We start from the raw sequence: 56,011 nt of genomic DNA, 5'->3' as shown, positions 1-56,011 counted from the left end.
GGCTTGCCCCGGTGCCGGACGATCACGCCGCGGTCGTAGCGGGCGCCGGCCAGCAGCAGCCCGGAGACGAACTGGGAGGAGCCGGAGGCGTCGATGGTCACCTCGCCGCCGCCCAGCCCGCCCTGGCCGTGCACGGTGAACGGCAGCGCCTCGCCGGTGATCTCCGCGCCCAGCGCGCGCAGCGCGTCCAGCACGGTGCCCATCGGGCGCAGCCGGGCGTGCGGGTCGCCGTCGAAGCGGATCTCGCCGTCGGCCAGCACGCCCACCGGCGGCAGGAAGCGCATGACCGTGCCGGCCAGCCCGCAGTCCACCTCGGCCGGACCGGCCGGCGGGGCGGGGGTGACCGTCCAGGAGCCGTCGGCCGGGTTGTCGGCCACGCCGACACCCAGCGCGCGCAGGGCCTGGGCCATCAGCAGGGTGTCCCGGCTGCGCAACGGCGCGTGCAGGGTCGAGGAGTCCTCGGCGAGCGCGGCGAGCACCAGCGCCCGGTTGGTGATCGACTTCGAGCCGGGAACCGGCACGGTCGCGCGCACTGGCCCCTCGGCGACCGGCGCGGACCACGGAGTGCTGACGGTGGCGTTCACCCGCACATCGTCCCCCATACCGCTGGACCTGCTCTGAACAGCCTCGACCCGATCCGCTTTGCCACTATCTTGCGCCGCAAGGTACCTTGCGGTCATGAGGCAAGATCCGCAGCTGCTCGCCCAGCTCCGCCGGGGCGTGATCGAGCACTGTGTGCTGGCCCTGCTGGCCAGGGGCCCGCGCTACGGCTTCGACCTGGTCCGCGAGCTGGCCGCGAAGCAGGGCCTGGGTACCACCGAGGGCACGATCTACCCGCTGCTGTCCCGGCTGCGGAAGGAGGAGCTGCTGGAGACCAGCTGGCAGCCCTCGGACCAGGGCCCGCCGCGTCGCTACTACGAGCTGACCGAGCAGGGCCGGACCGCACTGGAGGGGTTCCGCCGCCACTGGCGCGGCTTCAGCGCCGCGGTGGACCAGGTTCTCGAGGGAGACGAATGAACGCCGTAGGGCACATCGCCGAGGACTGGCTGGCCCGCTTCGACCGCGCCGCCGCCGTCCTGCCGCAACCCCGTCGCGGTGAGCTGCGCCAGGAATTGGTTGAGCACCTGGACGCCGCTGTCGCCGAGGGCGAGGACGTGGCGGAGGCGCTCGCGCGGCTGGGCGACCCGGCCGACATCGTGGCCGCCGAGGGCCTGCCCCCGGTGTCCCCGGCCCGCGCCCGCGCCGCCACCGGCCTGCTGCTGTTGCCGCTGACCGGCCTGCTCTACCTGACCCCCGCGCTGCCACCTGGCCCGCCGAACATGGCCGTGATCGCCCTCGCCTGCGCCGTGGTGCTGACCATGGTGCTGCGCTCCGGCGCGCCCGCCGGCTCCCGCGCGCTGGGCGCACTCGGCGCGCTCGCCCCGGTCCTGGCCGGACTCGGCGGCATCCTGGACAAGGTCTTCCAGGTCGGCCAGGGTCCCGGTACCTGGGTCCCGCTCGGCCCCGGCAAGGCCCTGTCCGTGCTCTGGCACACCGACCCCTGGCTGACCGCGCTCGGCCAGCTCGCCCTGCTGCTGCTCGGCCTCGGCCTGCCGGTGCTGGCCGGCCTCCGCCTGCGCCGCCCGGACCCCCGGGTGCCCCTCGGCGCGTTCACCCTGCTGCTCACCCCGGCGGCCGGCCTGACCACCGCCCTGCTGCTCTCCGGCGCCCGCCTCGGCACCTCGGTCGGCACGCTGCTGACGGCCCCGCTGACCGTGCTGGCCGCGATCGCCGCCGCACTGCTGCTGGCCGCCGGGATCCTGCTGGTCACCAGGACCGGCCTGCCGGTGGCCGCGAAGGCACTGGTCGCGCTGGCCGTGGTCACCGCACCGGTCGGGGTCGTGCTGCTCGCCCAGCACGCCAGCAGCGTCGGCGGCATCACCAGGGTGGCCGCCCAGCATCCGCTGCCCGAGGGCTACGAGGAACGCCGGGCGATCTCAGCGCGGGTGGACGAGGCCATGGCCCAGACCGTCCCGGCCGGCGCCCACGCCCCCGGCCCGGCCTGGGTGCCCGCGGACCGGAGCACCCGGCTCGGCCTGGGCCTGCTGTTCGTGGTCGCCCTGCCACTGCTGGCTGCCTGGCGCGTAGCCCGGGGAGCCAGCCGATGAGCGCGCACCCGCTGGCCACCGCCTGGCTGCGCGGCTTCGACCGGGCCGCGCGCGGCCTGAGCAGGCAGCGCCGGGCCGAACTGCGTGCCGAACTGGCCGAACACCTCCGGCAGGCCATGGCCGGGAGCGTCGCCGAGGCGGAGGCCCAGGCCGCGGTGGACCGTCTCGGCGATCCGGCGGACATCGTCGCCGAGGAGGGACCGGCCGATCCGGCCGAGGCACGGCGGCTGGCCGCGCGGGCGCTGACCCTGCAGCCACTGTCCGGGCCGCTGTACCTGCTGCCCGGCCACATCGGCCTGTTCGGGTTGGCCGCGCTCGCGGTCCTGGTGCTGGCCATGGTGCTGCGCACCCGTGAACTGCCGCCAGGAGCGCGAGCGCTGGGCGTGCTAGGCGCGCTGGCCCCGCCGACCTGCGGTTACGCGGCCTACCTGGCCGGCTGGGCCGCCACCGGCGAGCAGGGCTACGGACCGGTCGCGGGCGGGCTGTGGATCGAGGTGGTGCCGGATCCGGCGATCACGGTGCTCGGCCACGGCGTGCTGCTGCTGGCCGGGCTGGGCCTGCCGCTGCTGGCGGGGTGGCGGCTGCGCCGGGCGGACCAGGAGCCGCCTGCCGGGTTCACCCTCGCCCTGCTCGTGCTCGCGCTGACCCCGGTCAGCGGCAGCACCATCGCGCTGCTGTGGTCCTCCTCCGGCGTCGTGCGCTTCTCGCACCTGGAGCCGTTCACCAGCGCCGTGCTGGTGTGCGCGGCGCTCAACGGTCTCGCCCTGCTCACCGCGGGCGTGCTGCTGCTGCGGGCCAGGGTGCTCGGCGCGCTGGCCGGGCTGCTGGTGGCCTGCGCCGTGGTCACCGCCCCGCTCGGGGTGGTCCTGCTCAGCGGCCACCGGGGCGAGCTGGTCGAGCGTGGCCGGGGCACCGGACAGCACGTCTCGCACGGCCTGGTCCAGGACAGCGAGCTGCCGGCAGCGGTGCGGCCGCTGCCCTGGCTGCCGCTGGACCAGCCGGTCCGGTTCGCCCTCGGTGTGCTGACGGTGATCGTGCTGCCACTGGCCGCGGCGTACCGTGTGCACCATGTGCGGGCGGTACTCGGCGGTGAAGGACCCGGCTCGGCTGGTGGAGGAGTTCGGCGCGGTGGACGCGACCGGTGGGCTGGTCAGCGGTCCTGACTACAACGTCGCGCCGACCAAACCGGTGATCGCGGTGGTGCAGCGGCACCCAAGGGACGCCGAGGGCAACCCCGACCCGGAGACCACCGAGCGGACCCTGCGGGTGATGCGCTGGGGGCTGGTGCCCAAGTGGGCCAAGGATCCCGGCATCGCGGCGAAGATGATCAACGCCAGGTCCGAGACGGCGGCGGAGAAGCCCGCGTACCGGACCTCGGTCAAGCACTACCGCTGCCTGATGCCCGCGGACGGCTGGTACGAGTGGCAGCAGGAGGGCGGCACCAAGCAGCCCTTCTACGTGACCAACCCGGACGGCTCCAGCCTGGCCATGGCCGCGCTGTGGGCCACCTGGCGCCGTCCTGGCGCGCCGGATGAGGCCCCGCTGGTCACCTGCGCGGTGCTGACCACCGACGCGTTCGGGCCGCTGGCCGGGATCCACCACCGGATGCCGCTGCTGCTGCCGCCGGAGAAGTGGGCGGACTGGCTGGACCCGGACCGCACCGAGGTCGCCGACCTGCTCGCCCCGCCCAGCCCGGAGCTGATCGAGGCGCTGGAGCTGCGGCCGGTGTCCACCGCGGTCAACAACGTCCGCAACAACAGCCCCGAGCTGATGGACCGGGTCGAGCCCGGCGCGGTCCAGCTCGACCCCGCGCCCAAGCGGAAGGCCCCGGCCAAGAAGAAGCAGGCCGAGGCCGACGGCCAGGCCCTGTTCGAGCTGCCATGACCAGGATGGAGCTGGCCACCCCACACGGTCCGGCCAGGGCCGAGCTGCACTGCGCCACCGAGGGCCGGGCCGCGCTGCTGCTCGGGCACGGCGCGGGCGGCGGCATCGACGCGCCCGACCTGGTCGCCGCGACCAGGGCCGCCACCGCGGCCGGGGTGCACGTGGTGCTGGTCGAACAGCCCTACCGGGTGGCCGGGCGGCGCGCGCCCGCCCCGGCCAAGCAGCTGGACGCGGCCTGGCTGGCCGTGGTCGCCGAACTGGCCACCAGCTGGTGCGACGGCCTGCCGATGGTCTTCGGCGGCCGGTCCTCCGGGGCCAGGGTGGCCTGCCGGACCGCGGCGCAGGGACAGGCGGCGGCGGTGCTGTGCCTGGCCTTCCCGGTGCACCCGCCGGGCAAGCCGGAGAAGTCCCGGATGCCGGAGCTGGCCGCGGTGGAGGTGCCCGCGCTGGTCGTGCAGGGCGAGAAGGACCCGTTCGGCATGCCGGAACCCGGCCACCACCGGGAGCTGGTCGTCCTGGCCGGGGACCACAACCTCAAGGCCGACGTGGAGGGCGTCTACCGCGCGGTCGGCGACTGGCTGCCCCGGGTGCTGCGCCCGCTCGACTAGGCCAGTGGGTCCGCGTTGAGCAAGCGCGCCTTCTCCGCCTCGATGTCGTAGGCGGGGGGCGGGAACTTCGGGTCCAGCTCTCGCAGGGTCTCCAGCAGCAGGCGGCTCACCGCCCAGTTCCGGTACCACTTCCGGTCCGCGGGCACCGCGTACCAGGGCGTGGCCGAGCAGTGCTTGAGCGCCGCGGTGTAGGCCTGCTGGTAGCGGGACCACTTCGACCGGCCGTCGATGTCGGCCGGGGTGTACTTCCAGTGCTTGCGCGGATCGTCCAGCCTGGCCAGCAGCCGTTCCCGCTGCACATCCGGCGAGATGTGCAGGAAGCACTTCAGCACGGTCACCCCCGACTCGGCCAGCTCGCGCTCGAAGTCGTTGATCTCCCGGTAGCGGGTGCGCGCCCCGGCCGCGCTGAGCTGGCCCTCGACCTTGGGCACCAGCACGTCCTCGTAGTGCGAGCGGTCGAACACGCCGATCCGGCCCGGCTCCGGCAGCAGCTTGCGCACCCGCCACAGGAAGTGGTGCCTGCGCTCGGCCGGGGTCGGCTTCTTGAACGAGGCGATGTGCAGGCCCTGCGGGTTCACCAGCCCGACCACGTGCCGGATGGTGCCGCCCTTGCCGGAGGTGTCCATGCCCTGCAACACCAGCAGCACCGCGCGCTGGTCCTCGGCGTAGAGCGCCTCCTGCAGGTCGGCCAGCTCCGCGCCGGTGTCGGCCAGCTCCTCGGCCGCCTCTTTCTTGTTCTTCGGACCGATCGGGCGGCCCGCGGGATCCAGCGCCGCGAGGTCCACCGTGTCCAGCCGCAGCACGTCCCGAACCGACTTCCTGGCCATCCGCGCAGCGTAGCCAGCCCGCGCCGATCCCGCTGGTCAGGCGGCCGCGATCGGGGCCAGCACGGCCTTGGTCAGGGTGGCCAGGTCGGCGGGGGAGAGCTCCACTTCCAGCCCGCGCCGCCCGGCGCTGCAGAAGATCGTCTCGAAGCCGTTGGCCGAGTCGTCCAGCACCAGCGGCAGCCGCTTCTTCTGCCCCAGCGGCGAGATCCCGCCCGCCACATAACCGGTGGCCCGCTCCGCGTCGGCGACCACGGCCATCTTGGCCTTCTTGCCGCCCAGCGCCGCGGCCAGCGCCTTGAGGTCCAGCTGCGCGGTGACCGGCACCACCCCCACCGCCAGCGCCCCGTCCACCTCGGCGACCAGCGTCTTGAACACCCGCTCCGGCGCCAGCCCGAGCGCCTCGGCCGCCTCCAGGCCGTAGGAGTCGTGCCGCGGATCGTGGTCGTAGGAGTGCAGCGTGTGCGCGATCCGCTGCTTGGCCAGCAGCGCGGTCGCCGGAGTCCCTCGTCCCGCCATGACCGGAGAGCCTAGATCGCGATGTGTGGCGCACGCCGCCGGATATCGCGGAATGCGCACGGCCGCCGCCGCGTTGTGCCGATCGTGGGAACCGAGATGACCTGCCCGCTCCGCCCTGCCGCCGCGCGGCCCGGCCGAGGCGCGCTGCGCGGCGTATCCTCAGCACCGACGCCGACATTTCCCGTGGTGGAGCTGCCGGCGGTTGTTACCACAACCCCAAGCCCACGCTCCGGCGTGCGGGAAGGGAGCCAGGTGCCAGGCACCGCACCAGAGACCAGAACCGAGGACGAGACAGCGGACGACCGCGCCGCCCGCTTCGAGCGGGACGCGATGCCGCTGCTCGACCAGCTGTACGCGGCCGCGCTGCGGATGACCCGCAACCCGGCCGACGCCGAGGACCTCGTGCAGGAGACCTTCCTGAAGGCGTACTCCGCCTTCTCCTCCTTCGCCGAGGGCACCAACCTCAAGGCCTGGCTGTACCGCATCCTGACCAACACCTACATCAACGGCTACCGGCGCAAGCAGCGCCAGCCGCAGCAGTCGCCGACCGACGAGATCGCCGACTGGCAGCTCGCCCAGGCCGAGCGGCACAGCAGCACCGGTCTGCGCTCGGCCGAGGTGGAGGCGCTGGACCGGCTGCCGGACAGCGACGTCAAGAACGCCCTCCAGCAGCTGCCGGAGGACTTCCGGATGGCGGTCTACCTCGCCGACGTCGAGGGGTTCGCGTACAAGGAGATCGCCGAGATCATGGGCACGCCCATCGGCACCGTGATGTCCCGGCTGCACCGCGGCCGCCGCCAGCTCAAGGAGTCGCTCACCGACGTGGCCAAGGACCGCGGCTTCCTGCGCGGCCGGGCCGCCCAGGAGGTGGCCGGGTCATGAGTTGCGGCGAACCCCACGAGACCCACTGCAAGGACGTGCTCGCCGAGGTCTGGCTGTTCCTGGACCAGGAATGCGACAAGTCCCGCCGGGAGCTGCTGCGCCAGCACCTGAACGAGTGCAGCCCGTGCCTGGAGCAGTACGGCATCGACGAGTACCTCAAGGCCCTGCTGGCCCGCAAGTGCGGCGGGGAGGCCGCCCCGGACACGCTCAAGCAGCGGCTGCGCGCCACCATCCGCAGGACCGTGCTGGAGCAGGCCGAGGTGACCGTGGAGTGCGGTCCCGAAGGCAAGACTGTGGAGGTCTCGCTGCGCGCCGAGCGGATCGAGCTGCCGGAGACGGTCAAGCAGGACGACTGAGCCCGCGGCGCACACTGCGCCCGCAAAGCACGAAGCCCCCGGTAGACCTCGCGGTCCCGGGGGCTTTGCTCTGCCGCACGGTCAGGCGTTGGGACGCTTGCCGTGGTTGGCGCCGCGCTTCTTGCGGTCGCGCTTCTTGCGGGCGCGCTTGGACATCGCGTTCTCCTCAGTCTTGGGCTTGCTTCCCCCCAGTCTGTCACGACCGGGAGCCGCTGACGGCAGTGGGCCGGATGCTCGGGGATGATGGACCACCGTGTCCACTCTGAGTGAGCTGCTCGCCGAGCACACCCGCCTGCCGGGGGTCGCCGTCGACCACCTGCAGCTGGTGGTCGGGGAATGGCAGCTGCTGTCCGACCTGTCCTTCGCCGACTTCCTGATGTGGGTCCCGCTGGAGGCGGCCACCGCGGGCGGGGTCGCCGAGGCGCGGTTCCTGTGCGTGGCCCAGGCCCGCCCGCAGACCGCGCCCACCGCGCACCCGGAGGACATGGTCAGCACCGTGGTCGCCGCGCCGGACCACCCGCAGCTGCGCAGGGCGGTGGTGGAGGAGCGGATCTGCCGGGAGGAGGACCCGCGCTGGCACCTGGGCGTGCCGGTGCGCCGGGAGACCATCCCGGTGCGCTACGAGGGCAAGGTCATCGCGGTGCTCAGCCGGGACATCAACCTGGCCGTGCCCAGGGTGCCCAGCCCGCTGGAGATCGCCTACCTGGGCAGCGCGGCCGACCTGTGCCAGATGATCGCCGACGGCACCTTCCCCGCGCCGGAGCCCTCGCCCGGCGCGCACACCAGTCCCCGGGTCGGCGACGGCCTGATCAGGCTGGACGCGGCCGGCACGGTGGTCTTCGCCAGCCCGAACGCGCTCTCGGCCTACCACCGGATGGGCCACGCCGCCGACCTGGTCGGGGTGGCGCTGGCGCCGCTGACCCGCTCGCTGGTCTCCGACCCGTTCGACGCCACCGAGGTGGCCCAGCGGATGCGCACCGCGCTGGACGGCAACCCCAGCACCAGGGTGGAGGCCGAGGCCCGCGGCGCGACCGTGCTCTTCCGCGCGCTGCCGCTGCGCCCGCGCGGCAAGGCGGCTGGCGCGCTGGTGCTCGTCCGCGACGTCACCGAGGTGACCAGGCGGGACCGGGCGCTGATGTCCAAGGACGCGACGATCAGGGAGATCCACCACCGGGTCAAGAACAACCTGCAGACGGTGGCCGCGCTGCTGCGGTTGCAGTCCCGGCGCACCGGCAACGCCGAGGCGCGGCAGGTGCTGGAGGAGTCGGTCCGCCGGGTCACCTCGATCGCGCTGGTGCACGAGACGCTGTCCATGTCGGTGGACGAGCGGGTGTCCCTGGACGACGTGGTGGACCAGGTGATCCCGATGATGAGCGATGTGGCCACCGCGGAGACCAGGGTGGTGGTCCGCCGGGAGGGCAAGTTCGGCGTGGTGCAGGCGGAACTGGCCACCCCGCTGGTGATGGTGCTGACCGAGCTGGTGCAGAACGCCTTCGAGCACGCCTACACCCCCGGCCAGCGCGGCGAGGTGGTGGTGCACGCCGAACGCTCGGCGAAGTGGCTGGACGTGGTGATCACTGACGACGGCCGCGGCCTGCCGCAGGGCTTCTCGCTGGAGCGCACCGAGCGGCTCGGCCTGCAGATCGTGCGCACGCTGGTGGAGTCCGAACTGCGCGGATCGCTCAGCCTGCGCCGCCGCCAGGGGACCAAGGGCACCGAGGCGGTACTGCGGGTTCCGCTGCAACGTCGCCGTTAGCCCATTAGGACTCGGCGATTTATCTAGTCAGGTTGGCGACCGGCAGAACCCGGGTTTTCGCCGGAGAGGCAGAAAAAGCAACTGACCGGCACTCGTTCGCGCGAGTGCCGGTCAGTCGGCCGTTCGGAGGTTGCGACCCTCTCAGGCTCCAGTGCGGGCCCGGGTGCGGGCGTTGCGACGCTTCAGCGCACGACGCTCGTCCTCGCTCATACCGCCCCAGACTCCCGCGTCCTGTCCAGACTCAAGTGCCCAGGTCAGGCAGTCAGACATCACGGGGCACCGGCGGCAGACGGTCTTCGCCTCGGCGATCTGGAGCAACGCAGGACCGCTGTTCCCAACGGGGAAGAACAGCTCGGGGTCCTCGTCGCGGCAGGTCGCGCGGTGGCGCCAGTCCATGGTTCCTTGCTCCTCGCTAGGCACAACAATAGTGCCGATAGTCGGTTCGGGGGTGTTTGTGGGTGCTTGTGAATGCTTTCACGAACTACGGCAATGTCAAGAGGCCCGATCCAATCCGGTGAGGCAACTCACCCGAAAGATCGACACGCTCTCCATTGGCGGTTTCAAGGGGTGACATTCCGCTGACTAGCGGAGGTCACGCCCAGGTGACGACCCGATCACGCAGAGGTCACACCGCGACGCTGAGTGCTGCGGGCACGGACATGAACCGCACATCGGTCCGCTCGCCCAGCAGATCACCGTCTACCTGAAGCCGGACCGGTTCCGCGCAGGTCACTCTAATCCACTCAACGTCGTCCCGCCGCAACAAATTCCCGCCCTGAGGACTTCCCCCTGGACGCAGGATCTGCCAGACGTGCTTCACGACGGTGGGTACCCCGACGCTACGCAGAGCAAACACACCCAGTCCATCCTCGAAGGAAGAGCCGGGATTGATCCGCAACGGCTTGTCCCCGAGATAGGTCCACGGGTCGGTGTTGGACACGAAGGCCAGGTGCAGCCCGGTCTCCGGTTCACCATCGGGCAGGTGCACGGTGAGCTTCGGGTGCCCGTGGTCCAGCTTGAAGTAGCTGGTCGCGGCCATCCGCGCGTACAGCAGCGGGGTCGCCTTCTTGTCCCGGTGCCGTTCCACGCCGGCCACCACGTCGGCGTCCCAGCCCATCCCGGCGTTGAAGGTGAACCACCGGTCGTCCGCCCTGCCCAGCCCGACCCGGCGGCGGGCGCCGGTCTCGATGGCCAGCAACAGCCGGTGCGTGGCCTCCACCGGATCCACCGGCAGGCCAAGGGCGCGCGCGAAGACGTTCGCGGATCCGCCCGGCACCACACCCAGCATCGGCACGTCGTCCCGGACGCCGTCAGAGAGCAGTCCGTTCACGACCTCGTTGACCGTGCCATCCCCGCCGTGTGCCACCACGAGGTCAAAACCGTCGTGCGCGGCCTGCGCCGCGGCGTCCGCGGCGTGCCCCCGGTAGCTGGTCTCCACGACGTCGAGCTTGACGTCGCTGGCCAGCGCGTGGGCGATGACATCGCGCCCCGCCGCCGTGGTGGCGGTGGCCTGGGGATTGACCACGAGGAGTGCGCGCACACCCGAAGCGTATGACAGCCCGTGACCCTCCGCCGTCCGCCCCTGACCCGATCGTGGTGGCCCAGCAGCGGCGTTGTGCCTGGACGATCACCAAGATGCGGTGCAAGTCACGTCCGTGAGCTGCCGAACCACCCCGACTGGGCGATAGCTAGCCTGTCTGCATGTCACAAGCCCTGGGTGCGCCGCGCGCGGTGCGCCTCGCCGGTCTGCTGGTCGGGTTGCAGGGCCTGGCGGGTGTGGTCCTGGTGGTCGCCCTGCTGGTCCGCGCGCTCAACGGCGCGCCCAAACCGGGCAACGTCTTCGGTGAGGCCGGGTACTTCGCGATCCTGACCGCCGCGGTCATCGCCACCGCGGTCGGGCTGCTGCGCGGCAAGCGCTGGGCCCGCTCGCCGGCGGTGGTGCTGCAGCTGCTGCTGCTCGGCGTGGCCTGGTACACCCTCGGGCCGTCCGGGCGCTGGCTGATCGGCTCGCTGGGCGCGATCTACTGCGTGAGCGTGCTGGTGCTGCTGTTCAGTACGCACGCGCGAGCCTGGGTGCTCGGCATCGGCCCCTACGACGACTCGGCTGACCAGAAGTCCTAGTTCCCTCGACCGGGTGCCCCTGCGGTAACCCGGCCCGGTGGTCTGCCCCGTTTTCCCGGTTGCCCAGGTTCCTCGCGGGCAGTTCGTGCTCCGTCCGAGCGTGACGCGAATGGAGATCGGGAGGACGGAAGCGATGATCAGCGAGCAGATGGTGCCGCAGTTGTTCGGCGACGAGGTCTGCGACCGGAACGGCGCCAAGATCGGCAAGGTCGGCCAGGTCTACCTGGAGGAGGGCACCGGGCGGCCTGCGTGGGCGACCGTGCGCACCGGCCTGTTCGGTCTGAAGGAGAGCTTCGTTCCGCTCGACCAGGCCAGCATGGAAGGTGACACGCTGCGGGTCGCGGTGACCAAGGAGCAGGTCAGCGACGCACCCCGGATGGACGCCGCGGGCCGGTTGTCCAGCGAGGACGAGATGCAGCTCTACGACTACTACGGCATGCGCTACCCGGCGGTGCCCGGCCCGCGCCAGGACACCCAGGCCGGCCGGTCTCGGACGCCCGCGTCCGCGCACGACCGGACGGCGCACGACCGGCATGCCGCGGACGGGCGGGATGACGCGATGACCCGCTCCGAGGAGCGGCTCAAGGTCGGCGCGGAGACCACGGAGACCGGCCGGGTGCGGCTGCGCAAGTACGTGGTGACCGAGGAGCAGCAGGTCACCGTGCCGGTGCGGCACGAGGAGGTCAGGATCGAGCGGGAGCCGATCACCGAGGCCAACCGCGACCAGGCCATGTCCGGCGCGGAGATCAGCGAGGCCGAGCACGAGGTCACGCTGCACGCCGAGCGGCCGGTGGTGCGGACCGAGGCGGTGCCGGTGGAGCGGGTGCGGCTGGCCAAGGAGACGGTCACCGAGGAGGAAACCGTCTCCGGCCAGGTGCGCAAGGAGCAGATCGAGGTCACCGAGGAACAAGCGCGGGATCGGCGGGATCGCAAGCGCTGAGCCGGGCTGGGCCGGGGTGCGACGCTGGTCGCCGCGCCCCGGCCTTGACCACGCCGGAGGCCAGCGCCACGCCGAGGATGACCAGCGCGGCGGCGGCCAGCCGCAGCGGGGTCAGCGCCTCGCCCAGCAGCAGCGCGGCCGAGGACATGCCGAACACCGGCACCAGCAGGGAGAACGGCGCCACCGCGGTGGCCGGGTAGACCCGCAGCAGGAAGCCCCAGATGCCGAATCCGGCCAGGGTGGCCGCCCAGCCCACGTAGAGCACCGCGCCGATGCCGGCGAAGTCCAGGTGCGCCAACGCGTTCAGCCCGCTGTCCACGCCTTCGAAGGCGGCGGAGAGGGCGAGCAGCGGCAGGATCGGCACCGCGCTGACCCACACCATGAACCGCAGCATGTCCGGCGGGGCGGCGTACCGGGTGATGATGTTGGTCAGGCTCCACACCGCGGCCGCGCCCACCACCATGAGCAGCGCGCCCACCGGGCTGTCCGCGCCGTAGTCCACGACCACCAGCACCATGCCGGCCAGCGCGATCCCGGTGCCGGCCAGCCGCAGCGGGGTGGGCCGCTCCTTGAGCAGCAGGGTGGCGAACAGCACGGTGAACAGCACCTGGCTCTGCAGCACCAGCGAGGACAGCCCGGCAGGCGCACCGGCGTACATGCCGCCGAAGAGCAGGCCGAACTTGACCACGCCCAGGGTCAGGCCCATCAGCAGCACCCAGCGCCAGGCCACCCGCGGCGAGCCGACGAAGAACAGCGCGGGCAGCGCCGCGGCGGCGAAGCGCAGGGCGGAGAACAGGAACGGGGGTACCTCGGCCAGGCCGATCTGGATGACCACGAAGTTGAGGCCCCAGATCAGGGCGACGAGTACGGCGAGGGCGAGGTGCGCGGGTTTCACGGCACCAGCCTCACCCGGCTGAGAGTTAAGCACCAGCGAAATCCACTACGCGGATCTGTTTAGTATTGCTTCATGCTCGATCTCGGCAGACTCCGCGCCCTGCACGCCGTCGCGGTGCACGGCTCGGTCAACGCGGCCGCCGCCGCCCTCGGCTACACCCCCTCCGCGGTGTCCCAGCAGCTGGCCAAGCTGGAACGCGAGACCGGCACCGTGCTGCTGGAACGCCGCGGCCGCGGCATCGCGCTCACCGACGCCGCCGAGGACCTGGCAGGCACCGCCAAGCAGGTGCTGGCCCTGGTCGAACAGGCCGAGGTGCGGCTGGAGGAGCAGCGCGGCACGCCGATCGGGCGGCTCAGCGTGGCCACCTTCGCCACCGCCGTCCGCGGGCTGATGCCCGGCCCGCTGGCCGAGCTGGCGCGGGCTTACCCGGAGCTGGACGTGCGGCTGACCGAGCTGGACCCGCACCTGGCGGTGGACCTGGTGGCCCGCGGCGAGCTGGACCTGGCCGTGGTGCACGACTGGGAGAACACCCCGCTGGCCATGCCGGAGGGGCTGGCCCGCACCGACGTCGGGGTGGACGTGGCCGACGTGCTGCTGCACCAGGACCATCCGCTGGCCACCCGGACCGAGCTGAGCCCGCTGGAGCTCATCGGCGCGCGCTGGATCTGCCAGCCGCCGGGGTCGATCTGCCACGACTGGCTGATCCGCACCCTGCGCGGCGGCGGGGTGGAACCGGTGCTCGCGCACCAGGTCACCGAGTACCAGTCGCAGCTGGCGCTGGCCGCGCGCGGGCTCGGCGTGTGCCTGCTGCCCCGGCTCGGACGGGGGCCGGTGCCCGAGGGCGTGGTGGTCCGGCCGCTGGTCCCGACGCCGACCAGGCGGCTGTTCGCGGTGTGGCGGCAGCAGGCCACCCGGCGGCCGGCGATCGCGGCGACGGTGGCCGCGCTGCGCGCGCACTGGGCCGATCGGGACACCGCCGATGCGCCAAAGGGTTGATCACTCAATGAAGGGACTGGGAGCACCCGCGCGTGTCGTGCTCCAATCGATGTCGTGACGCCACCCGGTCAGATCCCGCGACCGCGCACGTCCGTCGGCCGGGCCGCGCACGCGCTGCTCGGCCTTGGCCCCTTCGACCAGGTCGACGAGGAGCTGCTCGGCTACGCGAGCTGGGCGGCCGCCAACTTCACCGCGCTGCACGTGGTGGTGGTCGACCTGCCTGCCGTGCACACCTACCGCGCGGTCGGCTACAAGACCCACCGCGCCCTGCACAAGGCGCGCAGCGAGGGCAAGCGCCTGCAGACCAGGGCCCGGCGCGCGCTGGCCGCGCTGGCGCTGCCCGGCTCGCTGGTGGTGCCCTGGACCGAGCTGGCCGCCCGCTACCGCTACCGCCTGCTGTTCGAGCAGGTCAGGCAGACCTACGAGAGCAACCCGGCGTTCCGCGCGGCCTGCCTGCGGGCCACCGCGACCATGCTGGCCGACCGGGTGCCCGGCGCGCTGTGCACCCGCGGGCAGGTGCAGGTCGCGGCGCACTCGCTGCTGGCCGAGCTGCCGCTGGCCCTCGACGGCGCCGGCATCCTCGGCGTGCCCGAGTCCACCCGCTGCCAGCCCCGGCCGCTGGAGCTGGCCGAGGTGCTCGCCGCCGCCCCGCCCGAGCTGTGCCCGCGCCCCGGCCAGGACTCGCTGACCCTGCGCACCATCGCGGCCCGGCGGGCGGAGATCCCTGGCAGGATCCACGTCCATGGCAATGGTTCGCGAGGTCGCTGACGAACGGGACGCGCTGCTGGCCTTCCTGGCCGAACAACGCGCCGCACTGCGCCGCTCGGTGCTCAACCTGAGCGAGGAGACCGCCGCCAGCCGCCCGCTGACCAGCGAGCTGACCCTGGCCGGGCTGGTCAAGCACGCGGTCAGCGTGGAGCGGAACTGGACCAAACTGCTCCAGGGCCGCCCGGCCGACAGCCGCCCAGTCCACGCGTTGGACCCCGGCGAGACCCTGCCGCAGGCACTGGCCGAGCTGGCCGAGGTCGCCGCCGCCACCGAGGCGCTGGTGCCGGGGCTGGACCTGGACCGCGAGGTGGACCTGGACCTGCTGAACCACCCGATGGTCAAGGGCAAGACCCGCACCGCCCGCTGGGTGCTGTTCCACCTGGTCGCCGAGTTCGCCCGGCACGCCGGTCACGCCGACCTGCTGCGCGAGTCCCTGGACGGGGCGACCGCCTACGAGCTGGTCGCCGCCGCCGGGGACCCGCTGATCACGTGAGCTTGCCCGCCGCGGCCAGCGCTTCGCCGTCCAGCCGGTAGACCGTCCACTCGTCCATGGCCACCGCGCCGAGGGACTTGTAGAAGTCGATGGCCGGGGTGTTCCAGTCCAGCACGGACCACTCGAACCGGCCGTACCCGCGCCGCACGCACTCCCTGGCCAGCTCGGTCAGCAGCGCCTTGCCCAGGCCGGAGCCGCGGTGCTCGGGCAGCACGAACAGGTCCTCCAGGTAGATGCCGTGCCTGCCCTCCCAGGTGGAGAAGTTCAGGAACCACAGCGCGCAGCCGACCACCACGCCGTCGGCCTCGGCCACGTGCGCGAACAGGGCGGGGTTGTCCCCGAACAGCGCCGTGTGCAGCTGCTCGGCGGTGATGGTGCAGGACTCCGGGGCGCGCTCGTACTCGGCCAGGCCCTCGATCAGTCCGATGACGGCGTCCACATCGGACGGCCGGATCCGGCGAATGCGGTCGTCGGTCACGGATTTCCTCCCCAGCGCTCAGGTGGTCGGCAGGTTCAGCCGCACGAGCTGCGGCACACCACGCTCGAATCCCAGCACAGCGATCCCCGCCGTGCCCAACCCGAACCGGACCCCCGCGGTGGCGGGCAGGTCCAGCCAGCGGGCCACCAGCACCCGGCTGAAGTGCCCGTGCCCGACCAGCACCACGTCGGTCTCCGGCAACAGCTCGCGCACCCGCTCCAGCAGCCGGTCGGCCCGCGCGCCCACCTGCTCGGCGGACTCGCCGCCGGGCACCGGGTGGGTCCAGACCGTCCAGCCCGGCACGGTCTCCCTGATCTGCGGGGTGCTCCGGCCCTCGTAGTCGCCGTAGTCCCACTCGCCCAGGTCCTCGGTGACCTCGTCCACCCGCAGCCCGGCCAGCTCGGCGGTCACCCGGGCCCGACCCCGCGGACTGGTCAGCACCCGGCCCTTGACGCCGAGGGCGGCCAGGGTCCGGCCGGCCGCCTCGGCCTGGGCGCGGCCGTCCTCGGTGAGCGGGATGTCGGTGCGGCCGGTGTGCTGACCGGAGCGGGACCACTCGGTCTCGCCGTGCCGGAGCAGGTAGACGGTGGGTTCCCGGTGCTCGTCATGGGTCATGCGTGCCGCTGCCTTCTGCTCGGGGCTGGTCCCATCGTGGATTCTCCTGCCGTCGGCATCAACTCCGCCCGTCGCACGCGCATTCCGGCGTCATCGTCGGCAGGTGTCACCGGCCCGAAGCACGGCTAACCTGGACAGGTCCCCGTCGTCGAGAGGCGAGTCAGGTGGCCCCGGTGACTGCTGAGCACTCGGAAATCGGCCGCAGGTTGCGGCAGATCCGGCACCTCCGAGGGAAGACCCTGGCGGTGATCGCCGGCCGAGCGGGTATCTCGGCTGCCCACCTGTCACGGCTGGAGAGCGGTGAGCGCGCCCTCGACCGGCGTTCCTTGATCGTCCGGCTGGCCGAGGCGCTGGAGGTCGCGCCGGCTGACCTGACCCTGGCCCCGGTCGCCCATTCCGCCGGTGATCTCGCCGAGGATCGTTTCCTCAGCGAGGTGCGGCTGGCCCTGCTCGCGGTGAACGTGCACGAGCCTGGCGGCGCGACGTGTTCGCCGGAGGAGCTCGCCGCGCGAGTTGACGAAGTCCTGACCGCTCAGCGGGACTGCCGGTACGACCGGGTCGGCGAGGTACTTCCGGACCTCATCCGGGATCTGCACGCCACGGTGGCCACCGGCCGGGACGAAGGCCGGTTGCTGCGTCTGCTCACCCTGCTGCACGTCCAGGGAACCCAGGCGTGGCTGATGGACATCGGTGCTCCACTCGATCTCGGCTGGCAGGCCGCGACCCTCGCGCGCCAGGCCGCGGAACGGCTCGACGAACCGCTCTCGCTCGCGCTGAGCGCGTTCGGGACCGCGTTCGGCCTGCTCGGCGCGGGCGCCTTCGACCTGGCCGCGCGAGTGCTGTCGGCGCCGGAAGTCGGTACGGCCGGTTCGGTCGAGTCGCAGGTCTCCGGCATGTTGTCCTTGACCAGCTCCCTGGTCTCAGCGGCCGCCGGTGATCAGGCCGGACGGTCCGCCGCGCTGGCGCACGCGGCGGAACTCGCGGAGCGCACCGGTGAGGGCAACGCGCTGTGGTTCGGCTTCGGCCCTGGCAACGTCGGGGTGTGGCGCATGGCGGTCGCGCTGGAGTCCGGAGAGCACGCCGAGGCCGCCAGGATCGCGGAGGCGATCGACCCCACCACGCTGCCCTCGCGGACCAGGCAGGCGGCTTACTGGCGGGACTATGGCAGAGCGCTCGCCCGCCTGCCGAAGCGGCTCGACGACGCGGTGGTCGCCATCCGGAACGCGGAGCTGATCTCTCCCGCCCGGGTGTACCGGCATCCGTTCACGCGGTCGTTGCTGGCTGAGTTGGTCGCCAAGGCCAAGCGGAACGCGGCAGGCCGGGAGCTCCGCGGGATGGCATACCGGGCCGGTCTGTCGGTCTGACCCCCGATCGGGCGACTTTGTCATGGTGACAACAGGCAGTCCTTGATCATCCTTAGCCTTCTGCCCACTACCGGGGAGGAGGACCACGTGGGCACGCGCGCCAACGGCACGACCGACGTCGTCGCCGCGATTCTCATGGGCCTGGATGACATCGCGGAGAAGGCTCGCGAGATCAATCGTCGCCAGCTCAGCCGGAGCACCCGGGTACGGGACCCGATCCTGGTCACGCTCACCGAACATCAGGAACTGCTCTTGGTCAGCCAGCTGACCAATCTCGCGCGCCTGTTCAGGCTGCACCTCGACGAGCGGGGGCCGGAGGACGACAGCGAGTCCGCCGAGCACCCCTGAACAGCACAACGCCCCGGTCACCGAACGGGTGACCGGGGCGTTGTCAGCACTGGATCAGGCAGCGGCCTTCTTGGTCTCCCAGAAGATGGTCGAGATCTGCTCGATGTAGTCGAGCAGCTCGGCTCCGGTCTTCGGGTCGGTGGACCCCTTGGCGCCGCCGGCGCCCGCGGCCTTGGTGGCCTTGTTGAACAGTTCGTGCAGTTCCGGGTACTTCTCGAAGTGCGGTGGCTTGAAGTAGTCCGTCCACAGCACCCACAGGTGGTGCTTGACGAGCTCGCAGCGCTGTTCCTTGATCTCGATCGCGCGCTGGCGGAACTCCGGGTCCTCGTTGGACTGGAACTTCTCCTGGATCGCCTTGACCGACTCGGCCTCGATCCGCGCCTGGGCTGGGTCGTACACGCCGCACGGGAGGTCGCAGTGCGCGCTGACCTCCAGACGCGGGGCGAGGATCCGCGACAGCAGTCGCATCATTTCCTCCTGAACAATGGATGCTCCGACGCGGGTGACCCTACTCCGGACGCTCCGGACCGGCAGGCGGAGGTGATCGTTGTGACCATGCGGCTTCTGCCGGTGCGCAGGCTGCTGGTGCGCGGGCCGTCGATGGCTCCGGCGCTCGCCGACGGCGACACCGTGCTGTGCCGCTTCGGCGCCGCGCCGCGGCCGGGCGAGGTGGTGCTGGTGCGCTGGGCGGTGCGGCCGGGGCAGCTGTCGGTGAAGCGGGCGGTGCGGGCGGTCGAGGGCGGGTGGTGGGTGCTGGGGGACAACACCTTCGGCTCGACGGACTCGGCGCTGCTCGGGCCGGCTGAGGTGCTCGGGGTGGTGCGGTGGCGGCTGTGGCCGCGGCCGGGGCGGCTGCGCCGGAAGGGCTGACGGGGCAGCGGGGCCGGGCGCGGCGGCGGGGCTGGGGGTGGCGCGGGCGGGGCGTCAGCGGGGCTGACGTGGCCCGCCAGGCCGGGGCCGCGCTGGCCGACCTGGCGGGTGGGGATCAGGGGGAGGGACGTGCTCAGGCGTTGGCGCGCTGGCTGGCGTAGTGGTCCAGGCAGGCCTGGTACTTCGGCAGCAGGCCTGCCGCCTCCGCCTCGGCCAGGCCGGGCGCGTCGGTGTCCTTGACCGAGAGGATCGGCTCGGCCCCGTCCAGGTGCTCCGCCCAGGGCAGGCCCAGCGCCGGGTCCATCGGGTTGATCGCGCGCTCGCGCGCGGGGGTGTACGGGGTGGAGCACAGGTAGTTCATCACCGTGTTGTCCTCAAGGGCGAGGAACGCGTGGCCGAGGCCCTCGGAGATGTAGAGCGCGTTGTAGGAGTCCGCGGCCAGGCGGACCGCCTCCCACTTGCCGAAGGTCGGCGAGCCCAGCCGTATGTCGATGATGACGTCGAGCAGGCTGCCGTTGGCGCAGTAGACGTACTTGGCCTGCCCCGGCGGGGTGTCGGCGAAGTGCACCCCCCGGATGACGCCACGGCGGGACACCGAGTGGTTGGACTGCGCCAGGCGGAGCGGGTAGCCCACGGTCTCGGCGACCAGGTCGGCCTGGAAGGGAACTACCAGAAGGCCGCGGTCATCCGGAAAAACTTTCGGAGTGAATTCGTAAGCGTCGGGGATCGTTGTTTTCCGCACCTGCATGGTGCTTGAGCCTACGGCTTGAGTCCCGCGACCTGCGGAGGACCGTCTTTGCCGCCAACAAGCCGGACGGACGTTTTGTAAAACAGGCCCTGACCTGCACCGGAAGGAAAAAGGTCACTGTGATCCCCACCGCAGACACGATCAGCCAGTGGTGCCACACTGTCCGCACCGCAGCGTGTGTTGATCACCGGACTCCACCCCGCAGTCCAGTGGTCGACCCGTTGATCCCGCGAATCGCCACGGCTCGACAGCGCCAGGCGAGCCGCGTCACGTGCCCATTCGGGCACGCCCACAACTCTCGCCCCCTCCAGGAGGGACGCTGTGACAACCGTGGACGACCAGGCCACCGGTCAGCTCACCGATGAGGAGATCTTCGCCGCGCACGAGGCCGGCAAGCTCGCGATCGCCCCGACCGCCTCACTCGCCGACTCCCGTGCGCTGTCCATCGCCTACACGCCGGGGGTGGCCAGGGTCAGCAAGGCCATCGCGGCCGACCCGAGCCTCGCCGCCCGCTACACCTGGACCCACCGCCTGGTGGCCGTGGTCAGCGACGGCACCGCGGTGCTCGGCCTCGGCGACATCGGCCCGCGCGCCTCGCTGCCGGTGATGGAGGGCAAGTCCGCGCTGTTCAAGACCTTCGGCGGGCTGGACTCGATCCCGCTGGTGCTGGACACCACCGATGTGGACGAGATCGTCGAGACCCTGGTCCGGCTGCGCCCGTCCTTCGGCGCGGTCAACCTGGAGGACGTGGCCGCACCGCGCTGCTTCGAGCTGGAGGCCCGGCTGATCGAGGCCCTGGACTGCCCGGTCATGCACGACGACCAGCACGGCACCGCGATCATCGTGCTGGCCGCGCTGCGCGGCGCCGCGGCGGCGCTCAACCGCGAGCTGGCCCCGCTCAAGGTGGTCATCTCCGGCGCCGGCGCGGCCGGGGTGGCCTGCGCGAAGATCCTGCGCGCCGCCGGGGTCGAGGACGTGGTGGTGCTCGACTCCCGCGGCATCATCAGCGTGGGCCGCGACGGCCTCAACCCGGTCAAGGCCGAGCTGGCCGGGATCACCAACCCGCGCGGGCTGACCGGCTCGCTGGAGGACGCGCTCAAGGGCGCGGACGTCTTCATCGGCCTGTCCTCCGCCCAGGTCGCGCTGGAGCAGATCCAGCTGATGGCCGCGGACTCCATCGTCTTCGCGCTGTCCAACCCGGACCCGGAGATCCACCCCGAGCTGGCCGCCCGGCACGCCGCGGTGGTGGCCACCGGCCGCAGCGACTTCCCGAACCAGATCAACAACGTGCTCGCCTTCCCCGGCGTGTTCCGCGGCGCGCTGGACTGCGGCGCCCGGCGGATCACCGAGAACATGAAGCTGGCCGCGGCCGAGGCCATCTTCCAGGTCGCCGCCGAGGACCTGTCCGTGGACGCGATCGTGCCCAGCGCCCTTGACCCGCGAGTTCCGCTCGAAGTCGCCGCCGCGGTGGCTGAGGCGGCCCGCAAGGACGGGGTAGCCTGAAAGGGTCGGGGCACAAGGTTCACCGGGTTACCGAGCGTTCCGGCTACTCAGCGCCAACACTGACCGAGTGAAGGTGGTTCTCCCAGGCTGGGGCAGTGGTCAAGTTGCCACTGAATTGCCAACTCTGGGGGGTGGGCCTACCGGGTCCCACCTACTACCTTCACTCGTTCAGGTAGGCATCCGGGTGGGGGTTGGCGTGACCACGTCGACTCGGGTGCACTGCTGAGACAGCCGTGGGCCGGGCCACCCTGCGCCGCGGCGGTCGATGCGGAAGGGCGGACATGGTGACCGAGCAGGTCCAGCGGACGGGGCGAGGGCCGCACGTGCTCGAACCCGCGGGCTCTGCTCAGCCATGCCCGGACAACGGCGCGGCCGACGCCACCTCGGCGGAGTCCCTGGAGATCGCTTTCCCGGACGCCGCCGCGCTGCTCTGCGACGCCAACACCTACGTGGTCAGGGTGAACAAGGCCGCCGCCGAGCTGGCCGGGGCCACCGTGGACGAGCTGGTCGGCCAGGAGCTGGGCGCGCTGCTCATCGGCGCCGACCCGGACATCAGGCTGTGCCGCCCCGACGGCGGCGAGGTGCCGGTGCGGGTGGTCCGGCTGCCCGCGCCCGGCCGCAACCGGCAGATCGTGCTGCTGGTCGACATCTCCGACCTGGCCACCGCCGCGCAGGCGCTGCGCGAGGAGGAGCGGCGGCTCAACGACGTGCAGCGGGTCGCAGGCATCGCCTCCTGGGAGTTCGACCCGGCCACCGGCGAGACCGTCTGGTCGGCCAACCACTACGACATCCTCGGCCTCACCCCCGGCCAGGTCACCCCCGGCGCGCAGGCCGTGCTGGACGTGGCCCACCCCGAGGACCGGGACCTGGTCGCCGCGTACTGGAGCGACCACAAGAACTCCGGCGACGCCATCGACATCGAGTACCGGGTGATCCGCCCGGACGGCGAGATCCGGCGCATCCGCGGCGAGGCCAAGTCGCACTGCGACGCGCGCGGCGAGCTGGTCCGCATCACCGGCTACATCCGGGACATCACCGAGGCCTGGCGGGTGGAGAACGAGCTGGCCAAGGAGCGGGTGCGGCTGCTGGAGGCGCAGCGGATCGCGCGCATGGGCAGCTGGACCTACGAGGTGGCCGCGGGCACGATCTACCGCAGCGAGGCGCTGATCGAGCTCTTCGACGAGGTCGGCTCGGTGCCGGACAACGACATCCTCTCCGGTGTGCACCCCGGCGACCTCAAGGCGCTGGCCGAGCTGCGGGACCGGCTGCTGGTGGCCGAGCACGGCGAGACCGCGGAGACCGAGTTCCGCGGCGAGCTGGGCGACAAGGTCTACATGCTGCGGGTGCGCGCCGAGCACGGCGAGGACCGTAAGGTGGCCCGGTTGCAGGCAACCGTGCAGAACGTGACCGAGCAGCGCGCGCTGGAACGCCAGCTGCTGCGCGACCGGCGCAGGCTGGACGACGCGCAGCGGGTGTCCCGGCTGGGCACCTGGGAGTGGTACCCGGCCACCGGCGAGACCTCCTGGTCGGAGATGCTCTTCGAGCTCTACGGGATGCCGCCCGGCCAGCGCACCACCTACCAGGACTACCTGAACCTGGTGCACCCCGAGGACCGGCAGTGGGTGGACGAGCTGTGGCAGCAGCTGGCCGTCGACGAGCAGCCGGTGGAGTGCGAGCACCGGCTGGTCCGCGGCGACGGCGCGGTGCGGGTGTTCCGCTGCCACGGCGCCGCGGTGGCCGCGCCCGACGGCGGCACGGTGATGGTCGGCACCGCGCAGGACATCACCGAGCAGCGGGTGGTGGAGACCCGGATGCAGCGCTCCAGCCAGCGCTTCGCCGACCTGGTCTCGGTCACCCCGGTGGGCATCGGCATCTTCGACGACAGCGAGCGGCTGGTCGACGCCAACGACGCGCTGTGCGAGCTGCTCGGCTTCGACCTCGAGCAGCTGCGCGGGATGACCGCCGAGCAGCTCACCCACCCCGACGAGCCCTCCGACCAGCTCTCCATCGGCGCCATGATGGCCGCCGAGGACCAGAAGAACCTCAAGATCCCGCAGCGGGTGCTGCTGCGCTCGGACAACGAGCCGGTCTACTGCGAGCTGCACGTGGCGCTGTCCGTGCAGGACGACGGCCGCCGGTTCTCCCTGGTGGTCTTCCAGGACATCACCGAGCGCCGCCGCACCGCCGAGGCGCTCAAGCACCAGGCCACCCACGACGACCTGACCGGCCTGCCGAACCGGGCCGCGGTCAAGGAGCTGCTGGCCGGGCTGCTGCACGGCGACCACCCGCACGGGGTGGCGGTGCTGTTCTGCGACATCGACAACTTCAAGCGGGTCAACGACTCCCTCGGCCACGACGCGGGCGACGAGCTGCTGGTGGTGCTGGCCAGGCGGCTGGAGGGCGGGCTGCCCAAGGGCTGCACCGCGGCCAGGCTCTCCGGCGACGAGTACGTGATCATCTGCGAGAACATCGACGAGGTCGGCGGGGTGGACGCGCTGGCCACCAAGGTCTCCAGCCTGCTGCGCACGGTGGTGCCGGTGCACGGCCAGCTGGTCCGGATCTCCGCCTCGATCGGCGCCGCGGTGCCCAACGGCTCCCGCGCCACTGGCGATGACCTGCTGCGCTTCGCCGACGCGGCCATGTTCGAGGCCAAGCGGCGCGGCGCGGGCCGGGTCTCACTGGCCAGTGCCGCGCTGATGGCCTCCGCGGACTGGCAGGTGCACCTGGAGGGCCAGCTGCGCGACGCGCTGGCCCGCGACGGCCTGGCCCTGCACTTCCAGCCGGTGGTCGACTCCAGCGGCCTGGTGATCACCGCCGAGGCGCTGGTCCGCTGGCCGCACCCGGACCGGGGCCTGCTCGCGCCGGATGTCTTCCTGCCGGTGGCCGAACAGGGCGACCTGCTGCGCGAGCTGGACCGCTGGGTGCTGCGCGCGGCGCTGAAGGAGGCGGCGAACTGGCCCTCGGCCAACGGCGCCAAGGCGCCCGGCGTCGCGGTCAACCTGGCCGGGTTGCTGCCCGGTGACCAGGACTTCGTGGACATCGTGGCCACCGCGGTCGCGGAGAGCGGCATCGAGTGGGACCGGGTGATCCTGGAGCTGGTGGAGACCAGCCTGGTGGACCTGCCGTCCAAGACCCGCGCGGTGATGGCCGAGCTGGTCGAGCGCGGGGTGCGCTTCGCGGTGGACGACTTCGGCACCGGCTACTCCTCGCTGGCCCGGCTTAAGGACCTGCCCGCGCAGATCATCAAGGTGGACCGCAGGTTCGTCTCCGGGGTCGGCAAGGACCCCTCGGACTTCGCGGTGGCCCGCGCGGTGGTGGACATGGCGCGCGCGATGGGCCGCAGCTGCGTGGCCGAGGGCGTGGAGACCGCGACCCAGTTCAACATCCTGCGCGGCGTCGGCGTGGACGCCTACCAGGGCTGGCTGTTCTCCAGGGCGGTGCCGCCGAGGGAGTTCCGCGCGGTGCTCTCGCTGGGCAGGCTGCACGTGCCCAAGGCCGACTCAAGCATGTGAGACCGCGGCCAGCAGCTCGGCGAGCTGGTGGCGGGGCAGGTCGATCAGCCGGTTGCCCAGGTCCAGGCCGGGGGTCAGCTCGGCGATCCGGGCGCGGGCCTCGTTCTTGGTCAGGCCGGTCCTGGTCAGCGCCTCCCGCCAGATGTTGCCCGGCTTGCCGTGCGCGCGGTCCAGCAGGGCGCGCTGGACCTGTTGCGCGGCAGGGGTTTCGGTGATCCGGTCGGCGACGATCACGGCGGACTTGGGGCCGGGGGTGCTGCGCAGGAAGCGCAGTTTGTACTTGCTGGCAACAAGATCCGCCAGGGCGCGCTGGCCGCGTTCGCTGGTGATGTCCGGGTGGTTGTTGTCCACCAGCAGCAGCACCCGGTCCGCGGAGATGGCCAGCAGGTGCCGCAGCGCCCACGGGCCGGGGTCGGCGGTGGCGTCCACGGCCACCGCGCCGCGGGCGGTCACCGGGGCGGACCAACCCGGTTGGCGGACAACGACTTCCAGGCCGTCCCTGGCCGCCAGCTCGCGCACCGGGCCGAGCTGGCCCGCACCGGTGGACTCGATGGACTGCGGGCCGTGGGTGTAGATGCCGGTCCCGGCAACGGTCTTCTTGGCCTTGGCGGTCGGGCGGCAGACGTAGAGCGAGCTCGCGCTGCCCACCGCCTGGGCGCCCTGGTAGCGGTCGAAGTCCGGCAGCAGCGCCTCGAACACCAGGCCCAGCCGCAGCAGCTCCTGCTGCACCTTGGCGCCCAGCGCGGGGCTGCGCTCGCTGAAGCCGTAGGCGATGTGGATCCGCCCGGTGGCCGGATCGCGCAGCGACTCCACCGCGCGGGTGGCGAACAGGCCGATGCCCTCCGGGGTGTAGGGCGGGTCGGTGAAGACCAGGTCGGCCCAGCCAGTGGCGGCCGGCGGGAAGCCGAAGCGCAGGTCGGCGTGCAGGCAGTGGATCCGGTGGCCGCGGGCGCGGGCCAGGCCGTCGATGTGCGCGAGCAGGCGCTCGTCCAGGTCCACCACGGTCACCTGGAGGTCCGGGCGCACCGCGCACAGCGCCAGTGAGGTCAGGTCGTGGTCGCCCAGGCACAGCACCCGGGCCTCGGCCAGGTCGTAGCGCTGGGCCAGCCACAGCGCGCGGCGCAGCACCGACTCCGGGGTGGCGGGCACGTGGTCCAGCGCGGGCAGCGGCGGCGGGCCGGCCGCGATGTCGGACCGGATGGTGGGCAGCAGCCCTGTGTGCTGGCTCACAGCATCGGCCAGCGGGTCTGCCGGTTCCGCCAGTTCGGCCAGTTCGAAGGCGGTGCGGTAGGCCTGCGCGCGGGCCGGCTGGATGCGGTGCCGGTCGCCGTTGCTCTCCAGGTCGGGGCCGAGCAGGGTCAACAGCTCCTCCACCGAGCGGCGCGGGGCGGCTGGCCTGCGGATCAACTCGGCCAGCGGCTGCCAGCCCTCGGCCAGCAGGGCGAGCACGCCGCGTAGCCGGCGGCGGCCCGGTCCGGCCGCGGACAGGTGGGCGGCGAGCTGGTCCAGCGGCGCGTCGACGGTCACAAGACGTTTACTGTAAAGGGCTGGCCACTGGGTGTTGACCTCGCCGTTGTCAGTCCATCGGACTAAGGTCGATTGCTCAGGCGGCGGCCGGCCAGTGGCCGTCACGACCTTAGGGGGGCTCGCGTGATCGAGTTCCAGGCCGTGACCAAACGCTTCGATGACGGCACCGTCGCCGTCGACGAGCTGACCCTCTCCGTGCAGGCGGGCACGATCACCGTGTTCGTCGGGCCGTCCGGCTGCGGGAAGACCACCTCGCTCCGCATGGTCAACCGGATGGTGGAACCCACCTCGGGCACCATCCTGGTCAACGGAAACGACATCAGGGACTCCGACCCGGCGCTGCTGCGCCGCGGCATCGGCTACGTGATCCAGCAGGCGGGCCTGTTCCCGCACCGCAGCGTGCTGGACAACATCGCCACCGTGCCGCTGCTCTCCGGCTGGACCCGGCGCAAGGCGCGGGCCCGCGCGGCCGAGCTGCTGGAGACCGTCGGCCTGCCCTCGGCGCTGGGCTCGCGGTACCCCGCGCAGCTCTCCGGCGGGCAGCAGCAGCGGGTCGGGGTGGCCAGGGCGCTGGCCGCGGACCCGCCGGTGCTGCTCATGGACGAGCCGTTCAGCGCGGTGGATCCGGTTGTGCGCGAAGGACTTCAGGACGAGCTGCTGCGGTTGCAGGCCGAGCTGGACAAGACCATCGTCTTCGTCACCCACGACATCGACGAGGCGGTCCGGATCGGCGAGAAGATCGCGGTGTTCCGGCAGGGCGGCGTGCTCGCCCAGTACGCCACCCCGGCGGAGCTGTTGACCAGGCCCGCCAACGACTTCGTGGCCAACTTCGTGGGCAAGGACCGCGGCTACCGCGGACTGTCCTTTGTGGAGGATGGCGAGCTGGACCTGCGCTCGGTGGCCACCGTGCAGGTGGGCGCGCAGCGGCGGGCCGGCACCGGCTGGACGCTGGCGCTGGACGAGCGGAACCAGCCGCGCGGCTGGCTGCCGCCGGAGTCCATCGCGGACGGCCAGGTCGCGGAGGCCTCGCTGGTGCCGGGCGGTTCGCTGCACGTGCGCGGCACCGCGCTGCGCGGCGCGCTGGACGCGGCGCTGTCCTCGCCGGCCGGGCTCGGCGTGGTGGTGGACGAGCAGGGCGGCTACTCCGGCGTGGTCACCGCGCAGCAGGTGCTCGACCTGCTGGCGCGGCACCGTGAGCAGGAGACGGGCAGGGTCTGAGCGTGTTGGACGACTTCAGTCGCTACCTCAGCAGCCGGGCGAACCTGGAGGGGGTGCTCAGCGGCCTGCTGGAGCACGTGCTGCTCTCCCTGGTCCCGGTGCTGATCGGCCTGCTGCTGGCCATCCCGCTCGGCTGGCTGGCCCAGCGCACCCGGTTCCTGCGCACCCTGTTCCTGGGCACCGCCAACATCGTCTACACCGTCCCGTCACTGGCGCTGTTCGTGGTGATCCCCGGCCTGCTCGGCACCCGGATCACCGACCCGGTCAACGTGGTGGTGGCGCTGACCGTCTACACCACCGCGCTGCTGGTGCGACCGGTGATCGACGCGCTGGACTCGCTGCCCAACCACGTGATCGCCGCGGCCACCGCGATCGGCTTCAAGCCGGTGCACCGGTTCTTCGCCGTCGACCTGCCGCTGTCCGTGCCGGTGCTCACCGCGGGCGTGCGGGTGGCCGCGGTCAGCAACATCAGCCTGGTCAGCGTGGGCGCGCTGATCGGCGTCGGCGGGCTCGGCGTGCTGTTCACCGACGGGTTCCGGGTGCAGGACTTCCCGCCGATCATCGTCGGCATCGTGCTCACCCTGGTGCTGGCGGCCCTGGTGGACGGGGCGCTGGTGGTGCTGCGCAAGGTGCTCACCCCGTGGACCAGGGTCGGAACCGGAGGCGCGGCGTGATTCAGCAGCTGATCGACTGGCTGGCCGACCCCGCGCACTGGCAGGGGCCGGACGGCCTGCCCAACCGGTTGGCCGAGCACCTCTACTACACGCTGATCGCGGTGTTCGGCGCCGCGGCCATCGGCATCCCGCTGGGCCTGTTCGTCGGGCACACCGGGCGCGGCGGGCTGGTGCTGGTCGGCGCCTCCAACGCGATGCGCGCGCTGCCCACGCTGGGCCTGGTGACCTTCCTGTTCCTGCTCGGCGGCGGCTCCCAGGTCTCCACCCTGATCGCGCTGATCGTGCTCGCGGTGCCGCCGATCCTGGCAGGCACCTACGCGGGCGTGCAGGACACCGACGCCGGGGTGGTCGACGCCGCCCGCGGCATGGGCATGACCGGCTGGCAGCGGCTGTGGCAGGTCGAGGTGCCCAACGCGCTGCCGCTGCTGCTGGGCGGCCTGCGCAACGCGATGCTGCAGGTGGTGGCGACCGCGGCGGTCGCGGCCTACGTCGGACTCGGGGGACTGGGCCGGGTGCTGCTGGACGGCATGCGGATCTACGACTACCCGAAGGTGGTGGCGGGCGCGTTCGCGGTGGCGCTGCTCGCGGTGGTGCTGGACCTGCTGCTGGCAGGACTCCAGCGGATCGTGGTGCCGCGTGGCCTGCGGGTGGCGGCGCGCGCGGCGGCGATCGCCCGCGGCGCGACCAAGGTCCGGGCGAAGTCCAACGGGGACAACAACTCAGCCAAGATCGAGACCCGGACCGCGGAGTCCGGTGTCGCTGGAGGGACAAGGTAATGAAGCGGAACCTGGCGGCGCTGGCCGTACTGGTCCTGGCCGCGGTGAGCGCCTGCGGGGCGCCATCGGACCCGCTCAAGGACAACGCGCCCGCCGCGGACGGGACGATCAAGATCGGCTCGGTCGACTTCCCGGAGAACAAGCTGCTGGCCCAGATCTACGCCACCGTGCTGCGCGAAGCGGGGGTCAAGTCCGAGGTGGCCAGCCCGGTGTCGGCGCGCGAGGTGGTGCTCAAGGGCCTCAAGGACGGCTCGTTCACCCTGGTGCCCGACTACAGCGGCAACCTGTTGCAGGCGCTGGACCCGGCCACCACGCTGACCAAGTCCGAGGACGTCTACAACGCGCTCAAGCAGAAGACCGGCCCGGACCTCGAGGTGCTGGAGCCCGCGCCGGGTGAGGACAAGGACGTGCTGGTGGTGACCCAGCAGGTGTCCCAGCAGTTCAACCTGAAGTCCATGGCCGACCTGGGCCCGAAGTGCCCGCAGCTGACCCTGGCCGCGGCAGGCGAGTGGAAGACCCGCTGGGAAGCCAAGATCAAGCAGCTGTACAACTGCACCTTCAAGGAGATCCGCTCCACCGACGCGGGCGGCCCGGTCACCCTGGACGCGATCAAGGGCGGCTCGGCCCAGGTGGCCAACCTGTTCACCACGGCCTCGGCGATCAGCACCAACAACTTCGTGCAGCTGGCCGACCCGAAGAACATGTACCCGGCGCAGAACGTCATCCCGCTGGCCAAGAGCGGCAAGCTCAAGGACGCCGCCAAGCTCGCCCTGAACCAGATCTCCAAGAAGATCACCACCGAGAAGCTGGCCGCCGCGGTCAAGCGGATCGAGGTGGACAAGGAGAACCCGCAGGACGTGGCCTGGGACTTCGTGAAGCAGAACGCGGGCTCGTAAGCGGACGGCTCGCGGGAGAGGCGTGGCGCGCCAGCGACACGCCGGGCTCTTGACCAGCGGTGGGGTTGATTTTTCGCGTCGCCTTGTCGTGTGCCCGACGCATCCGAAGCTTGCTTCGCGTGCGGCGGGTGCACGACGAGGCGACTGAAGAGCGAAAAATCCCGCGCGCGGAGCGCGCCAATCAGACTCTGCCGCCGATCCTGGCGGTCAGCCCGGCCGCGCTTTGCACGGCTTCCGCCGCCAACTCGGGCCAGTCCTGGCCGCACTCGTGCTCGCACTCATGCCGGATGGTCAGGCTGATCGCCGCCACCGGCCGGCCGCCGTGGTCGAACACCGGCACCGCCACCGAGGCGAACCCGGGCGTGACGTGGCCGTCCTCCACCGCCCAGCCGCGCTGCCGTTCCGCGCTGAGCAGCCGCCGCAGCGCGGGCAGGTCGCGCGGGCCGCGGCCGGTGCGGTCGACGAACGCGCGCGCGGCCGGGAACAGCGCCCTGACCTGCGCGGGCGGCAGGCCGCCGAGGATGGCCCGGCCGGAGGCGGTGAGCTGGGCGGGCAGCCGCACACCGACGTCGGTGACCAGGGTCTGCGGCCGGTGCGGCTGCTCTTTCAGCAGGTAGAGGGCTTCCGCGCCGTGCAGCACGCCCAGGTGCGCGGTGGTGTCCACCCGGTCGACCAGGCGGCGCAGCAGCGGGCGGGCCAGGCGTTCCAGGGGGTCGTGGCGCAGGTAGGCCGAGCCGAGCTCGAAGGTGGCCACGCCGAGGCCGTAGCGGCGCTCCTCGGTGAGGTGGGTGACAAAACCGGCGCTGACCAGCTCGGTGAGCAGGTGGTAGGTGGTCGAGCGGGGCAGCTCCAGCTCGCGGGCGATGGCCGCGGCGGAGATCGGCCCGGCCCGGCTCGCCAGCAGCCGCAAGACCGCCAGCCCCCGCCGCAGCGCGGGAATGTCGCTGCTCGCGCCCACGGCCGCTCCTCAACACGTCTGGGATCCCAGACAGTGTCACCCCAACCGGGATAGCCGTGCCAGTCGGTCACAGGTTCTGATGGGCACATGCAGCAACCGGTACCCGTCGGCTTGAAGCCGCTCTCCCGCGAGCAGGTCGTCGCGGTGGCCCGCGGCGGCGCGTCCGTGGAGATCACCGCGGAGGCCCAGGAGGCCATGGCGGCCACCAGGGCGCACATCGAGGCCCTCGCCGAGGCGACCACGCCCACCTACGGCGTGTCCACCGGCTTCGGCGCGCTGGCCGTCCGGCACATCCCGCCGGAGAAACGCGCCCAGCTGCAGCGCTCGCTGGTCCGCTCGCACGCCGCGGGCGCGGGACCGGAGGTGGAGGCCGAGGTGGTGCGCGCGCTGATGCTGCTCCGCCTGCGCACGCTGACCAGCGGTCACACCGGCATCCGGCCGCGCACCGCGGCGACCATGGCCGCGCTGCTCAACGCGGGGCTGGTGCCGGTGGTGCACGAGTACGGCTCGCTCGGCTGCTCCGGCGACCTGGCCCCGCTGTCCGCGGTGGCCCTGGCGCTGATGGGCGAGGGCCAGGTCAGGGACGAGTCCGGGCGGCTGCGACCGGCCGCCGAGGCCATGCGCGAGCACCGGATCGAGCCGGTCAAGCTGGCCGAGAAGGAAGGCCTGGCGCTGATCAACGGCACCGACGGCATGCTCGGCATGCTGGTGATGGCCGCCGCCGACCTGCACCGGCTGCTCGACCTGGCCGACGTCACCGCCGCGATGAGCGTGGAGGCGCTGCTGGGCACCGACCGGCCGTTCGCCCCCGAGCTCCAGGCGCTGCGCCCGCACCCCGGCCAGGCCCGTTCGGCGGCCCGGATGTTCGCCGCGCTGGCCGGTTCGCCGATCGTGGCCAGCCACCGCGGCCCGGACTGCACCAGGGTGCAGGACGCCTACTCGCTGCGCTGCTCCCCGCAGGTGCACGGCGCGGCCAGGGACACCCTGGCCTACGTGGAGACCGTGGCCGACCGGGAGCTGGCCGCCGCGGTGGACAACCCGGTGGTGCTGGCCGACGGCCGGGTGGAGTCCAACGGCAACTTCCACGGCGCGCCGGTGGCCTACGCGCTGGACTTCCTGGCCATCCCGATCGCGGACGTGGCCAGCATCGCCGAGCGGCGCACCGACCGGATGCTGGACGTGGCCCGCTCGCACGGGCTGCCGCCGTTCCTGGCCGACGACCCCGGCGTGGACTCCGGCCACATGATCGCCCAGTACACCCAGGCCGCACTGGTCTCCGAGCTGAAGCGGCTGGCCAACCCGGCCTCGGTGGACTCCATCCCCAGCTCGGCCATGCAGGAGGACCACGTGTCCATGGGCTGGTCCGCCGCGCGCAAGCTGCGCAAGTCGGTGGACGGCCTGACCACCGTGCTGGCCATCGAACTGCTCACCGCGGCCCGCGCGCTGGAACTGCGCGCCCCGCTCGCCCCGGCCCCGGCCACCGCCGCCGCGCTGCGCGTGCTCCGCGAGCACGTCGCCGGCCCCGGCCCCGACCGCCACCTCGCCCCGGAGATCGCCGCCGCCGAACGCGTGGTGCGTTCCGGCGAGCTGCACGCCGCGGTCGAGCCATTCCTCTCGACGACTCATGGAGGGTGAAGTGACCACCGCAGGCCCCCGTCCGGTGCGCGCCGCGCGCGGCACCGAGCTGACCGCGCGTGACTGGTCCACCGAGGCCGCGCTGCGCATGTTCCACAACAACCTCGACCCCGAGGTGGCCGAGCGCCCGGACGACCTGGTCGTCTACGGCGGCACCGGCAAGGCCGCCCGCGACTGGAACAGCTTCGACGCGATCACCCGCGAGCTGACCAACCTGGCCCCCGACGAGACGCTGCTGGTGCAGTCCGGCCGCCCGGTGGGCGTCATGCGCACCCACGAGTGGGCGCCGCGGGTGCTCATCGCCAACTCCAACCTGGTCGGCGACTGGGCCAGCTGGCCGGAGTTCCGGCGGCTGGAGCAGCTCGGGCTCACCATGTACGGCCAGATGACCGCGGGCTCCTGGATCTACATCGGCACCCAGGGCATCCTGCAGGGCACCTACGAGACCTTCGCCGCGGTGGCGAACAAGCGCTTCGGCGGCACCCTGGCCGGCACGCTCACCCTCACCGGCGGACTCGGCGGCATGGGCGGCGCGCAGCCGCTGGCGGTCACCATGAACGAGGGTGTCGCGCTCTGCGTGGAGGTCGACCCCGACCGCGCCCGCCGTCGCCTGGAGACCCGCTACCTGGACGAGATCGCCGAGGACCTGGACGACGCCGTTGAGCGCTGCCTGGCGGCCAAGCGGGAGCGGCGTCCGCTGTCCGTGGCGGTGATCGGCAACGCGGCCGAGGTCTTCCCCGAGCTGCTGCGCCGGGGCGTGGACATCGACGTGGTCACCGACCAGACCTCCGCGCACGACCCGCTGGCCTACCTGCCCAAGGGCGTGGACCTGGCCGACTGGCACGACTACGCGGCCAAGAAGCCGGATGAGTTCACCGACCGGTCCCGGGAGTCGATGGCCGAGCAGGTGGAGGCCATGGTCGGCTTCATGGACCGGGGCGCCGAGGTCTTCGACTACGGCAACTCCATCCGCGGCGAGGCCAAGCTCGGCGGCTACGACCGGGCCTTCGACTTCCCCGGTTTCGTGCCCGCCTACATCCGGCCGCTGTTCTGCGAGGGCAAGGGCCCGTTCCGCTGGGCCGCGCTTTCCGGCGACCCCAAGGACATCGCGGCCACCGACCGCGCCATCCTGGAGCTGTTCCCGGAGAACAAGGCGCTGCACCGGTGGATCACGATGGCCCAGGAGCGGGTCGAGTTCCAGGGCCTGCCCGCCCGGATCTGCTGGCTCGGCTACGGCGAACGCCACCTGGCCGGGCTGAAGTTCAACGAGATGGTGGCCAGCGGCGAGCTCTCCGCGCCGATCGTGATCGGCCGCGACCACCTGGACTGCGGCTCGGTCGCCTCCCCGTACCGGGAGACCGAGGCGATGGCCGACGGCTCGGACGCCATCGCGGACTGGCCGCTGCTCAACGCCCTGATCAACACCGCCTCCGGGGCCACCTGGGTGTCCATCCACCACGGCGGCGGCGTGGGCATCGGCCGCTCCATCCACGCCGGTCAGGTCACCGTGGCCGACGGCACCCCGCTGGCCGCGCAGAAGCTGGAACGCGTGCTCACCAACGACCCCGGCATGGGCGTCATCCGCCACGTCGACGCGGGCTACTCGCGGGCCGATGAGGTTGCGGCGGAACGCGGTGTGCGGGTGCCCATGGAAGGGGTAGCGAAGAAGGCATGAGCACTGCGACGGGGTTGCTGGCGGAGATCGCCGGCGTCGGGGCCGACCGCCAGCGCGGCGGCTACTCCCGGCATGGGTTCGACCGGGTCGAGCTGGAGCTGCGCGAGTGGTTCACCGCCGAGGCGCTCAAGCGCGGGCTGGCGGTGGAGTCCGACCGCAACGGCAACCTCTGGGCCTGGTGGGGCGCGCCCGGCCAGGACGCGGTGATCACCGGCAGCCACCTCGACTCGGTGCCCGGCGGCGGCGCCTTCGACGGCCCGCTCGGCGTGGTCTCCGCGCTGGCCGCGGTGGACGTGTTGCGGGCCAAGGGTTTCCGTCCGAACCGGCCGTTCGCGGTGACCGTGTTCGCCGAGGAGGAAGGCGGCCGGTTCGGGGTGCCCTGCCTGGGTTCCAGGCTGATGGCGGGCACCATCGACCCGGACGCGGCGCGGCGGCTCACCGACCTGGACGGGGTGACCCTGGCCGAGGCGGTGGCCGCGGCCGGGCTGGACCCGGCCCGGCTGGGGCCCGATGACGAGGCGCTGTCCCGGATCGGCTGCTTCGTGGAACTGCACGTGGAGCAGGGCAAGGGACTGATCGAGGTGGACGCGCCGGTCGGGGTGGCCTCCTCGATCCTGGCGCACGGGCGCTGGCGGTTCCGCTTCACCGGCGAGGGCAACCACGCCGGGGCCACCCTGATCGGCGACCGCACCGACCCGATGCTGCCGGCCGCCCAGCTGGTGCTGGCGGCCAGGGCCGCGGCCAACGCGGTGGACGGGGCGCGGGCCACCGTGGGCAAGCTCATCCCGAATCCCGGTGGCACCAACGTGATCGCCTCCGCGGTGGACGTGTGGCTGGACGCGCGCGCGGCCACCGACGAGGTGACCCGCAACGTGGTCGCCGAGATCACCGCGGCGGCCAGGGACGCGGCCGAGTCCGAGGGCTGCCAGGTCACCGTGACCGAGGAGTCCTACGGCGACACGGTGATCTTCGACCCGGCACTGCGGGACCAGCTGGCCGCCCAGCTCGGCGGCGTGCCCGCGCTGCCCACCGGAGCGGGCCACGACGCAGGCATCCTGGCGGCCAAGGTGCCCACCGCGATGCTGTTCGTGCGCAACCCCACCGGCATCAGCCACGCCCCCGCCGAGCACGCCGAACCGGCCGACTGCGAGGCCGGGGTGGCCGCGCTGGCCCACGTCGTCGAGCAGCTGACCCGATGAGCACCTACTGGTGCGAACAGGCCTGGCTGCCCGGCGGGGTGACCGGCGGCGTGCTGGTCCGCACGGACCGCGGCGTGATCACCAGTGTGTCCATAGTGGACAGTCCTCCGCTCGGCGCGCGGCGGCTGCCCGGGGTGGTGCTGCCCGGGTTCGCCAACGCGCACTCGCACGCCTTCCACCGGGCGCTGCGCGGCCGCACGCACGGCGACGGCGGCACCTTCTGGACCTGGCGCGAAGGCATGTACGCGCTGGCCGCCAAGCTCAACCCGGAGAACTACCTGCGGCTGGCCCGCGCGGTGTACGCGGAGATGGCGCTGTCCGGGGTGACCGCGGTCGGCGAGTTCCACTACGTGCACCACGCCCCCGGCGGCAAGCCCTACGCCGACCCCAACGCGATGGGCGAGGCGCTGCGCCAGGCCGCCGCCGAGGCGGGCATCCGGCTCACCCTGCTGGACACCTGCTACCTGTCCGCGGGCTTCGGTGATCCCCTTGCCCCGGAACAACTCCGCTTCGGCGACGGCGACGCCGCGGCCTGGGCCGCCCGGGTCGCGGCCATGCCCGAGGACTCAAACACCCGCATCGGTGCGGCCATCCACTCGGTCCGCGCCGTGCCCCGCGACCAGCTGGCCGACGTGGTCAGTGGAGCCGAGGGCCGCCCACTGCACGTGCACCTGTCCGAGCAGCCCGCGGAAAACGAGGCCTGCCAGGCCGCGCACGGCCGGACCCCGGCTGAGCTGCTGCACGAGGCGGGCGCGTTGTCTCCGCGCACCACTGCCGTGCACGCCACCCACCTGACCGCCGGCGACATCGCGCTGCTCGGCGGCACCGGCACCGGCTCCTGCTTCTGCCCGACCACCGAGGCCGACCTGGCCGACGGCATCGGCCCGGCCCGCGAGCTGGCTGACGCGGGCAGCCCGATCTCCCTGGGCAGCGACCAGCACGCGGTCAACGACCCGATCCTGGAAGCCAGGGCGCTGGAACACCACGAACGCCTGCGCACCGGCCAGCGCGGCCGGTTCAGTCCCGCTGAGCTGCTTCAAGCGTCCACAGTGGACGGTCATCGCGCGCTCGGCTGGACCGACGCGGGAGTCATCGCCACCGGCAACCGGGCCGACCTGGTGGCGCTGCGCCTGGACTCGGTGCGCACCGCGGGCTGTCGCGCCGACCAGGTCCTGCTGGCCGCGACCGCGTCCGATGTGGACAGTGTGGTCAGCGGCGGCGAGCTGATCGTGCGCGGCGGCGAACACATCCGGCTCGGCGCGGCAGGACCGTTGCTGGCCAAGGCGATCAACGAGGTGTGGGCATGACCGTCCTGATCACCAACATCGGTGAGCTGACCACCAACGACCCCGAGCTGGGCCAGCTGACCAACGCCGCCCTGGTCCTCGACGGCGACCGCGTGGTCTGGACCGGCCCGGCCGATGCGGCCCCCGCCGCCGACAACCTGGTCGACGTGGAAGGCCGCGCCGCCCTGCCCGGCTGGGTGGACAGCCACACCCACCTGCTCTTCGCCGGCGACCGCACCGCCGAGTTCACCGCCAGGATGGCAGGCCAGCCCTATGCCGCCGGCGGCATCGCGGTCACCGTCAACGCCACCCGCGAGGCCACCGACGAGCAGCTCGCCGAGGGCCTGAGCCGCCACCTGGCCGAGGCCGCCAGTCAGGGCACCACCTACCTGGAAACCAAGACCGGCTACGGCCTGAGCACCGAACACGAGCTCCGCTCCGCCCGCATCGCGGGGCAACTGGCCGACGAGGTCACCTTCCTGGGCGCGCACCTGGTCCCGCCGGGCTGGGACGCCGACGACTACCTCCGCTTGGTCTGCGGCGAGATGCTGGACGCGGTCGCCTCGCACGTGCGCTGGGCCGACGTCTTCTGCGAGACCGGCGCCTTCGACGAGGACCAGTCCCGCGCGGTGCTCAAAGCCGCTGCCGCCAAGGGCCTCGGCCTGCGCGTGCACGGCAACCAGCTCGGCTACGGCCCCGGCGTCCGCCTCGCGGTCGAGCTGAACGCCGCCAGCGTCGACCACTGCACCCACCTCACCCCCAGCGACATCGACGCCCTGGCCAGCTCCAGCACGGTCGCCACCCTGCTCCCCGCCTGCGACCTCTCCACCCGCCAGCCCCTGCCCGAAGCCCGCAAGCTCCTGGACGCCGGCGCCACCATCGCCCTGGCCTCCAACTGCAACCCCGGCTCCAGCTACACCTCGTCCATGGCCTTCTGCGTGGCCACCGCGGTCCTCCAGATGCGCCTCACCGTCGAGGAAGCGGTCCGCGCGGCCACCTGGGGCGGGGCGCGGGCACTGGGCCGGGACAGCGGCGACGGCGCGGTCGGCGTGCTCCGGCCGGGGGCCCGCGCGGACGTGCACGTGCTGGACGCCCCGTCGGTGACCCACCTGGCGTACCGGCCGGGCGTGCCGCTGACCCACTCGGTCTGGCGCTGCGGACTGCGGGTCAGGTAGTTCCGGTCCGCCCGGACAGCGATCAACGCTTTCGGTTGGTTTTCCCCCTGTTTCGGTTCACTTCTCGTGTTCGATCCACCAACACGAGGAGATTCCATGAGGTCGCTGAAGTCCATGCTCCTGGTCGGCGCGCTCGCCATCGGTCTGCCGCTGGGCACCGCGTCGGTCGCCATGGCCGACGAAGCCGCGAAGCCCGCCAAGCCGGGTGTGGTCAAGTTCGCCGGGATCGCCGTGGCGGAGACCGCGGACAAGGCCGTGCGGCTGGCGCAGGACGGGATCGACAAGGCGATCGCGGCGCACGAGAAGCGGACCGGGACCAGCTGCAAGAAGCTGAAGGGCCTGGTCACGGTGGAGAAGCGGTCGGAGACCAGCTTCGTGGGCACCGCGCGGACCAGCGCCGTCTGCCGCTAGGCCACCGCGCCGGGCAGGGGTCAGGCCTGGCTGGCCGCCGGAACTCGGTGCGGGGCCGCCAGATCCGGTAGCCACAGCACGAAGGTGCTGCCGTGGCCGGGGGAGCTGTGCACGGTGGCGTGGCCGTCGTGGCTCTCCACGATCTGCCGCACGATCGCCAGGCCCAGCCCGCTGTGACCGTTGTGCGTGGCGTGCTCCCCGGCCTGCCAGAACCGGTCGAACACCCTGGCCTGGGCCTCGGGACCCAGGCCGGGGCCCTGGTCGCGGACGGCGAGCCAGCACCAGCCCTCGCCGCGGCCGGTGGCCAGCTCGACCGTGCTGCCCCCGGGGGCGAAGCGCAGCGCGTTGCTCAACAGGTTGGCGGTGGCGCGTTTGAGCGCGTCCCGGTCGCCGGTCACCCGCAGGCCTGGGGCCAGCCGGCGGGTGAGGGTGATCCCGGCCTCGGTGGCGAGCTGGTCGTGTTCGGCGGCGGACTCCTCGGCCAGCTCGCCCAGGTCGGCCTCGGTCTCGGCGAAGGCGGGGGCGTCCCGGCGCCCGGTGGCCAGCAGGTCCTCGACCAGGCCGCTCATCCGCAGCACCGCGCGGCGCACCACCTCACCCGCCTGTTCCCGTTCCGCCGCCGTGGCGTCCGGGCGGGTGAGCACCGCGTCCACGTTCGCCTGGATGATCGCCAGCGGGTTGCGCAGCTCGTGCGAGGCGTCGCCGAGCAGGCGACGCTGGTCGGCGAAGGCGGTGTCCAGCCTGGCCAGCATGTCGTCGATGGTGTCGGCCAGGCCGCGCAGCTCGTCGGAGGGGCCGTCCAGGGCGATCCGGCGGGACAGGTCGGTGGCGCTGATCTCCCTGGCGCGCTGGGTGATCCGGCGGATCGGCCGCAGCGCGCGGCCGGCCTGCCACCAGCCGATGGCCAGGCTGAGCAGGAACAGCGCGGAGAGCGCGAGCGCGGAGTACCGGCCGAGCAAGGTGACCGCCTGGTACTGCACGTCGCGCTCGAAGTCCTTGAGCGCGTTCTGCTTCTCCGCCGTCCAGTACCGCACGCCGTCCGGGCCGATGAGCACCTTGACCAGCGGGCTCTGCGTGGACGGCTCGGCCGTCTCCAACGTGTACAGCACGCCGAGGTAGATCGCGGTGATCACCAGCGCGCCCAGCACGAACACCCAGGCCGAGTAGGACACGGTGAGCCGGAACCGGATCGTGGTCATCCAGCGGTGCGCGCTCACCGCTGCACCAGCCGGTATCCGCGGCCGATCACGGTCTCGATCGGCGCCCGGCCCTCGGCGCTGGAAACCTTGCGCCGCAACGTGCCCACCGTGACCCGCACGGTCTCGGTGAACGGGTTGGCGAACTCGTCCCACACGTGTTCGAGCAGCTCCTCGGCCGGAACCAGCTTGCCCGGCCTGGACATCAGGTACCGCAGCACGCCGAACTCCTTGCGGGTCAACGAGATCGGCACCCCGTCCCGGCGCACCTCGCCGCTGGCCGGGTCCAGCTCCAGCCCGCCCGCGCGCAGCACCGGCTCCCCGCAGTCGCCGTCCCGCCGCAGCAGCGCCCTGATCCTGGCCAGCAGCTCGGCCAGCGCGAACGGTTTCACCAGGTAGTCGTCCGCGCCGTGGTCCAGTCCGCGCACCCGGTCGGCCAGGCTGGCCCGCGCGGTGAGCATCAGGATGCGCACCCCGCTGGCCGCGCGGATCCGGCGGCACAGCCCGAGGCCGTCGCCGTCGGGCAGGTTCAGGTCCAGCACCACCAGGTCGTAGGCGTGCACGCCGAACTTGGTCAGCGCCTCCGCGCCGGTGGCCGCGGTGTCCACCGCGTACCCGGCGTGGCTGAGCCCGGTGCGCAGCGCGCTGGCCAGGTCGGCCTCGTCCTCCACGATGAGCAGTCGCACCCCGCCGACGGTATCCGGACTGGCGGAGCGGTCCGGACCGCGCTTTCGGCGGATTTTCGCTCCGCGCTCAGTCCCCGGCGAGCAGGTAGGCGCCGCGGGCGATGCCGGCCAGCACCGCGGTGGTGGTGGCGTCGGCGTCCATCGGCCCGGAGTCCATCACGTGCCGTTCCAGCTCGCCCAGCTCGCTGAACTGCCGGTACAGCTCCCGGATCGGGGCCACCGCGGTCAGCGCCTCCGGGCCCCGGTCCACCGCGCGCCCGATGGTGATCGCCTCGTTCGGCCGCAGCACCACGTAGTGCGTCTTGAACCCGGCGCCTGCCTTGCGGAAGACGTCCAGGAACCACGGCCCGATCACGCCGTCGACCACCACGTCGTAGCCGCCGACGGCGTAGCCGAAGGCCGCGCCGGCCAGCACGTCGATCACGATCTCGTTCTGCCGCTGCGCTTCCGGCAGGTACGGCGCGATCGCGCCGCGCCGGATGAACTTGTAGAAGTCGTCGGTGTGCAGGTGCACGCTGGGCGACAGCTCATCGGCCAGCAACCGCGACACCGTGCTCTTGCCTGCCCCCGGCGGTCCGGTGAGCACGATGACCTGTCCTGGTGACACGGGCTCGCTCATGCCGTCGATGATGGCCCAGCCACTGGAATTGCGCTGCTGTGAATGGCGGCACGGCGTAGGTTCGGCCGCATGGAGTATGTGAAGCTGGGCGCCACCGGACTGGACGTCTCCCGGATCTGCCTGGGCTGCATGAGCTACGGCGTGCCGGAGCGCGGCCCGCACCCGTGGTCGCTGACCGAGGAGCAGAGCAGGCCCTTCCTCAAGCGCGCGGTCGAGCTGGGCATCAACTTCTTCGACACCGCCAACTACTACAGCGACGGCACCAGCGAGGAGATCGTCGGCAAGCTGCTCGGCGAGTACGCCCGCCGGGACGAGATCGTGCTGGCCACCAAGGTCTTCCTGCCGATGGGGGAGGGCCCGAACCGGCGCGGCCTGTCCCGCAAGGCGATCTTCGCCGAGGTGGACAACAGCCTGCGCAGGCTCGGCACCGACTACATCGACCTCTACCAGATCCACCGGTTCGACCGGCACACCCCGATCGAGGAGACCCTGGAAGCCCTGCACGACGTGGTCAAGTCGGGGAAGGTGCGCTACCTCGGCGCCTCATCCATGCACGCCTACCAGTTCGCCAAGATGCTCTACACCGCCGACCTCAACGGCTGGACCAGGTTCGTCTCCATGCAGAACCACTACAACCTGATCTACCGCGAGGAGGAGCGGGAGATGCTGCCGCTGTGCGCGGAGGAGGGCATCGGCGTGATCCCGTGGAGCCCGCTGGCCCGCGGCCGCCTCACCCGCGACTGGGACGCGGCCACCGCGCGCGCCGAGACCGACGATTTTGGCAAGACGCTCTACCAGGACAGCGACCGGATCGTGGTGGACGCGGTGGCGGCGGTGGCCGCCGAGCGCGGGGTGCCCAGGGCACAGGTCGGACTGGCCTGGCTGCTGCACAACCCGGCGGTGACCGCGCCCATCGTCGGCGCCACCAAGACGCACCACCTGGAGGACGCGGTCGCCGCGGTCGGCCTCGAGCTCTCCACGGAGGAGGTCGCCCGGCTGGAGGCGCCCTACACCCCGCACGCCGTGGTCGGCTTCTGAGCCTCCGGTAGCACGCCGAACCGGCCTGCCGGGTCCAGCCGCGCCTTCAGCTCGTGCACCCAGCGCGGGTGCCGGGCCTCGGCCGGGTCGGTGAGGAAGTTGCGGAACCGCCCGCCGCTGGTCCACGGGGCCAGCCCGGCGAACAGCGCCTCGTGCGCGGCGGGCGTGTCCGCGTCCGGGGCGAGCGTGGTGATGGTGGCCAGGTACGCCGCGTCCCGGCCGCCCACCGCGTTGGCCGCCGGGGTGGCCAGCGCGCCGCCGAGGTGGCGCAGCTCCACGATGTGCGGGCCGGGCGGGGTGTGCGCGAGCAGGCGGCGGGTGGTCAGCGCGTCCGCGGCGCGCAGCATCCGGTTGCTGGAGCGGAACGGGGCCGGGGTGGTCGGGTCGTGGTAGATCGAGCCGACCTCGGTCAGCGGGAGCGGGCCGAGGGTGTCCAGCAGCGGGCCGAGCGCGCGCAGCGGGGCGACGAGGTCGTCGGCGGCCGGTCCGGCCTGGGTGATCCGCAGGTGCGCCACCCGCCGCCCGCGCAGCGGCTCGGGCACGCCGGGGACGTCCGGGAACGGGATCACCGCGATCGAGGAGGTCAGCGTGTCCGGCACGGTCGCGGTCCACTCGGTCCACAGCCGCAGCGCCTCCGGGATCAGCCCGGTGTCGAAGAACAGCCCGCCTGCCCACAGCTCCGGCAGCGGGACCAGCTCGAAGGTCATCGCGGTCACCACGCCCAGCGTCGCGCCGCCGCCGAGTAGGCCCTGGAACAGCTCCGCACCGGGCCCGACCTCCTGCAACGCGCCGTCGGCGGTGACCACCTCCAGCGAGCGCACCCGGTCGGCGGCCCAGCCGAACGGACGGCCGAACAGGCTCAGCCCGCCGCCCAGGGTGTAGCCGATCACGCCCACGTGCGGCGCGCTGCCCAGCAGCGGCATCAGCCCGTGCGGGGCGGCGGCGGCCAGCACCTCGGCCCAGCGCACGCCCGCGCCCACCCGCGCGGTGCGCGCGACCGGGTCCACGGTCAGCTCCCGCATCCGGTGCGTGGTGATCAGCACGCCCGGCCGGCCAGTCGGCGGCAGGCCGTGGCCGGTGGACTGCACCGCCACCGGCAGGTCCCGCTCGGCGGCCAGCGCCACCGCGGCCCGCACGTCAGCGGCGGAGGACGCGCCGGCCACCAGGGCCGGGCGGTAGTCGGAGTGGGTCTGGAAGCCTGCGCGCTCGGTGTCGTAGTCGGCGGAACTGGGCTCGAAGGTCAACATGCGGCCCACGTTAGGAGCCGTTCCGGACAGGTCCTGTCCGCAAGCGTGGCAATCTTGGCGGCATGAGCCCGCTCGCCAGAGTCATGCGGTTGCTGTCGCTGTTGCAGGCCCGCCGGGAGTGGTCCGGCGCGGAGCTGGCCGAGCGGCTGGCGGTCACCGACCGGACCGTGCGCCGCGATGTGGACAAGCTGCGCGAGCTGGGCTACCCGGTGCAGGCCACCACCGGCACCGCGGGCGGCTACCGGCTGGTCTCCGGCCGCAACCTGCCGCCGCTGGCGCTGGATGAGGAGGAGGCGGTCGCGGTGGCCACCGGCCTGCTCACCGCGGCGGGCACCGGGATCAGCGGAGTGGCCGAGACCGCGGTGCGCGCGCTGGCCAAGCTGAGCCAGATCCTGCCCTCCCGGCTGCGCCACCGGGTGGCCGCGGTCGCCCAGGCCACCGATCCGGTGCACGCGGTCACCGGCGCCCAGGTCGACCCCTCGGTGCTCGCCGTGCTCGGCGCGGCCGTGCGCGACGGCGAGCTGATCACCTTCGGCTACCGGCGGCGGGACGGATCGACGGGGGAGCGCAGGGTCGAGCCGCACCGCCTGATCACCGGCTACCGGCTCTGGTACCTGCTGGCCCACGACGCCGAGCGCGCCGACTGGCGCACCTTCCGCATCGACCGGATCACCGACCCCCGCCCCACCGGCCGCCGCTTCACCCCGCGCGAACTGCCCGAGCCGGACACCGCCGCCTACCTGGACCGCGTGCTGGCCACCGCGCCGTACCGGCACCACGCCCTGGCCCGGATTGCCGCGCCGCCACGCGAGGTGCTGGCCAGGACGCTGCACCTGCTGCCCGCCAGGGTGACCGGGACCGAGGGCGGCAGCGAGGTCCGGCTCAGCGCGGACACGCCCCGGGACGTGGTGCGCGACCTGCTCGGCCTGGCCGCGATCGGCGCTGACCTGGAGATCGTCGAGGCGGACGAGGAGGTCAGGGCCGAGCTGCGCGCGGCGCGGGACCGGCTGGGTTAGTCGTCCAGATCGTCGGCGTCGTCGCGGGCCAGGAAGGTGGCCAGGCGTTCGATGGTGGTCTCGAAGTCCGGGTTGAGGTCGACGAAGGCACGCAGCTTGTCGGCCACCCAGGCCAGGGTGACCTCCTCCTCGCCGCGCCGCTGCTCCAGCTCCTCGATACCGCGGTCGGTGAAATACACGGATTCCTCCGGGATATGGCCGAGCCGCCAGGCCCTGGAAACGGACCTGGCGGCTCGGGAACAACTCAAACGATCAGTCGAAAGCCTTGGCGATCAGCGCCGCCTGCTCGACGTCGTGCACCTTGCCGGACCCGGCGGACGGGGCCGCCATCGCGCGCCGCGAGACGCGCTTGAGCCCGGTGAGGCGCTCGGGCAGCAGCTCCGGCAGGGACAGGCCCAGGAACGGCCAGGCGCCCTGGTTCGCCGGCTCCTCCTGGACCCAGCGGATGTCCTTGGCGTTGGGGTACTTGTCCAGCACCAGGCCCAGCTTCTTGTGCGGCACCGGGTAGAGCTGCTCGATGCGCACGATCGCCACGTTGTCCGCGCCGCGCTTCTGCCGCTCGGCGTTGAGCTCGTAGCTGATCTTGCCGCTGCACAGCAGCACGCGGTCGACCTTGTTCGGGTCGGCCACCACCGGGTCGGCCAGCACCGAGTGGAACTTGCTGTCGGTGAAGTCCTCGACCGGGCTGGTCGCGGCCTTCATCCGGAGCATGGACTTCGGGGTGAAGACCACCAGCGGCCGGTTGATCCCGTCCAGCGCGTGCCTGCGCAGCAGGTGGAAGTAGCTGGCCGGGGTGGACGGCACCGCCACCGTCATCGAGCCCTCCGCGCACAGCTGGAGGAAGCGCTCGATGCGGCCGGAGGTGTGGTCCGGGCCCTGGCCCTCGTGGCCGTGCGGCAGCAGCAGCACCACGTCGGAGCGCTGGCCCCACTTGGCCTCACCGGAGGAGATGAACTCGTCGATGATCGGCTGGGCGCCGTTGACGAAGTCGCCGAACTGCGCCTCCCAGAGCACCAGCGCCTCGGGGTTGGCCACCGAGTAGCCGTACTCGAAGCCGAGCGCGGCGAACTCCGACAGCGCCGAGTCGTAGACCAGGAACTTGGCCTGGTCCTCCGACAGGTTCTGCAGCGGGGTGTACTCCTTGCCGGTCTTGCGGTCGATCAGCACCGAGTGCCGCTGCACGAAGGTGCCGCGCCGCGAGTCCTGGCCGGCCAGGCGCACCCGCCGCTTCTCCATCACCAGCGAGCCGAAGGCCAGCAGCTCGGCGAAGGCCCAGTCGATGCCGCCCTCGCGGGCCATCTTGGCCCTGCGCTCCAGCACCGGCTTCACCCTCGGGTGCGGGCTGAAGCCCTCCGGCAGGTTGACGTGCGCGTCGGCGATGTGGGTCAGCGTCTCCAGCGAGATCGCGGTCTTGAGCTTGGTCGGGATGACCTGCTCGGCCTCCACCGACGGGCTCACCACGGCCGGGTGCTTCTCCAGCTCGCGGACCTCGTTGAAGACGTGCTCCAGCTGGCTGCCGAAGTCCTTCAGCGCGCTCTCGGCCTCCTCGACCGAGATGTCGCCCCGGCCGATCAGCGCCTCGGTGTAGGTCTTGCGGACCGAGCGCTTGGTGTCGATCAGGTCGTACATGGCCGGCTGGGTCATCGACGGGTCGTCGCCCTCGTTGTGACCGCGGCGCCGGTAGCAGAGCATGTCGATCACGACGTCCTTGCCGAAGGCCTGGCGGTACTCCATGGCCAGCTTGGCCACCCAGACACAGGCCTCGGGGTCGTCGCCGTTGACGTGGAAGACCGGCGCCTCGATCATCTTCGCCACGTCGGTGCAGTACTGGCTGGAGCGCGAGTACTCGGGGGCGGTGGTGAAGCCGACCTGGTTGTTGACCACCACGTGCACGGTGCCGCCGGTGCGGTAACCGCGCAGCAGCGCCAGGTTCAGCGTCTCGGCCACCACGCCCTGGCCGGCGAAGGCCGCGTCGCCGTGCAGCAGCACCGGGACGACGGTGAAGCCGCCCTCGCCCTTGTCCAGGATGTCCTGCTTGGCCCGGACGATGCCTTCCAGCACCGGGTCGACCGCTTCCAGGTGGGACGGGTTGCAGGTCAGCGAGACCGCGACCTCGCCGTCGCCGAACATCCGGAAGTACTTGCCCTCGGCGCCGAGGTGGTACTTCACGTCGCCGGAGCCGTGCGCCTGGCCGGGGTCGAGGTTGCCCTCGAACTCGCGGAAGATCTGCGAGATCGGCTTGCCCACGATGTTGGCCAGCACGTTCAGCCGCCCACGGTGCGGCATGCCGATGACGACCTCGTCGAGGTTGTACTCGGCCGCCTTGTCCAGCACCGCGTCCAGCAGCGGGATGACGGTCTCGCCGCCCTCCAGCGAGAACCGCTTCTGCCCGACGTACTTGGTCTGCAGGAAGGTCTCGAACGCCTCGGCCGCGTTGAGCTTGCTCAGGATGTAGATCTGCTCGGCCTGGTCCGGCTTGGAGTGCGGGACCTCGATCCGCTCCTGCAGCCACTTGCGCTCGTCCGGGCCGAGGATGTGGGTGTACTCGATGCCCACGGTGCGGCAGTAGGAGTCGCGCAGCACGCCGAGCACGTCACGCAGCTTCATCCGCTCCCGCCCGGCGAACCCGCCGACCGCGAACTCGCGGTCCAGGTCCCACAGGGTCAGGCCGTGCGAGAGCACGTCCAGGTCGGGGTGGCGGCGCTGGCGGTAGTTCAGCGGGTCGGTGTCGGCCATCAGGTGGCCGCGGGAGCGGAAGGCGTCGATCAGCTCCAGCACGCGAGCGGTCTTGTCCACGGCGCCGTCCGGGATGTCGGCCACCCAGCGGATCGGCTCGTAGGGGATGCGCAGCGAGGCGAAGATGCTGTCGTAGAAGCCGTCCTCGCCCAGCAGCAGCTGGTGGATCCGGCGCAGGAACTCGCCGGACTCCGCGCCCTGGATGATCCGGTGGTCGTAGGTGGACGTCAGCGTGATGATCTTGCTGATGCCCATCTTGATCAGGGCCTTCTCGCTGGCGCCCTGGAACTCGGCCGGGTACTCCATCGCGCCGACGCCGATGATCGCGCCCTGGCCCGCGGTCAGCCTCGGCACCGAGTGGTTGGTGCCGATGGTGCCGGGGTTGGTCAGCGAGATCGTGGTGCCGGTGAAGTCGTCGTTGCCCAGCTTGCCGCCGCGGGCCTTGCGGATCAGGTCCTCGTAGGCCTGCCAGAACTGCAGGAAGGACATCGACTCGCAGCCCTTGATGGAGGCCACCACCAGGGTGCGCGAGCCGTCCTTGCCGGGCAGGTCGATGGCCAGGCCGAGGTTGACGTGCTCGGGGGTGCCGATGGTCGGCTTGCCGTCGGTCTCGGCGAAGAAGCGGTTCATGTTCGGGTAGCTCTCCAGCGCCCGGACAATCGCGTAGCCGATGAGGTGGGTGAAGGAGACCTTCCCGCCCCTGGTCCGCTTCAGGTGGTTGTTGATCACGATCCGGTTGTCCGCGAGCAGCTTGGCCGGGACCGCGCGCACCGAGGTGGCGGTCGGCACGGTCAGCGACTGCTCCATGTTCTTCGCGATCGCCGCGGCCGCGCCGCGCAACTGCTTGCGCTCGCCGGGACCCGAGGGCTGCTTCACCGGGGTCGCCGCGGCTGCTGCCGACGGGGTCGGCTTGGGCTTGGCCGGGGCGGCCGCCTTGGGGGCGGCGGCCGGGGCCTGGCCGTTGGTGTCAGGCGCCTTCGGCGGGGCTGCCTGGGTTGTGGTCACAGTGCTGGCGGCGGCCGACTGCGCCGCGGTCTCGCCGATGTCGGCGGACTTCTGCGTCGGCTTGTAGTCGGCGAAGAAGTCGTGCCACGCCGGGTCTACTGAGGTGGGATCAGCGAGGAACTGCTCATACATTTCCTCGACTAGCCACTCATTGGGGCCGAACTGTGACGCAGGGCTGCTGCTGGACACGGCCGACACTCGCCTCGATCCATCTGCTCGGGGTAAGACACACTCTGTTTCAGGCTAGTCCTACCGCGCGCCGCCGTGGTACAGGGCGGGGTCAGCGCGCGGAGGGCTAGGTCACAGAATCGTTTACTGGATCGGTCTAGTATCAAATCCGCACCTCAAGCGCAGCTCAAACACGGTCCCGCCCCCACCGCAACCCGACCCAAGGTCCGCCGGGCCGACCGATCTCGTACCGGGTCGTGGCCGCCGTGGACTCCCGGCGAGATCACCCGGCGGCAGTTCTGGATGTGACATTGGCCAGCCCTCAGGCGGCTTCCAGGGTGCCCGCGCGCCAGAGCCGGGCGTAGGCGCCGTTCACGGCCAGCAGCTGGGCGTGCGTGCCCTCCTCCTCGATGCGGCCGTTGGCCAGCACCACGATGCGGTCCGCGCGGGCCGCGGTGGCTAAGCGGTGTGCGACCACGAAGGTGGTGCGCTCGCCGGTGAGCCGGTCGCTGGCGCTGAGCACGGCGGCCTCGGTGGCCGGGTCCAGCGCGGCGGTGGCCTCGTCCAGCAGCAGCAGGTCCGGGTCGACCAGGCGGGCCCTGGCCAGCGCGATGAGCTGGCGCTGGCCCGCGGACAGGCCCTGGCCGCGTTCGCCGACCGGCTGGCGGAAGCCCGCGCGCAGCCCGGCGATCATGGGCAGCGCGCCGACCGAGCGGGCCGCGGCCTCCACCTCGGCCGGGGTGGCCCCCGGGCGGCCGTAGCCGATGTTGCTGGCCACGTCGCCGGTGAACAGGTGCGGTTCCTGCGGCACCACGCCGAGCCTGCCGCGGTAGCCGGGCAGGTGGTAGGCGCGGATGTCCACCCCGTCCACCAGCACCGTGCCCTCGGTGACGTCGTAGAACCGGGCCAGCAGCTTCACCAGCGTGGACTTGCCCGCGCCGGTCGCGCCGACCAGCGCGATGGTCTCGCCAGGGCGGGCGGTCAGCGAGATGTCGGTCAGCGCGGGGCGGTCGGTGCCGGGGTAGGTGAAGCCGACCCCGCGCAGCTCGACCGCGCCGCGCAGCCGCTCGGGCACCGCGCGCGGGTGGCCCGCCGGGGGCACCGAGGTCGGGGTGCGCAGCAGGTCGCCGATGCGGTGCAGGCCGACCTTGGCCTGCTGGTAGCCGTCGAAGACCCCGGACAGCTGCTGGATGGGCGCGAAGAACAGGCCCAGGTACAGCAGGAACGCCAGCAGCACACCCGCGGTCAGCGAGCCGGTGGCCACCCGGTACGCGCCGACCCCGAGCACCGCGGCCTGCGCCAGGTCGGAGAGCAGGGTGACGAACGGGAAGTAGGTGGCGATGTAGCGCTGGGCCCGCAACCGGGACCGCCGGTAGGCGTCGCTGCGCTCGGCGAAGGCGGCCGCGGAGTGCTCCTCCCTGGTGAACGCCTGGGCCACGCGCAGCCCGGAGACGTTCTCCTGCAGGTCCGCGTTGACCACCGAGACCCGCTCCCGCGCCTCGGCGTAGGCCTGCGAGGAGTACCGGCGGAAGACCACCGTGGCGACCAGCAGGATGGGCAGCGCGGCCAGCGCGACCAGGGCCAGCCCGAGGTCGGTGAGCAGCAGGGCCACCGTGATGCCGCCGACGGTCAGCACGCTGACCACCGCGGTGGCCAGCCCGGTCTGCAGGAACGTGGACAGCGCGTCCACGTCGGTGGTCATCCTGGTCATGATCCGCCCGGCCAGCTCGCGCTCGTAGTAGTCCAGGCCGAGGCGTTGCAGCTGGCTGAAGCTGCGCACCCGCAGCAGGTACAGCACGCTCTCCCCGGCCCGCGCGGTGACCAGGGTCTGGGCGCTGACCGCGGCCCAGCCCAGGCCCACCACCAGCACGCCGAGCAGCACCAGCCCGGCCAGCGCCCAGCCGGAGCGGGCGTCCACCCCGTTGTCCACGCCGTGCCGGAACAGGGTGGGCAGCGCGATCGAGGTCGCCGCGTCCACCGCCACGCAGACCACCGCGAGCAGCAGCAGCCTGCGCACCGGTTCGAGCAGCCGCCGCAACCGGAACCCGGGATCGGGCGCGCGGGCGTCGATACCGGGCAGCTCGGGCTCGTCCCGCACCGGCGGCAGCGCGGCCACCTGCGCGAGCAGCTCGGGAGTCGCCTCTAGCGCGGTCATCGCGCCGACCCGGCCACCCCGGCCCGGCCGCGCGCCACTGGCCGCCTGGCGGGCCGAGGCGCTCGGTCCTGAGGTGTCCGCCGGCGGGTCCGGCCACAGCGCGGGGGTGATCCCGTCCGGGCCGGGCACCAGTGCCTCGGGCGCGGCGGCCTGGGTGTCCTCGATCGCCTCGCCCGGACCGGCCAGCAGCGCGCGGAACAGCGCGCAGCGCTCGGTCAGCTCGGCCTGGGTGCCCACGTCGACGACCTGGCCGCGGTCGAGCACCGCGATCCGGTCGGCCAGCGCCAGGGTGGAGCGGCGGTGCGCGATGAGCAGCGTGGTCCGGCTCGCGGTGACCGCGTGCAGGGTGGCGTGGATGGCCGCCTCGGTAGCCGGGTCCACCGCGGAGGTGGCGTCGTCCAGGATCAGCACCCTGGGGTCGGACAGCAGCGCGCGGGCCAGCGCGACCCGCTGCCGCTGACCACCGGAGAGGGTGAGCCCGCGCTCGCCGACCAGCGTGTCGTAGCCCTGCGGCAGCGCCTCGATGAACTCGTGCGCCTCCGCCGCCTTGGCCGCCGCCTCCACCTCGGCCTCGGTGGCGTCAGGCCGCCCGTAGGCGATGTTGGCCCGGACGGTGTCGGAGAACAGGAACGCCTCCTCGAACACCACCCCGATCGCCCCGCGCAGCGCGGCCAGCCGCAGCCCCCTGATGTCCGCGCCGCCCAGCCGCACGGCGCCCTCGTGCACGTCGTAGAACCGCGGCAGCAGCAGCGACACGGTGGACTTGCCGGACCCGGCGGTGCCCACCAGTGCCAGCGTCTCGCCCGGCGCGACCCGCAGGGACACCCCGTCCAGCACCGGCTCGCTGCGCCGGTAGCCGAAGCGCACGTCCTCGAAGGCCACCTCCAGCGGCCCGTCCGGCACCTCGGCGGCGTCCGGGGCGTCGCGCACCTCCGGCTGGGAGTCGATCAGGTCGTACACCCGCTCCACGCTGGCCCTGGCCAGCTGGCTGGTGATCAGCAGGCTGGACAGCATCCGGGCCGGGCCGATCAGGTTGGCCACGTAGGTGGCGAAGGCGAGGAAGGTGCCGAGGGAGACCTGCCCGCCGATCGCGAGCGCCCCGCCCAGGCCGAGCACGCCGACCTGGCCCAGCGCGGGCAGCGCGGCCAGCGTGGCGTTCGGCTTCGCGGTCAGCCTGGCCGCGCGCAGCCGCTCGCCGAAGAGCCTGGTGGCCGCCTTCTCCAGCCTGCCGGTCTCCCTGGCCTCCTGCCCGAAGCCCTTGACCACCCGGACCCCGGTGACCGTCTCCTCCACGTGCTGGGCCACGTCCGCGGCCCGCTGCTGCGCCGACCAGGTGGCCGGGAACAGCACGCCGCGGCTGCGCAGCACGGTGACGAACACCGCGGGCACCACCAGCAGCGCGACCAGGGTGAGCAGCGGGGACAGCCACAGCATCGCGCCGAGCGCGATCACCGCGAACACCACCTGGCCGGCGGCCAGCGGCACCATGGACAGCAGCGAGTGCACCAGCTGCAGGTCGGTGATCGCCCTGGACACCACCTGCCCGGTGCGCAGCGAGTCCTGGTTGCCGCCGTCCAGCCGCTGCACCGAGCCGAACACCGCGCGGCGCAGGTCGTGCTGCACGTCCAGGGCCAGCCGCCCGCCCAGGTAGCGGCGCACGAACGCGGTGCCGAAGGCCAGCAGCGCCAGCGCGCACAGCCCGGCCACGATCCAGCTGAGCCAGGCCGTGCTGCCGGCGACCGCGTCGTCCACCGCCTTGGCCAGCAGCAGCGGCGCGACGGCCTGCAACCCGACGCCGACCACCGAGGCCAGCATGGCCGCGACCACGATGCGCGGGTGCGCCCAGCAGGCGCGGGTCAGCCTGCGGATCCAGCCGCGGCCAGTGGTGGGGTTCGTGGTGGTGGGCACCCCGTCACGCTAACCCGGGTGCCCGACACCGTTCGCGCTCAGGCGATGTCGCGCCGTTGCGCGACCAGCCTGCCCACGGCCACGAACAGGGCGACGTAGCCCAGGAACACCAGGCCGCTGCCCCACCAGGGCAGGCCGTCGGTGTCGGTGAAGCCGCGGCCGAGGGAGCGGGCCGCGCCGCTGATGGAGTCCAGCAGCAGGTCCTGGGCCACCCCGCCGACCATGTTGCTGCCGCTGGCGTTGGGCAGGAAGTAGGTGACCTCAGGCGCGCCCTGGCTGCCCAGCACACCGCGGATCAGCGCCTCCAGCAGCGCGCCCAGCGGCACCACGAGCACCACGGCCAGCTGGTTGCCCATCAGCGCGCCCAGTCCGACGCCCAGCACCACCCACAGCACGTTGGCCAGCACCGCGACCAGGCAGAGCAGCAGCCAGGAGCCCACGTTCGGGAAGTTGTCGATGTCCAGCGCGAGCAGCGCGCCGATCGTGCCGAAGATCGCGATGACCACGCCGTAGAGCACGCCGAACGCGCTGTAGGTGATCAGCTTGGCCAGCATCGAGGCGGTCCGCGAGGGCGCGGTGAGGTAGGTGGTGGTGATGGTGCGGTGCTGGAACTCCCCGGCCACCGCCAGCCCGCCGAAGATCGCGGAGAAGATGGTGCCGATGTTCACCCCGCTGGCGAAGACCAGCAGCGCCAGCGGCACGTTCAGGTTGGTGTCCTGCACCTGCGAGGCGATCGAGGTCAGGAACAGGCCGGCCGCACTGCCGCCCAGGGTGACCAGCAGCGTGACCAGCGCGGCCGGGATGAGCAGCGCCCACCACACGTTGGTGGTCAGGATCTTGCGCAGCTCGCTCTTGATCAGGGCGCCCATCAGGCGTTACCTCCGTACTGGTTGCCCTGCTGGCCGGGCTGCGGCGGGTAGCCGGGCTGCTGCGGCTGCTGGTAGCCCTGCTGGTAGGCCTGTTGCTGCTGGTAGGCCTGCTCGTAGGTGGTCGGGGCGGGCAGGCCGCCGCTGGGCGGTCCCCAGCCGCCGCCCGGTGGCGTCGGCGGCGGGTACTGACCAGGGGCCTGGCCGGTGTACTGGGCGCTGGTCAGCTGGAAGAACAGCCGCTCCAGGTCGACCTGCTCCTCCTGCATGGCGTAGATCGCCACGCCCGCGGCCAGGGCCACGTCGGCGACCTGCTTGGTGTGCACGCCGGTGATGGCCAGCCTGCCGTCCGGGGTCGGCTCGATCATGGTGTGCCCGGCCGCCTGCAGCGCCTCGACCAGCTTGTGCGGGTCGGCCGGCTGCACGATGACCCGGCTCTGCTGGGACTGGCGCAGCGTCTCCAGGCCGCCGTTGTAGACGGTGCGGCCACGGCTGATGATCACCACGTGGTCCACGGTCTGCTCCACCTCGGCGAGCAGGTGGCTGGAGACCAGCACGGTGCGGCCGCTGCGCGCGAAGGACTGCAGGAAGCTGCGCAGCCAGGCGATGCCCTCCGGGTCCAGGCCGTTGGCAGGCTCGTCCAGCACCAGCACCTGCGGGTCGCCCAGCAGCGCGGTGGCCAGCGCAAGGCGCTGCCGCATGCCGAGGGAGAAGCTGCCCGCGCGCCGGTCGCCCGCCGCGCCGAGGCCGACCAGCTGGAGCACCTGGTCCACCCGCTCGTCCGGCACCTCCAGCGCGGCGGCGTAGATCTTGAGGTGGTTCCGGGCCGAGCGGCTGGGGTGGAAGCTCTGCGCCTCCAGCACCGCGCCGACCACCCGGCCGGGCTTGCCGAGCTGCTCGTAGGGCACCCCGTTGATGGTCGCCTGCCCGCCGGTGGGCCGGACCAGGCCGAGCACCATGCGCAGGGTGGTCGTCTTGCCGGAGCCGTTGGGTCCGAGGAAGCCGGTCACCGTGCCGGGTTCGACGATGAAGCTCAGGTCCTGCACCGCGGTGATGTTCCCGAACTGCTTCGTCAGGTTCCCCACCACGATCCGGCCACTGCCGTCGTGCACGCGTTCCTCCAGGTGCCACGGGGTACGGCCGCAATACTGCCGCATTCGTCGCGTTCGCGTGGCCGGATGCCGACCACGTGGCTCCTGGAGTGACCGGTTACACGGGGCGCTGGCGGATCCGCGGCAGGGTGGGCTCGCGCTCGACCACGGCCGCCCGGTGGATGCCGGGGTCGGTGGTCTCCACCGGCGTCGCGCGGTCCGGGTCGAGGGTGGAGCTGAGCTGTTCGAGCAGCTCGGGGTCGAGCTCGCTGGGCAGGGTGAGCCGGATCCGCGGGATCTCGGTGGTCACCTCGGCCGCGGTCTCCGGTGGCACGGGCGGCTGGGTGGCTGCGCAGGCGCCGGCCGGGGCCACGGTGACCGCGCCGATCACCGGCGGCGCGATGGACTGGACGGCCTCGCCCGCGCCGACCGGTTCGAGCACGCCGGGGGGCGCGGTGCCGGTCAGCGTGGCGCCGTTGCGCACCGGCTCGGCAGCGCCCGGGGCGGGCAGCGGGGCGAACGCGCCCGGCGGCATGGTCCCGGTCAGCGGCGGCGTGGTCTCCGGCGTGATGGTGCCGCTGTGCCCCCGGTACGGCGGGATGGCCCCCGGCGGCGAGGTGCCGCGCCGGGGCAGTGGCGGGGCCGCCTGCTCGGCCAGCGCGGCCAGCACGTCCGGCGGGATCTGCGCCGCCGGCGGCGTGGCGCGCGGGGCCTTGCGGCTGAACGGGTTGCGGCGGGCGATCCGGCGTTCGCGGTGGCCGGCGCCGTCGTTGATCAGGTGCCGGTGCGCGGTCAGCCACAGCTGGCAGGGCCAGCGCCTGCTCCGGCCGAGGAACCCGCCGGGGCAGGCCTTGCAGCGGCCGTCGGCGTCCGGCTGGTGCACGGTCAGCAGCAGCCGCCAGCCCTCGGCCAGGCGCTGGAGCTCCGTGCGCGCCAGTGGCAACAGCGAGTTGGCGTCGCCCTCCTCGGCCAGTTGGTCAAGCAGGGCGAGCCGGTCCAGCACTGCCTGGCGCAGCACGTCGTCCATCCTGGTCGTCTCCTCTTCTCGCGGGGGAGGACCTCGCCAGCGCGTTGTCCAGTGCCGCGTCCAGCGCCCTGGTCTGCGTCGCGGACAGGACAGCGGTCTCCCCCGGCGGTGTGATGAGTAACACTGAGTCCGGTTCGGCGAGCAGGGTCACCGACCGCGCCCGCCCGAAGGGGTCATCACATTCCACCCACCAGCGTGGTTCACCCATGGGCGGTGGCCCTGCCCCGGAAAGGCCTTGCTGACCTCGGCCGCAGCGCCGCGAACCGCGAGGTGACCGCGTTCGGCGCACTGGGCTTGGGCATGGAGGAGTAATCGGCCGAGTACGGGCTGTCATGGAGTCCCCACCAGCGAAATCACTCAGTTGCCGGTGGGGTCACTCGATTGCCTGCACTCGTGCTGACAGCGAGCGCGGAAGTATCCGAGGGGTGGTCGTGACCTACTTGCCGGTCCGCGTAGACTGATGTCGGCGGCTCGCTCCCGGTGACCCCCAGGCCGGTTGAGCGGGCCGCCCCTTTTTGTCTGATCAACTTTTCGGTTGGTCCACTTCGCGCAATCCCTCGTCAGAGTGACCCTGTCCGGTCACAACCAGTTCGTTCCGTGTTCCTGATTTATCTCACTCGACAAGATTCTTGGTAGGCGAGTTAGATGGGCAGGGAGGGTGATCGACCACTGGGAGGAAACATGCGCGTCCTGTTCACCAGCTCGGCCGGGCTCGGCCACCTGTTCCCGATGATCCCCACCGCCTGGGCGCTGCGCGCGGCCGGGCACGAGGTGCGGGTCGCCACCACCGGCGGCGCGGCCACCGCCGCGGCCAACGCGGGCCTCACCGTGGTCGAGTCGTCTCCCGGCGTCGACTGGGAGGTCGAGGTCCAGCGCGTGATGAAGGAGCGCTTCGGCGACGAAGGCATGCCGGCCGCCCAGCCCGGCCAGCCGCGGCCCGACATCATGGCCCACGCGGGCTTCATGTTCGCCCACATGGCCGACCTGGCCACTGACGAGACCATCCGCCAGGCCCAGCTGTGGCAGCCGGACCTGGTCGTCTACGACCTGACCGACGCGGTCGGCCCGATGGTGGCCGCCAAGCTCGGCATCCCCTGCGTGCAGCACGGTTTTGGCCTGACCAACGCCAGCGACCTGTTCGAGGGGATGCTGCCCAACCTCGGCGGCACCTTCGACCGGCTGGGCATCGACGGCCT

General features: G+C 72.3%; 54 protein-coding genes (2 of these 54 only partly in view). 31 read left to right on the top strand and 23 right to left on the bottom strand.

Annotation, left to right across the window (positions count from 1 at the left end):
- A protein-coding gene (aroA, locus tag M8C13_RS30760; RefSeq protein ID WP_252484247.1) for a 3-phosphoshikimate 1-carboxyvinyltransferase crosses the window boundary here: on the bottom strand, positions 1–584 show its beginning. Its footprint begins 712 nt before the window's first position; the window shows 584 of its 1,296 coding nt (coding positions 1–584); it begins with the start codon at positions 582–584; its stop codon lies off the left edge, out of view.
- 94 nt (positions 585–678) lie between these two features.
- On the opposite strand from aroA, the gene M8C13_RS30755 reads away from it, so the two are divergent.
- The 5 genes from M8C13_RS30755 to M8C13_RS30735 are packed head-to-tail and all read left to right on the top strand — an operon-like array spanning position 679 to position 4,639.
- Positions 679–1,017: a PadR family transcriptional regulator gene (locus M8C13_RS30755; RefSeq protein ID WP_252484246.1), complete on the top strand. Its 339-nt coding sequence runs from the start codon at positions 679–681 to the stop codon at positions 1,015–1,017.
- A complete protein-coding gene (locus tag M8C13_RS30750; protein WP_252484245.1) occupies positions 1,014–2,147 on the top strand; it encodes a hypothetical protein in 1,134 nt (377 codons plus the stop codon). The genes M8C13_RS30755 and M8C13_RS30750 overlap by 4 nt, the downstream gene beginning before the upstream one ends.
- Positions 2,144–3,310, top strand: a complete 1,167-nt coding sequence (locus tag M8C13_RS30745) for a hypothetical protein (protein ID WP_252484244.1) — start codon at positions 2,144–2,146, stop codon at positions 3,308–3,310. The genes M8C13_RS30750 and M8C13_RS30745 overlap by 4 nt, the downstream gene beginning before the upstream one ends.
- On the top strand, positions 3,216–4,031 hold the full coding sequence (locus M8C13_RS30740; RefSeq protein WP_252484243.1) for an SOS response-associated peptidase: 816 nt from the start codon (positions 3,216–3,218) through the stop codon (positions 4,029–4,031). The genes M8C13_RS30745 and M8C13_RS30740 overlap by 95 nt, the downstream gene beginning before the upstream one ends.
- Positions 4,028–4,639: an alpha/beta family hydrolase gene (locus M8C13_RS30735; protein ID WP_252484242.1), complete on the top strand. Its 612-nt coding sequence runs from the start codon at positions 4,028–4,030 to the stop codon at positions 4,637–4,639. Before M8C13_RS30740 ends, M8C13_RS30735 begins: the two co-directional genes overlap by 4 nt.
- Here the strand turns inward: M8C13_RS30735 and M8C13_RS30730 are convergent.
- Both M8C13_RS30730 and ybaK read right to left on the bottom strand, forming a co-directional pair.
- Positions 4,636–5,466 carry a PPK2 family polyphosphate kinase gene (locus M8C13_RS30730; RefSeq protein WP_252484241.1) on the bottom strand — a complete coding sequence of 277 codons (831 nt, stop codon included), beginning with the start codon at positions 5,464–5,466 and terminating at the stop codon, positions 4,636–4,638. The genes M8C13_RS30735 and M8C13_RS30730 overlap by 4 nt on opposite strands.
- Before the next feature lie 36 nt (positions 5,467–5,502).
- Positions 5,503–5,982 carry a Cys-tRNA(Pro) deacylase gene (gene ybaK, locus M8C13_RS30725; RefSeq protein WP_252484240.1) on the bottom strand — a complete coding sequence of 160 codons (480 nt, stop codon included), beginning with the start codon at positions 5,980–5,982 and terminating at the stop codon, positions 5,503–5,505.
- A 252-nt stretch (positions 5,983–6,234) separates the two neighbouring features.
- Here ybaK and M8C13_RS30720 point away from each other — a divergent pair, with 252 nt between their 5' ends.
- On the top strand, positions 6,235–6,864 hold the full coding sequence (locus M8C13_RS30720; protein WP_283663177.1) for a sigma-70 family RNA polymerase sigma factor: 630 nt from the start codon (positions 6,235–6,237) through the stop codon (positions 6,862–6,864).
- On the top strand, positions 6,861–7,220 hold the full coding sequence (rsrA, locus tag M8C13_RS30715) for a mycothiol system anti-sigma-R factor (RefSeq protein ID WP_252484238.1): 360 nt from the start codon (positions 6,861–6,863) through the stop codon (positions 7,218–7,220). The genes M8C13_RS30720 and rsrA overlap by 4 nt, the downstream gene beginning before the upstream one ends.
- A gap of 81 nt (positions 7,221–7,301) precedes the next feature.
- Here rsrA and M8C13_RS45845 read toward each other — a convergent pair whose 3' ends face one another.
- Entirely contained in the window at positions 7,302–7,376 is a 75-nt protein-coding gene (locus M8C13_RS45845; RefSeq protein ID WP_143174383.1) for a 50S ribosomal protein bL37, read from the bottom strand.
- Between the two features lie 97 nt (positions 7,377–7,473).
- Here M8C13_RS45845 and M8C13_RS30710 point away from each other — a divergent pair, with 97 nt between their 5' ends.
- On the top strand, positions 7,474–8,976 hold the full coding sequence (locus M8C13_RS30710) for a PAS domain-containing sensor histidine kinase (RefSeq protein ID WP_252484237.1): 1,503 nt from the start codon (positions 7,474–7,476) through the stop codon (positions 8,974–8,976).
- 141 nt (positions 8,977–9,117) lie between these two features.
- Here M8C13_RS30710 and M8C13_RS30705 read toward each other — a convergent pair whose 3' ends face one another.
- Positions 9,118–9,372, bottom strand: a complete 255-nt coding sequence (locus M8C13_RS30705) for a WhiB family transcriptional regulator (protein ID WP_185001773.1) — start codon at positions 9,370–9,372, stop codon at positions 9,118–9,120.
- A gap of 229 nt (positions 9,373–9,601) precedes the next feature.
- Entirely contained in the window at positions 9,602–10,516 is a 915-nt protein-coding gene (locus M8C13_RS30700; protein WP_252484236.1) for a diacylglycerol kinase family protein, read from the bottom strand.
- Between the two features lie 161 nt (positions 10,517–10,677).
- Between M8C13_RS30700 and M8C13_RS30695 the strand changes: the two genes are divergently transcribed.
- Together M8C13_RS30695 and M8C13_RS30690 are read left to right on the top strand one after the other, a co-directional pair.
- Positions 10,678–11,097, top strand: coding sequence for a hypothetical protein (locus tag M8C13_RS30695; protein ID WP_252484235.1), 420 nt, complete (start codon positions 10,678–10,680; stop codon positions 11,095–11,097).
- A 133-nt stretch (positions 11,098–11,230) separates the two neighbouring features.
- Entirely contained in the window at positions 11,231–12,037 is an 807-nt protein-coding gene (locus M8C13_RS30690) for a DUF2382 domain-containing protein (RefSeq protein WP_252484234.1), read from the top strand.
- Here the strand turns inward: M8C13_RS30690 and M8C13_RS30685 are convergent.
- Entirely contained in the window at positions 11,994–12,932 is a 939-nt protein-coding gene (locus M8C13_RS30685) for an EamA family transporter (RefSeq protein WP_252484233.1), read from the bottom strand. The genes M8C13_RS30690 and M8C13_RS30685 overlap by 44 nt on opposite strands.
- Positions 12,933–13,004: 72 nt before the next feature.
- Between M8C13_RS30685 and M8C13_RS30680 the strand changes: the two genes are divergently transcribed.
- The 3 genes from M8C13_RS30680 to M8C13_RS30670 are packed head-to-tail and all read left to right on the top strand — an operon-like array spanning position 13,005 to position 15,189.
- Positions 13,005–13,928: a LysR family transcriptional regulator gene (locus M8C13_RS30680; protein WP_252484232.1), complete on the top strand. Its 924-nt coding sequence runs from the start codon at positions 13,005–13,007 to the stop codon at positions 13,926–13,928.
- 54 nt (positions 13,929–13,982) lie between these two features.
- Positions 13,983–14,696: a tRNA-dependent cyclodipeptide synthase gene (locus tag M8C13_RS30675; RefSeq protein WP_252484231.1), complete on the top strand. Its 714-nt coding sequence runs from the start codon at positions 13,983–13,985 to the stop codon at positions 14,694–14,696.
- Positions 14,671–15,189: a DUF664 domain-containing protein gene (locus M8C13_RS30670; RefSeq protein ID WP_252484230.1), complete on the top strand. Its 519-nt coding sequence runs from the start codon at positions 14,671–14,673 to the stop codon at positions 15,187–15,189. Before M8C13_RS30675 ends, M8C13_RS30670 begins: the two co-directional genes overlap by 26 nt.
- On the opposite strand, the gene M8C13_RS30665 is transcribed toward M8C13_RS30670, so the two are convergent.
- Together M8C13_RS30665 and M8C13_RS30660 are read right to left on the bottom strand one after the other, a co-directional pair.
- Complete coding sequence (locus M8C13_RS30665; protein ID WP_252484229.1) at positions 15,182–15,667, bottom strand: GNAT family N-acetyltransferase; 486 nt, start codon at positions 15,665–15,667, stop codon at positions 15,182–15,184. The two genes, M8C13_RS30670 and M8C13_RS30665, sit on opposite strands and share 8 nt — an antisense overlap.
- Before the next feature lie 18 nt (positions 15,668–15,685).
- Complete coding sequence (locus tag M8C13_RS30660) at positions 15,686–16,282, bottom strand: acid phosphatase (protein ID WP_252484228.1); 597 nt, start codon at positions 16,280–16,282, stop codon at positions 15,686–15,688.
- A 173-nt stretch (positions 16,283–16,455) separates the two neighbouring features.
- On the opposite strand from M8C13_RS30660, the gene M8C13_RS30655 reads away from it, so the two are divergent.
- Positions 16,456–17,646 carry a helix-turn-helix domain-containing protein gene (locus M8C13_RS30655; protein WP_252484227.1) on the top strand — a complete coding sequence of 397 codons (1,191 nt, stop codon included), beginning with the start codon at positions 16,456–16,458 and terminating at the stop codon, positions 17,644–17,646.
- Between the two features lie 87 nt (positions 17,647–17,733).
- Positions 17,734–17,994, top strand: a complete 261-nt coding sequence (locus M8C13_RS30650; RefSeq protein WP_252484226.1) for a hypothetical protein — start codon at positions 17,734–17,736, stop codon at positions 17,992–17,994.
- A gap of 54 nt (positions 17,995–18,048) precedes the next feature.
- On the opposite strand, the gene sodN is transcribed toward M8C13_RS30650, so the two are convergent.
- Complete coding sequence (sodN, locus tag M8C13_RS30645; protein ID WP_305884025.1) at positions 18,049–18,456, bottom strand: superoxide dismutase, Ni; 408 nt, start codon at positions 18,454–18,456, stop codon at positions 18,049–18,051.
- Positions 18,457–18,549: 93 nt separating this feature from the next.
- Here sodN and M8C13_RS30640 point away from each other — a divergent pair, with 93 nt between their 5' ends.
- Positions 18,550–18,864: a S26 family signal peptidase gene (locus M8C13_RS30640; RefSeq protein WP_252484287.1), complete on the top strand. Its 315-nt coding sequence runs from the start codon at positions 18,550–18,552 to the stop codon at positions 18,862–18,864.
- A 133-nt stretch (positions 18,865–18,997) separates the two neighbouring features.
- Here the strand turns inward: M8C13_RS30640 and M8C13_RS30635 are convergent, their stop codons facing one another.
- Positions 18,998–19,612, bottom strand: coding sequence for a dTDP-4-dehydrorhamnose 3,5-epimerase family protein (locus M8C13_RS30635; RefSeq protein ID WP_252484224.1), 615 nt, complete (start codon positions 19,610–19,612; stop codon positions 18,998–19,000).
- Positions 19,613–19,933: 321 nt separating this feature from the next.
- On the opposite strand from M8C13_RS30635, the gene M8C13_RS30630 reads away from it, so the two are divergent.
- Entirely contained in the window at positions 19,934–21,115 is a 1,182-nt protein-coding gene (locus tag M8C13_RS30630; protein ID WP_252484223.1) for an NADP-dependent malic enzyme, read from the top strand.
- 284 nt (positions 21,116–21,399) lie between these two features.
- The gene (locus M8C13_RS30625) at positions 21,400–24,627 is read left to right on the top strand and encodes an EAL domain-containing protein (protein ID WP_252484222.1); all 3,228 of its coding nucleotides are present in this window, start codon (positions 21,400–21,402) and stop codon (positions 24,625–24,627) included.
- Here M8C13_RS30625 and M8C13_RS30620 read toward each other — a convergent pair.
- Positions 24,616–26,154 (bottom strand): bis-aminopropyl spermidine synthase family protein, encoded by a 1,539-nt coding sequence (locus M8C13_RS30620; RefSeq protein ID WP_252484221.1) that lies wholly within the window; start codon positions 26,152–26,154, stop codon positions 24,616–24,618. The genes M8C13_RS30625 and M8C13_RS30620 overlap by 12 nt on opposite strands.
- A gap of 123 nt (positions 26,155–26,277) precedes the next feature.
- On the opposite strand from M8C13_RS30620, the gene M8C13_RS30615 reads away from it, so the two are divergent.
- From M8C13_RS30615 to M8C13_RS30600, 4 genes are read left to right on the top strand one after another with little or no spacing between them, the layout of a single operon-like run.
- Complete coding sequence (locus M8C13_RS30615) at positions 26,278–27,372, top strand: ABC transporter ATP-binding protein (protein ID WP_252484220.1); 1,095 nt, start codon at positions 26,278–26,280, stop codon at positions 27,370–27,372.
- Positions 27,373–27,377: 5 nt separating this feature from the next.
- Positions 27,378–28,046, top strand: a complete 669-nt coding sequence (locus M8C13_RS30610; RefSeq protein WP_252484286.1) for an ABC transporter permease — start codon at positions 27,378–27,380, stop codon at positions 28,044–28,046.
- Positions 28,043–28,822, top strand: a complete 780-nt coding sequence (locus M8C13_RS30605; protein ID WP_252484219.1) for an ABC transporter permease — start codon at positions 28,043–28,045, stop codon at positions 28,820–28,822. The genes M8C13_RS30610 and M8C13_RS30605 overlap by 4 nt, the downstream gene beginning before the upstream one ends.
- Positions 28,822–29,718 (top strand): ABC transporter substrate-binding protein, encoded by an 897-nt coding sequence (locus M8C13_RS30600; RefSeq protein ID WP_252484218.1) that lies wholly within the window; start codon positions 28,822–28,824, stop codon positions 29,716–29,718. The genes M8C13_RS30605 and M8C13_RS30600 overlap by 1 nt, the downstream gene beginning before the upstream one ends.
- Before the next feature lie 181 nt (positions 29,719–29,899).
- On the opposite strand, the gene M8C13_RS30595 is transcribed toward M8C13_RS30600, so the two are convergent.
- Complete coding sequence (locus tag M8C13_RS30595; protein ID WP_252484217.1) at positions 29,900–30,676, bottom strand: IclR family transcriptional regulator; 777 nt, start codon at positions 30,674–30,676, stop codon at positions 29,900–29,902.
- 87 nt (positions 30,677–30,763) lie between these two features.
- On the opposite strand from M8C13_RS30595, the gene hutH reads away from it, so the two are divergent.
- From hutH to M8C13_RS30565, 6 genes are all read left to right on the top strand, one after another.
- The gene (gene hutH, locus M8C13_RS30590) at positions 30,764–32,311 is read left to right on the top strand and encodes a histidine ammonia-lyase (protein ID WP_252484216.1); all 1,548 of its coding nucleotides are present in this window, start codon (positions 30,764–30,766) and stop codon (positions 32,309–32,311) included.
- Between the two features lies 1 nt (position 32,312).
- A complete protein-coding gene (hutU, locus tag M8C13_RS30585; RefSeq protein WP_252484215.1) occupies positions 32,313–33,986 on the top strand; it encodes a urocanate hydratase in 1,674 nt (557 codons plus the stop codon).
- Positions 33,983–35,185 carry an allantoate amidohydrolase gene (locus M8C13_RS30580; protein ID WP_252484214.1) on the top strand — a complete coding sequence of 401 codons (1,203 nt, stop codon included), beginning with the start codon at positions 33,983–33,985 and terminating at the stop codon, positions 35,183–35,185. The genes hutU and M8C13_RS30580 overlap by 4 nt, the downstream gene beginning before the upstream one ends.
- The gene (locus M8C13_RS30575) at positions 35,182–36,492 is read left to right on the top strand and encodes a formimidoylglutamate deiminase (RefSeq protein ID WP_252484213.1); all 1,311 of its coding nucleotides are present in this window, start codon (positions 35,182–35,184) and stop codon (positions 36,490–36,492) included. Before M8C13_RS30580 ends, M8C13_RS30575 begins: the two co-directional genes overlap by 4 nt.
- Positions 36,489–37,646: an imidazolonepropionase gene (gene hutI / locus M8C13_RS30570; protein WP_252484212.1), complete on the top strand. Its 1,158-nt coding sequence runs from the start codon at positions 36,489–36,491 to the stop codon at positions 37,644–37,646. Before M8C13_RS30575 ends, hutI begins: the two co-directional genes overlap by 4 nt.
- Positions 37,647–37,742: 96 nt before the next feature.
- Complete coding sequence (locus tag M8C13_RS30565) at positions 37,743–38,057, top strand: hypothetical protein (protein WP_252484211.1); 315 nt, start codon at positions 37,743–37,745, stop codon at positions 38,055–38,057.
- 20 nt (positions 38,058–38,077) lie between these two features.
- Here M8C13_RS30565 and M8C13_RS30560 read toward each other — a convergent pair whose 3' ends face one another.
- From M8C13_RS30560 to M8C13_RS30550, 3 genes are all read right to left on the bottom strand, one after another.
- Positions 38,078–39,274 carry a cell wall metabolism sensor histidine kinase WalK gene (locus tag M8C13_RS30560; protein WP_252484210.1) on the bottom strand — a complete coding sequence of 399 codons (1,197 nt, stop codon included), beginning with the start codon at positions 39,272–39,274 and terminating at the stop codon, positions 38,078–38,080.
- The gene (locus M8C13_RS30555; protein WP_252484209.1) at positions 39,271–39,939 is read right to left on the bottom strand and encodes a response regulator transcription factor; all 669 of its coding nucleotides are present in this window, start codon (positions 39,937–39,939) and stop codon (positions 39,271–39,273) included. The genes M8C13_RS30560 and M8C13_RS30555 overlap by 4 nt, the downstream gene beginning before the upstream one ends.
- A 67-nt stretch (positions 39,940–40,006) precedes the next feature.
- Positions 40,007–40,558 (bottom strand): AAA family ATPase, encoded by a 552-nt coding sequence (locus M8C13_RS30550; protein WP_252484208.1) that lies wholly within the window; start codon positions 40,556–40,558, stop codon positions 40,007–40,009.
- Positions 40,559–40,627: 69 nt separating this feature from the next.
- Here M8C13_RS30550 and M8C13_RS30545 point away from each other — a divergent pair, with 69 nt between their 5' ends.
- Entirely contained in the window at positions 40,628–41,596 is a 969-nt protein-coding gene (locus M8C13_RS30545; protein WP_252484207.1) for an aldo/keto reductase, read from the top strand.
- Here the strand turns inward: M8C13_RS30545 and M8C13_RS30540 are convergent.
- A complete protein-coding gene (locus M8C13_RS30540) occupies positions 41,566–42,843 on the bottom strand; it encodes an FAD-binding oxidoreductase (protein ID WP_252484206.1) in 1,278 nt (425 codons plus the stop codon). The two genes, M8C13_RS30545 and M8C13_RS30540, sit on opposite strands and share 31 nt — an antisense overlap.
- A gap of 62 nt (positions 42,844–42,905) precedes the next feature.
- On the opposite strand from M8C13_RS30540, the gene M8C13_RS30535 reads away from it, so the two are divergent.
- Complete coding sequence (locus tag M8C13_RS30535; RefSeq protein ID WP_252484205.1) at positions 42,906–43,859, top strand: YafY family protein; 954 nt, start codon at positions 42,906–42,908, stop codon at positions 43,857–43,859.
- Here M8C13_RS30535 and M8C13_RS30530 read toward each other — a convergent pair.
- From M8C13_RS30530 to M8C13_RS30505, 6 genes are all read right to left on the bottom strand, one after another.
- Positions 43,856–44,038, bottom strand: a complete 183-nt coding sequence (locus M8C13_RS30530) for a DUF6104 family protein (protein WP_252484204.1) — start codon at positions 44,036–44,038, stop codon at positions 43,856–43,858. The two genes, M8C13_RS30535 and M8C13_RS30530, sit on opposite strands and share 4 nt — an antisense overlap.
- Positions 44,039–44,111: 73 nt before the next feature.
- Complete coding sequence (locus M8C13_RS30525) at positions 44,112–47,789, bottom strand: multifunctional oxoglutarate decarboxylase/oxoglutarate dehydrogenase thiamine pyrophosphate-binding subunit/dihydrolipoyllysine-residue succinyltransferase subunit (RefSeq protein WP_252484203.1); 3,678 nt, start codon at positions 47,787–47,789, stop codon at positions 44,112–44,114.
- A 301-nt stretch (positions 47,790–48,090) separates the two neighbouring features.
- Positions 48,091–51,831: an ABC transporter ATP-binding protein gene (locus M8C13_RS30520; protein ID WP_252484202.1), complete on the bottom strand. Its 3,741-nt coding sequence runs from the start codon at positions 51,829–51,831 to the stop codon at positions 48,091–48,093.
- Between the two features lie 38 nt (positions 51,832–51,869).
- Complete coding sequence (locus M8C13_RS30515) at positions 51,870–52,700, bottom strand: hypothetical protein (RefSeq protein WP_252484201.1); 831 nt, start codon at positions 52,698–52,700, stop codon at positions 51,870–51,872.
- Positions 52,700–53,809, bottom strand: a complete 1,110-nt coding sequence (locus tag M8C13_RS30510; RefSeq protein ID WP_252484200.1) for an ABC transporter ATP-binding protein — start codon at positions 53,807–53,809, stop codon at positions 52,700–52,702. The genes M8C13_RS30515 and M8C13_RS30510 overlap by 1 nt, the downstream gene beginning before the upstream one ends.
- Positions 53,810–53,906: 97 nt before the next feature.
- Positions 53,907–54,815 carry a hypothetical protein gene (locus tag M8C13_RS30505; protein WP_252484199.1) on the bottom strand — a complete coding sequence of 303 codons (909 nt, stop codon included), beginning with the start codon at positions 54,813–54,815 and terminating at the stop codon, positions 53,907–53,909.
- A 681-nt stretch (positions 54,816–55,496) separates the two neighbouring features.
- On the opposite strand from M8C13_RS30505, the gene M8C13_RS30500 reads away from it, so the two are divergent.
- A protein-coding gene (locus M8C13_RS30500) for a nucleotide disphospho-sugar-binding domain-containing protein (protein WP_252484198.1) crosses the window boundary here: on the top strand, positions 55,497–56,011 show its 5' end (the start). 625 nt of this gene lie beyond the right edge of the window; only the first 515 of its 1,140 coding nucleotides appear in the window; its start codon is at positions 55,497–55,499; the stop codon falls past the right edge of the window.

This window comes from Crossiella sp. SN42 (assembly GCF_023897065.1).
In the GTDB taxonomy this organism is placed as follows: Bacteria; Actinomycetota; Actinomycetes; order Mycobacteriales; family Pseudonocardiaceae; genus Crossiella.
Note: the sequence above shows the minus strand (reverse complement) of the source record. Positions and strands in the feature narration are given on the sequence as shown.

What these genes read in the sequence shown, in the direction of transcription:
- M8C13_RS30755 (WP_252484246.1), top strand. Translation starts at nt 679, where the DNA reads ATGAGGCAAGATCCGCAGCTGCTCGCCCAGCTCCGCCGGGGCGTGATC.
- M8C13_RS30750 (WP_252484245.1), top strand. Translation starts at nt 1,014, where the DNA reads ATGAACGCCGTAGGGCACATCGCCGAGGACTGGCTGGCCCGCTTCGAC.
- M8C13_RS30745 (WP_252484244.1), top strand. Translation starts at nt 2,144, where the DNA reads ATGAGCGCGCACCCGCTGGCCACCGCCTGGCTGCGCGGCTTCGACCGG.
- M8C13_RS30740 (WP_252484243.1), top strand. Translation starts at nt 3,216, where the DNA reads ATGTGCGGGCGGTACTCGGCGGTGAAGGACCCGGCTCGGCTGGTGGAG.
- M8C13_RS30735 (WP_252484242.1), top strand. Translation starts at nt 4,028, where the DNA reads ATGACCAGGATGGAGCTGGCCACCCCACACGGTCCGGCCAGGGCCGAG.
- M8C13_RS30730 (WP_252484241.1), bottom strand. Translation starts at nt 5,466, where the DNA reads ATGGCCAGGAAGTCGGTTCGGGACGTGCTGCGGCTGGACACGGTGGAC.
- ybaK (WP_252484240.1), bottom strand. Translation starts at nt 5,982, where the DNA reads ATGGCGGGACGAGGGACTCCGGCGACCGCGCTGCTGGCCAAGCAGCGG.
- rsrA (WP_252484238.1), top strand. Translation starts at nt 6,861, where the DNA reads ATGAGTTGCGGCGAACCCCACGAGACCCACTGCAAGGACGTGCTCGCC.
- M8C13_RS30705 (WP_185001773.1), bottom strand. Translation starts at nt 9,372, where the DNA reads ATGGACTGGCGCCACCGCGCGACCTGCCGCGACGAGGACCCCGAGCTG.
- M8C13_RS30695 (WP_252484235.1), top strand. Translation starts at nt 10,678, where the DNA reads ATGTCACAAGCCCTGGGTGCGCCGCGCGCGGTGCGCCTCGCCGGTCTG.
- M8C13_RS30690 (WP_252484234.1), top strand. Translation starts at nt 11,231, where the DNA reads ATGATCAGCGAGCAGATGGTGCCGCAGTTGTTCGGCGACGAGGTCTGC.
- M8C13_RS30680 (WP_252484232.1), top strand. Translation starts at nt 13,005, where the DNA reads ATGCTCGATCTCGGCAGACTCCGCGCCCTGCACGCCGTCGCGGTGCAC.
- M8C13_RS30670 (WP_252484230.1), top strand. Translation starts at nt 14,671, where the DNA reads ATGGCAATGGTTCGCGAGGTCGCTGACGAACGGGACGCGCTGCTGGCC.
- M8C13_RS30660 (WP_252484228.1), bottom strand. Translation starts at nt 16,282, where the DNA reads ATGACCCATGACGAGCACCGGGAACCCACCGTCTACCTGCTCCGGCAC.
- M8C13_RS30640 (WP_252484287.1), top strand. Translation starts at nt 18,550, where the DNA reads ATGCGGCTTCTGCCGGTGCGCAGGCTGCTGGTGCGCGGGCCGTCGATG.
- M8C13_RS30635 (WP_252484224.1), bottom strand. Translation starts at nt 19,612, where the DNA reads ATGCAGGTGCGGAAAACAACGATCCCCGACGCTTACGAATTCACTCCG.
- M8C13_RS30600 (WP_252484218.1), top strand. Translation starts at nt 28,822, where the DNA reads ATGAAGCGGAACCTGGCGGCGCTGGCCGTACTGGTCCTGGCCGCGGTG.
- hutH (WP_252484216.1), top strand. Translation starts at nt 30,764, where the DNA reads ATGCAGCAACCGGTACCCGTCGGCTTGAAGCCGCTCTCCCGCGAGCAG.
- M8C13_RS30580 (WP_252484214.1), top strand. Translation starts at nt 33,983, where the DNA reads ATGAGCACTGCGACGGGGTTGCTGGCGGAGATCGCCGGCGTCGGGGCC.
- M8C13_RS30575 (WP_252484213.1), top strand. Translation starts at nt 35,182, where the DNA reads ATGAGCACCTACTGGTGCGAACAGGCCTGGCTGCCCGGCGGGGTGACC.
- hutI (WP_252484212.1), top strand. Translation starts at nt 36,489, where the DNA reads ATGACCGTCCTGATCACCAACATCGGTGAGCTGACCACCAACGACCCC.
- M8C13_RS30565 (WP_252484211.1), top strand. Translation starts at nt 37,743, where the DNA reads ATGAGGTCGCTGAAGTCCATGCTCCTGGTCGGCGCGCTCGCCATCGGT.
- M8C13_RS30550 (WP_252484208.1), bottom strand. Translation starts at nt 40,558, where the DNA reads ATGAGCGAGCCCGTGTCACCAGGACAGGTCATCGTGCTCACCGGACCG.
- M8C13_RS30545 (WP_252484207.1), top strand. Translation starts at nt 40,628, where the DNA reads ATGGAGTATGTGAAGCTGGGCGCCACCGGACTGGACGTCTCCCGGATC.
- M8C13_RS30540 (WP_252484206.1), bottom strand. Translation starts at nt 42,843, where the DNA reads ATGTTGACCTTCGAGCCCAGTTCCGCCGACTACGACACCGAGCGCGCA.
- M8C13_RS30535 (WP_252484205.1), top strand. Translation starts at nt 42,906, where the DNA reads ATGAGCCCGCTCGCCAGAGTCATGCGGTTGCTGTCGCTGTTGCAGGCC.
- M8C13_RS30515 (WP_252484201.1), bottom strand. Translation starts at nt 52,700, where the DNA reads ATGGGCGCCCTGATCAAGAGCGAGCTGCGCAAGATCCTGACCACCAAC.
- M8C13_RS30505 (WP_252484199.1), bottom strand. Translation starts at nt 54,815, where the DNA reads ATGGACGACGTGCTGCGCCAGGCAGTGCTGGACCGGCTCGCCCTGCTT.